48 protein-coding genes and 1 pseudogene (2 of these 49 running past the window's edge) are annotated in these 57,671 nt (G+C 64.2%); 16 read left to right on the forward strand and 33 right to left on the reverse strand.

The window, feature by feature from the left end; genetic code table 11:
- The 4 genes from ACOGJC_RS00505 to ACOGJC_RS00520 form a co-directional block, all read right to left on the reverse strand.
- A protein-coding gene (locus ACOGJC_RS00505) for a hypothetical protein (protein WP_419846552.1) crosses the window boundary here: on the reverse strand, positions 1-67 show its 5' portion. Its footprint begins 4,460 nt before the window's first position; only the first 67 of its 4,527 coding nucleotides appear in the window; the start codon lies at positions 65-67; its stop codon lies beyond the left edge, outside the window.
- A gap of 104 nt (positions 68-171) precedes the next feature.
- Entirely contained in the window at positions 172-4,707 is a 4,536-nt protein-coding gene (locus ACOGJC_RS00510; protein WP_419846553.1) for a hypothetical protein, read from the reverse strand.
- Between the two features lie 127 nt (positions 4,708-4,834).
- On the reverse strand, positions 4,835-5,236 hold the full coding sequence (locus ACOGJC_RS00515; protein ID WP_419846554.1) for a type II toxin-antitoxin system VapC family toxin: 402 nt from the start codon (positions 5,234-5,236) through the stop codon (positions 4,835-4,837).
- Positions 5,237-5,500 (reverse strand): type II toxin-antitoxin system Phd/YefM family antitoxin, encoded by a 264-nt coding sequence (locus tag ACOGJC_RS00520; RefSeq protein ID WP_419846555.1) that lies wholly within the window; start codon positions 5,498-5,500, stop codon positions 5,237-5,239.
- A gap of 201 nt (positions 5,501-5,701) precedes the next feature.
- On the opposite strand from ACOGJC_RS00520, the gene ACOGJC_RS00525 reads away from it, so the two are divergent.
- From ACOGJC_RS00525 to ACOGJC_RS00535, 3 genes are all read left to right on the forward strand, one after another.
- Positions 5,702-6,046 (forward strand): nucleotidyltransferase family protein, encoded by a 345-nt coding sequence (locus tag ACOGJC_RS00525; RefSeq protein ID WP_419846556.1) that lies wholly within the window; start codon positions 5,702-5,704, stop codon positions 6,044-6,046.
- Positions 6,043-6,384 (forward strand): DUF86 domain-containing protein, encoded by a 342-nt coding sequence (locus ACOGJC_RS00530; RefSeq protein ID WP_419846557.1) that lies wholly within the window; start codon positions 6,043-6,045, stop codon positions 6,382-6,384. Before ACOGJC_RS00525 ends, ACOGJC_RS00530 begins: the two co-directional genes overlap by 4 nt.
- 191 nt (positions 6,385-6,575) lie before the next feature.
- On the forward strand, positions 6,576-6,848 hold the full coding sequence (locus ACOGJC_RS00535; protein WP_419846558.1) for a hypothetical protein: 273 nt from the start codon (positions 6,576-6,578) through the stop codon (positions 6,846-6,848).
- 85 nt (positions 6,849-6,933) lie between these two features.
- Here ACOGJC_RS00535 and ACOGJC_RS00540 read toward each other — a convergent pair whose 3' ends face one another.
- Positions 6,934-11,514: a hypothetical protein gene (locus ACOGJC_RS00540; RefSeq protein ID WP_419846559.1), complete on the reverse strand. Its 4,581-nt coding sequence runs from the start codon at positions 11,512-11,514 to the stop codon at positions 6,934-6,936.
- Positions 11,515-11,580: 66 nt separating this feature from the next.
- On the opposite strand from ACOGJC_RS00540, the pseudogene ACOGJC_RS00545 reads away from it, so the two are divergent.
- The 3 genes and pseudogenes from ACOGJC_RS00545 to ACOGJC_RS00555 all read left to right on the forward strand — a co-directional run.
- Positions 11,581-11,727 (forward strand): annotated as a pseudogene (locus ACOGJC_RS00545) (HepT-like ribonuclease domain-containing protein); the annotation flags it as partial.
- 511 nt (positions 11,728-12,238) lie between these two features.
- Positions 12,239-14,608, forward strand: coding sequence for an RCC1 domain-containing protein (locus ACOGJC_RS00550; protein WP_419846560.1), 2,370 nt, complete (start codon positions 12,239-12,241; stop codon positions 14,606-14,608).
- Positions 14,609-14,736: 128 nt separating this feature from the next.
- Positions 14,737-15,870, forward strand: coding sequence for a CAP domain-containing protein (locus ACOGJC_RS00555; RefSeq protein ID WP_419846561.1), 1,134 nt, complete (start codon positions 14,737-14,739; stop codon positions 15,868-15,870).
- Between the two features lie 90 nt (positions 15,871-15,960).
- Here ACOGJC_RS00555 and prfB read toward each other — a convergent pair whose 3' ends face one another.
- From prfB to ACOGJC_RS00575, 4 genes are all read right to left on the reverse strand, one after another.
- The gene (gene prfB, locus ACOGJC_RS00560) at positions 15,961-17,061 is read right to left on the reverse strand and encodes a peptide chain release factor 2 (protein ID WP_419846562.1); all 1,101 of its coding nucleotides are present in this window, start codon (positions 17,059-17,061) and stop codon (positions 15,961-15,963) included.
- A 21-nt stretch (positions 17,062-17,082) separates the two neighbouring features.
- Positions 17,083-19,782: a preprotein translocase subunit SecA gene (secA, locus tag ACOGJC_RS00565; protein ID WP_419846563.1), complete on the reverse strand. Its 2,700-nt coding sequence runs from the start codon at positions 19,780-19,782 to the stop codon at positions 17,083-17,085.
- Positions 19,783-19,900: 118 nt separating this feature from the next.
- The gene (gene hpf, locus ACOGJC_RS00570; protein WP_419846564.1) at positions 19,901-20,233 is read right to left on the reverse strand and encodes a ribosome hibernation-promoting factor, HPF/YfiA family; all 333 of its coding nucleotides are present in this window, start codon (positions 20,231-20,233) and stop codon (positions 19,901-19,903) included.
- A gap of 23 nt (positions 20,234-20,256) precedes the next feature.
- The gene (locus ACOGJC_RS00575; RefSeq protein ID WP_419846565.1) at positions 20,257-20,886 is read right to left on the reverse strand and encodes a ComF family protein; all 630 of its coding nucleotides are present in this window, start codon (positions 20,884-20,886) and stop codon (positions 20,257-20,259) included.
- Positions 20,887-20,994: 108 nt separating this feature from the next.
- Between ACOGJC_RS00575 and ACOGJC_RS00580 the strand changes: the two genes are divergently transcribed.
- Both ACOGJC_RS00580 and ACOGJC_RS00585 read left to right on the forward strand, forming a co-directional pair.
- A complete protein-coding gene (locus tag ACOGJC_RS00580) occupies positions 20,995-21,312 on the forward strand; it encodes a hypothetical protein (protein WP_419846566.1) in 318 nt (105 codons plus the stop codon).
- Entirely contained in the window at positions 21,309-21,689 is a 381-nt protein-coding gene (locus ACOGJC_RS00585) for a PIN domain nuclease (protein ID WP_419846567.1), read from the forward strand. The genes ACOGJC_RS00580 and ACOGJC_RS00585 overlap by 4 nt, the downstream gene beginning before the upstream one ends.
- 53 nt (positions 21,690-21,742) lie before the next feature.
- Here the strand turns inward: ACOGJC_RS00585 and mtnA are convergent, their stop codons facing one another.
- The 6 genes from mtnA to ACOGJC_RS00615 form a co-directional block, all read right to left on the reverse strand.
- Positions 21,743-22,714: an S-methyl-5-thioribose-1-phosphate isomerase gene (mtnA, locus tag ACOGJC_RS00590; RefSeq protein WP_419846568.1), complete on the reverse strand. Its 972-nt coding sequence runs from the start codon at positions 22,712-22,714 to the stop codon at positions 21,743-21,745.
- 17 nt (positions 22,715-22,731) lie between these two features.
- A complete protein-coding gene (ahcY, locus tag ACOGJC_RS00595) occupies positions 22,732-24,174 on the reverse strand; it encodes an adenosylhomocysteinase (protein WP_419846569.1) in 1,443 nt (480 codons plus the stop codon).
- Positions 24,175-24,250: 76 nt separating this feature from the next.
- Positions 24,251-25,282 (reverse strand): SIS domain-containing protein, encoded by a 1,032-nt coding sequence (locus tag ACOGJC_RS00600; RefSeq protein ID WP_419846570.1) that lies wholly within the window; start codon positions 25,280-25,282, stop codon positions 24,251-24,253.
- Between the two features lie 34 nt (positions 25,283-25,316).
- Positions 25,317-25,553, reverse strand: a complete 237-nt coding sequence (locus ACOGJC_RS00605; RefSeq protein WP_419846571.1) for a Trm112 family protein — start codon at positions 25,551-25,553, stop codon at positions 25,317-25,319.
- Positions 25,554-25,588: 35 nt separating this feature from the next.
- Positions 25,589-26,749: a mannose-6-phosphate isomerase, class I gene (gene manA / locus ACOGJC_RS00610; protein WP_419846572.1), complete on the reverse strand. Its 1,161-nt coding sequence runs from the start codon at positions 26,747-26,749 to the stop codon at positions 25,589-25,591.
- 37 nt (positions 26,750-26,786) lie between these two features.
- Positions 26,787-27,569, reverse strand: coding sequence for a CPBP family intramembrane glutamic endopeptidase (locus ACOGJC_RS00615; protein WP_419846573.1), 783 nt, complete (start codon positions 27,567-27,569; stop codon positions 26,787-26,789).
- Between the two features lie 52 nt (positions 27,570-27,621).
- On the opposite strand from ACOGJC_RS00615, the gene ftsH reads away from it, so the two are divergent.
- Genes ftsH through ACOGJC_RS00635 form a run of 4 tightly spaced genes read left to right on the forward strand, consistent with a single transcriptional unit; the run spans position 27,622 to position 31,468 of the window.
- Positions 27,622-29,679: an ATP-dependent zinc metalloprotease FtsH gene (ftsH, locus tag ACOGJC_RS00620; RefSeq protein WP_419846574.1), complete on the forward strand. Its 2,058-nt coding sequence runs from the start codon at positions 27,622-27,624 to the stop codon at positions 29,677-29,679.
- Entirely contained in the window at positions 29,664-30,089 is a 426-nt protein-coding gene (locus tag ACOGJC_RS00625) for a hypothetical protein (RefSeq protein ID WP_419846575.1), read from the forward strand. Before ftsH ends, ACOGJC_RS00625 begins: the two co-directional genes overlap by 16 nt.
- A gap of 4 nt (positions 30,090-30,093) precedes the next feature.
- On the forward strand, positions 30,094-30,705 hold the full coding sequence (locus tag ACOGJC_RS00630; protein ID WP_419846576.1) for a class I SAM-dependent methyltransferase: 612 nt from the start codon (positions 30,094-30,096) through the stop codon (positions 30,703-30,705).
- Complete coding sequence (locus ACOGJC_RS00635) at positions 30,698-31,468, forward strand: enoyl-CoA hydratase-related protein (RefSeq protein WP_419846577.1); 771 nt, start codon at positions 30,698-30,700, stop codon at positions 31,466-31,468. Before ACOGJC_RS00630 ends, ACOGJC_RS00635 begins: the two co-directional genes overlap by 8 nt.
- On the opposite strand, the gene ACOGJC_RS00640 is transcribed toward ACOGJC_RS00635, so the two are convergent.
- Positions 31,465-32,499, reverse strand: coding sequence for a ketopantoate reductase family protein (locus ACOGJC_RS00640; RefSeq protein WP_419846578.1), 1,035 nt, complete (start codon positions 32,497-32,499; stop codon positions 31,465-31,467). The two genes, ACOGJC_RS00635 and ACOGJC_RS00640, sit on opposite strands and share 4 nt — an antisense overlap.
- 53 nt (positions 32,500-32,552) lie before the next feature.
- Between ACOGJC_RS00640 and ACOGJC_RS00645 the strand changes: the two genes are divergently transcribed.
- From ACOGJC_RS00645 to ACOGJC_RS00655, 3 genes are read left to right on the forward strand one after another with little or no spacing between them, the layout of a single operon-like run.
- Positions 32,553-32,894 (forward strand): cupin domain-containing protein, encoded by a 342-nt coding sequence (locus ACOGJC_RS00645; RefSeq protein WP_419846579.1) that lies wholly within the window; start codon positions 32,553-32,555, stop codon positions 32,892-32,894.
- Entirely contained in the window at positions 32,891-34,879 is a 1,989-nt protein-coding gene (locus ACOGJC_RS00650) for an acetate--CoA ligase family protein (RefSeq protein WP_419846580.1), read from the forward strand. Before ACOGJC_RS00645 ends, ACOGJC_RS00650 begins: the two co-directional genes overlap by 4 nt.
- 25 nt (positions 34,880-34,904) lie before the next feature.
- On the forward strand, positions 34,905-36,056 hold the full coding sequence (locus ACOGJC_RS00655) for an acyl-CoA dehydrogenase family protein (RefSeq protein WP_419846581.1): 1,152 nt from the start codon (positions 34,905-34,907) through the stop codon (positions 36,054-36,056).
- Position 36,057: 1 nt separating this feature from the next.
- On the opposite strand, the gene ACOGJC_RS00660 is transcribed toward ACOGJC_RS00655, so the two are convergent.
- Entirely contained in the window at positions 36,058-37,338 is a 1,281-nt protein-coding gene (locus ACOGJC_RS00660) for an amidohydrolase family protein (RefSeq protein ID WP_419846582.1), read from the reverse strand.
- Complete coding sequence (locus tag ACOGJC_RS00665) at positions 37,335-37,766, reverse strand: GlcG/HbpS family heme-binding protein (RefSeq protein WP_419846583.1); 432 nt, start codon at positions 37,764-37,766, stop codon at positions 37,335-37,337. Before ACOGJC_RS00665 ends, ACOGJC_RS00660 begins: the two co-directional genes overlap by 4 nt.
- 111 nt (positions 37,767-37,877) lie before the next feature.
- Here ACOGJC_RS00665 and ACOGJC_RS00670 point away from each other — a divergent pair, with 111 nt between their 5' ends.
- Positions 37,878-39,398 (forward strand): AMP-binding protein, encoded by a 1,521-nt coding sequence (locus ACOGJC_RS00670; protein WP_419846584.1) that lies wholly within the window; start codon positions 37,878-37,880, stop codon positions 39,396-39,398.
- 4 nt (positions 39,399-39,402) lie between these two features.
- On the opposite strand, the gene ACOGJC_RS00675 is transcribed toward ACOGJC_RS00670, so the two are convergent.
- The 15 genes from ACOGJC_RS00675 to ACOGJC_RS00745 form a co-directional block, all read right to left on the reverse strand.
- A complete protein-coding gene (locus tag ACOGJC_RS00675) occupies positions 39,403-40,932 on the reverse strand; it encodes a DUF3179 domain-containing (seleno)protein (RefSeq protein ID WP_419846585.1) in 1,530 nt (509 codons plus the stop codon).
- 146 nt (positions 40,933-41,078) lie between these two features.
- Positions 41,079-42,536: an ABC transporter substrate-binding protein gene (locus ACOGJC_RS00680; protein WP_419846586.1), complete on the reverse strand. Its 1,458-nt coding sequence runs from the start codon at positions 42,534-42,536 to the stop codon at positions 41,079-41,081.
- Between the two features lie 65 nt (positions 42,537-42,601).
- Complete coding sequence (locus tag ACOGJC_RS00685) at positions 42,602-43,342, reverse strand: ABC transporter ATP-binding protein (protein WP_419846587.1); 741 nt, start codon at positions 43,340-43,342, stop codon at positions 42,602-42,604.
- Positions 43,335-44,114, reverse strand: a complete 780-nt coding sequence (locus ACOGJC_RS00690; protein WP_419846588.1) for an ATP-binding cassette domain-containing protein — start codon at positions 44,112-44,114, stop codon at positions 43,335-43,337. The genes ACOGJC_RS00685 and ACOGJC_RS00690 overlap by 8 nt, the downstream gene beginning before the upstream one ends.
- A complete protein-coding gene (locus ACOGJC_RS00695; protein WP_419846589.1) occupies positions 44,101-45,054 on the reverse strand; it encodes a branched-chain amino acid ABC transporter permease in 954 nt (317 codons plus the stop codon). Before ACOGJC_RS00695 ends, ACOGJC_RS00690 begins: the two co-directional genes overlap by 14 nt.
- Positions 45,055-45,056: 2 nt before the next feature.
- Positions 45,057-46,055: a branched-chain amino acid ABC transporter permease gene (locus tag ACOGJC_RS00700; protein WP_419846590.1), complete on the reverse strand. Its 999-nt coding sequence runs from the start codon at positions 46,053-46,055 to the stop codon at positions 45,057-45,059.
- Positions 46,055-46,786: a phosphoglycerate mutase family protein gene (locus ACOGJC_RS00705; RefSeq protein WP_419846591.1), complete on the reverse strand. Its 732-nt coding sequence runs from the start codon at positions 46,784-46,786 to the stop codon at positions 46,055-46,057. The genes ACOGJC_RS00700 and ACOGJC_RS00705 overlap by 1 nt, the downstream gene beginning before the upstream one ends.
- A 46-nt stretch (positions 46,787-46,832) precedes the next feature.
- Positions 46,833-48,080 (reverse strand): Tm-1-like ATP-binding domain-containing protein, encoded by a 1,248-nt coding sequence (locus tag ACOGJC_RS00710; protein WP_419846592.1) that lies wholly within the window; start codon positions 48,078-48,080, stop codon positions 46,833-46,835.
- Positions 48,081-48,134: 54 nt separating this feature from the next.
- Positions 48,135-50,450: a xanthine dehydrogenase family protein molybdopterin-binding subunit gene (locus ACOGJC_RS00715; RefSeq protein ID WP_419846593.1), complete on the reverse strand. Its 2,316-nt coding sequence runs from the start codon at positions 50,448-50,450 to the stop codon at positions 48,135-48,137.
- Positions 50,443-50,943 (reverse strand): (2Fe-2S)-binding protein, encoded by a 501-nt coding sequence (locus tag ACOGJC_RS00720; RefSeq protein ID WP_419846594.1) that lies wholly within the window; start codon positions 50,941-50,943, stop codon positions 50,443-50,445. The genes ACOGJC_RS00715 and ACOGJC_RS00720 overlap by 8 nt, the downstream gene beginning before the upstream one ends.
- The gene (locus ACOGJC_RS00725) at positions 50,940-51,788 is read right to left on the reverse strand and encodes an FAD binding domain-containing protein (protein WP_419846595.1); all 849 of its coding nucleotides are present in this window, start codon (positions 51,786-51,788) and stop codon (positions 50,940-50,942) included. The genes ACOGJC_RS00720 and ACOGJC_RS00725 overlap by 4 nt, the downstream gene beginning before the upstream one ends.
- Before the next feature lie 101 nt (positions 51,789-51,889).
- Positions 51,890-54,103 carry a xanthine dehydrogenase family protein molybdopterin-binding subunit gene (locus ACOGJC_RS00730; RefSeq protein WP_419846596.1) on the reverse strand — a complete coding sequence of 738 codons (2,214 nt, stop codon included), beginning with the start codon at positions 54,101-54,103 and terminating at the stop codon, positions 51,890-51,892.
- Positions 54,100-54,576 carry a (2Fe-2S)-binding protein gene (locus ACOGJC_RS00735; RefSeq protein ID WP_419846597.1) on the reverse strand — a complete coding sequence of 159 codons (477 nt, stop codon included), beginning with the start codon at positions 54,574-54,576 and terminating at the stop codon, positions 54,100-54,102. The genes ACOGJC_RS00730 and ACOGJC_RS00735 overlap by 4 nt, the downstream gene beginning before the upstream one ends.
- Positions 54,573-56,861: a xanthine dehydrogenase family protein molybdopterin-binding subunit gene (locus ACOGJC_RS00740; RefSeq protein WP_419846598.1), complete on the reverse strand. Its 2,289-nt coding sequence runs from the start codon at positions 56,859-56,861 to the stop codon at positions 54,573-54,575. The genes ACOGJC_RS00735 and ACOGJC_RS00740 overlap by 4 nt, the downstream gene beginning before the upstream one ends.
- Positions 56,858-57,671, reverse strand: partial view of an FAD binding domain-containing protein gene (locus tag ACOGJC_RS00745; RefSeq protein WP_419846599.1) — the 3' portion only. Its footprint extends 29 nt past the window's final position; only the last 814 of its 843 coding nucleotides appear in the window; its start codon lies beyond the right edge, outside the window; it ends in the stop codon at positions 56,858-56,860. Before ACOGJC_RS00745 ends, ACOGJC_RS00740 begins: the two co-directional genes overlap by 4 nt.

Below are 57,671 nucleotides of genomic sequence, written 5' to 3' on the forward strand. Positions count from 1 at the left end.
GGCCCTGACCCTGAGCCCAAACAGGATTGCCCGGTAACGCCGCCAGCCCGACCACCAGGGCAGACACTGCAAGAACCAACGCAACCCTGCCTTTCACATGCGGAAACATAAACCGGCCGCATCAGCGGGCACAACGTCGGTGCGTGTTGGCGGGCACTTCAGGGCAGACGATTAGAAGGGTGGAGAGTTGTTGGGCCCCTTCCACCATTCGGGGATGTTGCGATCAGCGGTGAATTGGGCCACGCCGATCGGGACCCTGAAGAACGGAGAGAACCTAGCGTATACGGTTATGTCATAGGTAGTTCCCTCCACGACCTGCCCAGCCCACTCGGACTCAGAAAACGAAATCCTCGGTTCACTGGTCACACAAAAGTCGTTTCTGGTCGAACCAGGACACCATTCTGGACGGGAGGTCTCGTAGCCTGTCGCGTTGGGAACAGGGTCCCAGGTCAGCTCGTATTCGATGGGGAAGTCTGACCTTGAATTGAGGGAATGCCAATCGAGGGACTGAGGGACGGCGTGTACTTCGACATCGCCGATGAATGAGAACTCAGCAGAGGAGAGCAAACTATCGCCAATATCGGAAGTCGCTTGTACGGTCGCCACGTATCGTCCCATCGGCAACTGCTGAGGCAATCGAAACTCCCTTGTGGCTACGGACACCTCATGCTGTTCGACCACCTCCATGGACGAGCCATAGTCCCTGCTAATTTCGATTTTGTAGCCGGTGATCAACACAGGGCTTCCAAAGTGCAGTGGCTTTTGCCAAACCAGAACGGCACTGCCATCGTCTGCCTTCTCGATGTTCACTCCCCTTGCTGGAGGCAGTTCGGCTACAAGTGCGCAGGCGGGGTGACCTGCACCTATCGGCCATCCGAGTTGTGTCATTGCACTACAGGAATACACTCTCGAAAAGGCTGGATTATCTGAAATCTTTCCCTCGTTGAACTTCCCCCATACGCCATCAGCAGAGCGCGTGTTTCCGATACTGCGCCCATAAAAATGACCAATTCCTATGTTGTGATCTAATTCATGGCCCGCAACAAAGAGCACCCGGTCAATGCTGAGTCCAGATGGTGCTCGCGGGGCTGCGCCGCGCGGATGGCGGTGAATAATCCAGCTAAGCGGACCTTGCAACTGGGCCCAGCCTCCAAATTTGGAATTGTTGGCGAAACTTGTTCCATAGTCGTAGAACTGGTGGGCAATTCCAGCGCTGCTAGAGCGGTCGTAATCGTAGACCTGTCCTTCGCAATATTCCTCCCTTTCAACCTCTGTATCGTATGGCATTTCGAGCACTTGGCCTGCTTCGAAATGCACATTCAGCAAGCCAGAGGATTGCCAGCTATAGAAGGGGGCGACGTGTTCGTTCAGGGCGACTACATGGTCGCGGATGAAGTCAGCAGGGATGAACGGACGCAGTTCGGGTGTCGTACACACATGGAATTTGACCCTCAGAAGACCTCGGGGCTGGTCCCACCAAGAATCGGCACTCACGTTGGCATTGAGGTAGTGGCTGTCACCAGCGTACGGAGTTGAAAACGGGTCCGCCTGGCCGAAGGTGTTGTCGCCCCAGCAGGCGACGGTCCCGTCGGTTGCGATGGCACACGCATGACTGCCGCCCGCGGCGATGGCGGTGTAAAGACCCGCCGGTACGTCTGCTTGGTCGAAGGTGTTGTCACCCCAACAAGCGATGGTCTGGTCAATGTAGATGGCACATGATTGGTTGCCGCCCGCGGCGATGGTGGTGAAGCCACCTTCCGGTGCGTCTAACTGGCCATCCCAGCTGTGACCCCAGCAGGCGATGGTCTGGTCGACCCTGACAGCGCACGAATGGCTGCTACCCGCGGCAACGGCGGTGAATCGGCCTGCGGGCGCATCTGCCTGGCCATAGCGGTTGTCACCCCAGCAGGCAATGGTCTGGTCTTCTCTGATAGCGCACGAATGTTCACCGCCCGCAGCTATTGCGGTGAATCGGTCTGGGGGCGCGGCTGTTTCGCCCAAGACATCGACTCCCCAACAGGCGATAGTCCTGTCGATCCGGATGGCGCACGAATGGCTGCTACCCGCGGCAACGGCGGTGTAGTGGCCCGCAGGCACTTCTCCCTGGTCGAAACCATTGCCCCGCCAGCAGACGATGTTGGAGTCCGACAGAATGGCACCGATCACTCGGTTGGCTCTGATGGCGCACGAACGGGTACCGCCGATTGCGATAGCGGTGAATCGGCCCGCAGGTGCGTCTGCCTGACCGGAGCTGTTGTTTCCCCAACAGGCGATGGTCCCATCTCCTTTGATAGCGCAGGTGTGGTCTCCCCCAGCGGCCACGGTTGTGGTGGTGCTTGCTGTGGATGTGGGGCGGGTTGCCTCCTCCTTTACAACCCAGCTGTTATCGCCCCAGCAGGTGATGGTCTCATCAGCTCTTATGGCGCACGAGTGCCATCGGTTGGATGACACGTCGGTGAATTGGCCGCCGGGAGCGTTTGTCTGGCCTTCAAAGTTGTCGCCCCAGCAGATGATCTCTCCGCTGGCTTTGATGGCGCACGAATGTCTCGGACCTGCGGCAATGGCGGTGTAGTGGCCCGCGGGCGCTTCAATCTGGCCGAAGGCGTCGTTGCCCCAACAGCCGATGGTCTGGTCGGACCTGATGGCGCACAAATGCCACCAGCCAGCCGACATAGCGGTGTAGCTACCCGTGTAGGCGCCTTCCTGGCCATCGCTGGCGTCGCCCCAGCAGACGACCCTTCCATTGTCCCTGATGGCGCACGAAAAGTAACGGCCCGCGGCGATAGCGGAATACTGGCCGGTGGGCGCATATGTCTGGCCGTCGTCCTCGTCGCCCCAACAGGAGATGCTCTGGTCGACCTTGATAGCGCACGAGTGCCCTTCACCGGCTGCGATGGCGGTGAATCGGCCCGTGGGAGCTTCCGCCCGACCATTGGTGTTGTCGCCCCAACAGGCAATGGACTGGTCGACTCTGATGGCACACGAGTAGTACCCGCCGCTTGCGATGCTGGTGTACCGGCCAACAGGAGCATCGGACTGGCCGTAGTCGTTGCGGCCCCAGCAGTCGACGGCCTCGTCGGTGTTGATGGCACACGAGTGGTAGCGGCCCGCGGCGACAGCGGTGTAACGGCCCGCCGGTGGCAGCTCCGTTGGGGTCGGCCTTGCCTTAGTCTGGCCGTAACGGTTGTCTCCCCAGCACTCGACGGTTTTGTCGCCCTTGATGGCACACGAGTGGTAGCGGCCCGCGGCGACGGTGGTGTACTGGCCGGAGGGTGGATCCGAGCGGCCAGAGGAATGCTGGCCCCGACAGTCGGTGGCAATGTCGGTTCTAATGGCGCACTGGTGGCCTTCGAGATTCCGACCCCAACAGGCGACATCCTGGTCGACCCTCACGGCGCAGGTATGGGCGTCGCCCGCGGAGATGGCGGTGTACTGGCCGGCAGGTGCTTGCAATTGGCCGAAGGAGTCGTTGCCCCAACAGGCAATGGTCTGGTCGACTTTGATTGCACACGCATGCCCATAGGTCGAACCGGCACCCCAGAAGCTGTCGTAGCTGCTGGAACCGCCGACGGCAATAGCCGTGTAGCGCCCCTCTGGCGCGTCAGTGTTGTCGCCCCAACATTCCCAGCGAGGACTTGGGTGAGGCCTTCCGCTGTCGGAGTTGGTGGCGCACGGGTCGCCCCAGCAGGTGATGGTCTGGTCGGCCCTGATGGCACACGAGTGGGATCGGCCAGCTGATACGGCGGTGTAGTGACCGCTTGGTGCATCCACCTCCTGGGTACCGGTTGCAATGTTGTAGCCCCAGCAGGTGATGGTCTGGTCGGTGCTGATGGCGCACGAATGCAGCTTGCCCGTCGAAATAGACGTGTAGCGGCCCGCCGGTGCGTCGAGTTGGCCGTAGTCACCGTCGCCCCAGCAGGCGATGGTCTGGTCGCTTGCCAGGGCGCATGTGTGCCACCATCCAGCCGATATGGCGGTGAACACACCTCCTGGTGCATCCAATTTGCCGCCCACGCTGTCGCCCCAGCACTCGATGACCTGGTCGGTCGTGATCGCACACGAATGCTTGCTGGCTGCGGCAACCGCAACATACTCAGTGGGCGGCTCCGGCTCGGGGGTGGGGTCCGGCGTCGGGTCGGGTGTGGGGTCGGGAGTCGGGTCTGGCGTGGGGTCGGGAGTCGGGTCTGGCGTGGGGTCGGGAGTCGGGTCTGGCGTGGGGTCGGGAGTCGGGTCAGGCGTGGGGTCGGGAGTCGGGTCAGGTTGGGCGGCGGCGCGCAAGGTGGCGAGGGCAGTGTCGTCGAGGACGAGGTAGCAGCCAATTGTGTCGTCGTACCCCCAGCTCAGGCGGGCGAGCACGGTTTGGCGATCGGCGGTCTTGGCGACATCAACTGGGCTCTCACCGAATTTGTGGTGCCCAAAACACTGTCTTGAGGAATCGGTCGGGGTGTCAGGCAGTCCTTGAGGCGGTGAAGCGGCCCGCAACACAGCCAAGGCCCGTTCGTCGAGGCTGAGGTAGCAGCCAATATCGTCGTGCCAGTTCCAACTCGTCTGCGCGAGCACGGTTTCTCCATCGGCGGTCTTGGCCACGTCTACCGGCTGAGCTCCGAACTTGTGAAACTCGAAGCACCGCTCCGCCACGCTCTGCTGACCCTGACCCAAGACTGGATTGCCCGGTATCGCCGCCAGCCCGAACACAAAGGCAGACACCGCAACAACCAAAGCGACCCTGCATTTCACAGGCCCGCACTCTAGTGAACTTCCCCGGGTTTCCCGCGGTCTGTTGGGTGTCCCTGGGCTTTGCGTAGACGTGATACCCGGGGAGGTTCAGGGCTGGTTAGAGGTCGGCTCCGGGCGACACGACCCTCAGGGCATTCAGTGTGGCCGCATCAGCCAGCCGTTTGTCATAGGTGACGATTCCCTCGAGGTCGGGACCGAGGTCTAGGGCCGAGGCGAGGTGTATTGCATCAAGTGAACGCAGGGAGGGAGGGTCTAGCGTTGCGGCCTTCTCAAAGACACGTTCCCCAATCCTGAGAAGCCGCACAGAGGCGAGTACTTCTTTGGCCACATGTACATGGGCGGGCGTCAACTTTCGGGCGGCACGGAGCAGCTCTGTTCGCGCCAGGTCACCTGATACCAGATCTAGGTGGTTCTGCTGTCGCCAGGCTTGGAACGCCTGCGTTTCCTGCTCAGCGGCCACCAGCTTCACGAGGGCCGAGGTATCGGCGTAGAACGCCATCTAGTAGCGCTCTTCCTCTCTCATCTCGGCGAGCACATCGGTCAAACTCGGACCCTCGATGGGGGCGGGCAGATCGGCGAGTTCCCTCGTCGCTGCTGTCAACAATCCTGCATCGGCCAGCTCTTGTAGGCGCGACTTGGGGATGGGCGTCATCAGGGCGACCGGACGGCCCCGGCTCGTGATCGTCACAATCTCACCAGCGGCGGCTTGGGCCACCACTGCCGACGCATTCTGTTTCAGCGCCCGAATGCCTACTTCAGTCATGTGCTTCAATGTAGCACATAGTCTTGGGCTTCCCAACCGGTATTGGGAGATGTTCAAAGAAGGCAGACTAGGCGGCCACTCGAAGAAGCCGGTCGCTAGGGATCTGTGCCAGCCCCAACACCAAAGCAGAAAATGCGAAGACCAAGGCAACCCTGTATTTCACAGTTCCGCACCCTAACCCGCCGACGAAGCTATGAGCCGGTGGCCAGAAACGCAAGGATCGACACGGCGTCGCCGCGGGTTACGATGATGGACGTGAGTCGTCGCGATGACGTATTGGTGAAGTACGGGGCTGCGATCCGTGCCGCAGCGGAGCGCAACCATGGCCGTGCCATCGCGCTGGTGGGGTCGGTGGCTCGCGGGGAAGACTCTCACGACAGCGATTATGACTTTTTGGTCGACTTCGAAAAGGGCGTCACTCTGTTTGACATCGGCGGGTTGGAAGCAGACCTCGAAGACCTGCTGGGGGCCCGAGTCGACGTTGTTCCCCGGTCATGTGTGCGGGAGAGCTGCCGCGCGATGCTCGACGACGCCATCCCGCTGTGACCCGAAGGGACGACGAGCGGATACAAGACATCCTCGAGGCTTGTGGCCGCCTCGCCGAGATAGCGGTCCGTGGACGCCCCGCATACGACGGCGACTGGGTGCTCAGAGACGCCGCGAACTACAACCTCACGGTCATCGGGGAGGCGCTCGACAGCCTCTCAGACGAGTTCGTCGCCCGTCATCCTGACCTTCCGGTGAGGCAGGCGAAGTCGCTTCGCAACAAACTTACCCACGAGTACTTTGTTGCAGACTCCGACATCTTGTGGGACACCATCACCCAAGATGTTCCCGACCTAGCAACACAGTTTGCTGCAATCCGCAACGCCGCAGGTCAATAGTCCCACATAAGGGGGTCTAAGCGGACGCTCGTCGAGGTCGCTGGCTAGGACGGCTTCTACTTTGTCGATGGAGACTCCGGTTCGGTCACCTTTGACCTGTTGGTAAGGGTGCCGCACGTGGGCGTGGCAGAAGGTTGGGCTGTGAATCCCGGTGGTGTTTCCGGGGTCGCCACGGTGTTCGGTCTTGGGTGATGTCGGCGGCTGCGTTGGCGGTTGTGGGTCCGGCCGCGGCTCAAGATGGCGGGCAGCAGAGCGTGGCAGGGCGATGCCTTGAGCACCACAAGTTTGGCCGCCAGCCTGTCGATGTCGCCAAGACCGCCGATGGTCAGTCCGTTCTTGCTCAGGTGAGCTGGAATTGGGACAACATCAACGGCTGCTACCTCACTCTCGACGAAGAGGCGGTGGTCGCCTTGCAGGCGGCCCCGCCCCTCCCGAGCTTGCCCTTCGAAAAAACCGGTCGATGATCGTGGCGGCTGGGCCGACCGTTGCAGTGGAACTCGTAGCGGCTGTAACGTCAGCGTGAGATGGTGGACGCCTTAGGGTCGGCCGTCAGAAGGGTGGTGTGTTTTGTCGCCCGGTCCACCACTCGGGGACGTTGCGATGGGCGGTGAAGTGTGCCGTGCCGACCAGGATCCTTAACGATGGAACCAGCGTTGATTCAGAGAGCCTTGCGTATATTGGCAGGAAGTAAGTTGTACCTTCCACCAGTTCTGCTCGGGATTCTGAGAACGTAATGCGTGGTTCAGTTCTCACACAGAATGCATTGGCGCTGTAAGAGCGGGACTCTCCCGAGCAACCTGATGGACCATATATCTCATAGCTTGTGGCACCAGGGACAGGATCCCAGCTCAACTCGTATTCAATGGGAATATCCATAGTCGTAGTCCAGGAATCCCATCCAGAGGATGGAGGGACTGCACGTATCTTGACATTGTATTCATCCCCAGCGATGTAGAATCCAATTGAAGTAGGCTTAGAGTCGCCAAAGTCGCCGAGTGCCTGTATCTCCGCCTCGTATCGCCCCGGAAGCAACTGCTGCGGTAACCGGAATGATCTGGGAGTCGCAGGCACCTCATGTTGCTCGATCAAGTCAAGTGTCGAACCTATATCACCTTGAAGTTCAAATCTGTGGATCTTGATTTTGTAGACATTTACGGGTAAGGAGTCGCCAAAGAAAGATGGCTCTCGCCACCATAGAAGGGCGACACCATCTCCAGCGTCTATAAAGTTGACATCCCTCACCGGTGGCAGTCCGGGGTCGAGAGCGCATACCGGATGGCCCTTGCCCACCGGCCAGCCGATGCGGCTCACCTCATAGCAGGCATATACTCTCCTAAACGCCGTATTGTCTGACATCACCCCCTCATTGAAACGCCATTGTACACCGCGGATTTCGTTGATGTGACGAAGGCCTATGTTGCGGCCCAGTTCGTTGCCCGCAACAAAGAGCACCCGTTCAAAACTGAGTCCCGATGGTGCTCTCGGATCTTCTGCGCGCCGATGGGGGTGGAAGATGGAACTCAACGGACCGCCTAACGAACCCCTCCCGGCAGATATGGATCCAGATGCGTTGGCGACGCCAGTTCCATATTCGTAGAACTGATGGGCAAGCCCACCCCCGCCAATGCCGTCGTGGACCTGCTCGACGCATGCTTTCGACGAAGGCCCCTTTACCACTTTCTCATACGGGGTTTCGAGTACTCGGCCCGCCTCGAATTGCACACTCAACAGACCAGAGGATTGCCAGCCATAAAATGGGGCGACTCGCTCGTTCAATGCAGCAACATGGGTGTCTATGAAGTTCGCAGGAATGAATGGACGCAGTTCCGCCGTTGTACACACATGGAACTTGACCCGCAGCAAGCCCCGAGGCCGAGACCACCAATCAGAAGTATCTGAGTCGGTTTCGATGTAATGGGGTACGGGGTCAGGGGGAACTGAGAACGGGTCTGCTTGGCCGTTTTGGTTGGCCCCCCAGCATGCGACGGATTGGTCGACATTGATGGCGCATGTGTGCGACTGACCAACGGCGATAGCGATGAATCGCCCCGCGGGCGCATCGGTGTGGACCGGGCTGAAGCCCCCCCAGCAGGATATGGATTGGTTGATTCTGATGGCGCACGAATGCCACTCGCCAACGGCGATGGCGGTGAATTGGCCCGCGGGAGGATCGGCGCGGCCAAGGGAGTTGTCCCCCCAGCAGGCGAGGGAATGGTCGACTCTGATGGCGCACGCATGATTGCTGCCCGCGGCAACGGCCATGTACTGACCCGCAGGCGCATCCGCCTGGCCGTGGTCAGTCAAGCCCCAGCAAGCGATGGTCCCGTCGAATTTGATGGCGCAGGTTTGCCATTTGCCGGCGGAAACAGCCGTATATTGGCCCGCGGGCTGAAGTAATTGGCCGTGGGAGTTGGCCCCCCAGCATGCGACGTGTGCCTGGTATGCCGTGATGGCACAGGAATGCCACTCGCCACTGGTGATGGCGGTGAATTGGCCCGTGGGCATTTTCATTTGGCCAGCGAAATCCTCTCCCCAGCAGAAGATGTTGGAGTCTGGTAGGAGGGTACCGATCGATCGATTACCTTTGAGGGCGCAAGAATGCCTCCCGCCGGTTGCGATGGCGGTGTAGCGGCCCGCAGGCGCATCAGCTTGTCCGGAATCGTTGTTTCCCCAGCATGCGATGGTCTGGTCGGGCTTGATGGCGCAGGTATGGTCGCCATAAGCGGCGATGGGAGCGGCGGTTGGGAGGGCCGCCCTTTCCGTTATGACCCAGCTGTTGCTCCCCCAGCATGCGATGGTTTCATCGGCTTTGATACCGCACGAATACCGCCGGTCGGAGGACACGTCGGTGTAGTGGCCCGCAGGGGCATCCGCCTGGCCGTAGTGGTTGTATCCCCAACAATCAATGGACCTGTCCGCTTTGATGGCGCAGGAGTGGTCGCCACCCGCGGCGACAGCGGTGTATTGGCTCGCAGGTGCTCTCAGTTGGCCGTGGAATTTGTTCCCCCAGCATGCGATGTTCTGGTCGGTTCTGATGGCACAAGAATGGAAACCGCCACTGGCGATGGCGGTGTATCGGCCCGCGGGCGGATCGGCCTGACCCAGGCTGTTGTCCCCCCAGCAGGCGATCGTCTCGTCGGTCCTGATACCGCAAGAATGCAAGTCGCCAGCCGCAACTGCGGTGTATTGGCCCGCGGGCGCATCGGCCGCCTGGCCGAAGCCTCCCCAGCAGGCGAGGGTTTCGTCGACTCTGATGGCGCACGAATGCGATTCCCCAGCGACTATGGCGGTGTATCGGCCTGGGGGCGGGTCCGACGGGAGAAGTGTTTGTCCGTTGAGGATGGAGCCCCAGCAGGCGATTGTCTCGTCGGTCCTGATGGCACACGAGTGGAAACCGCCACTGGCGATGTCGGTGTATTGGCCCGCCGGCGCATCGGTTTGGCCGTAGTCGTTGCGGCCCCAGCAAGAGGCGGCTTGTTCCGCCGTGATGGCGCAGGCGTGGTAGCGGCCAGCAGCAACGGCGCTGTAGCGGCCCGGGGGCGGCAATTGCGCTGGGCTTGGCGTTGCCTTTGCCTGCCCGTAGCGGTTATCTCCCCAGCAGACGACGGTCTTGTCCACTTGGATGGCGCACGAATGGGTTACTCCCGCGGTGACAGCGGTGTATTTGCCCGCAGGTGGATCGGAACGCCCAGCGGTGTTCTGTGCCCAGCAAGTGGGGGCATTGTCGGTGGCAATGGCGCACATGTGGCCGTCTTGGTTGCGGCCCCAACAGGCAACGGAGCTATCGGTGTTTATCGCGCAGGTGTGGGCGTCGCCCGCGGCGATGGCGGTGTATTGGCCGGCGGGAAACCGCAACTGGCCGTAGAAGTTGCTTCCCCAACAGGCGATGGTCTGGTCGACCCTGATGGCGCACGAATGCCCGGAGGCTGAGTGTCCGCTACTGGTTCCACCTACGGCGATGGCGGTGAAGCGGCCCGCGGGCGCGTTGGTGCTGTCGCCCAGGCAGCCGATAGTCCGATCGAGATTGGTGGCACACGGGTCGCCCCAACAAGTGATGGTTTGGTCGGCTCTGATGGCGCAAGCGTGAGATCTTCCAACCGATATAGCGGTGTAGCGGCCCGACGGGGCTACTACCTGCTGGGTGCCGTCGCCGATGTTGTAGCCCCAGCAGTCGATGGTCTGGTCGGTTCCGATGGCGCACGAATGCAGATTGCCGGCCGAAATGGCGGTGTAGCGGCCCGCCGGCGCGTTGAGTTGGCCGTAGTCGTCGTCGCCCCAGCATTGAATGGTCTGGTCCGCAGCGAGGGCGCATGTATGCCACCAGCCAGCCGAAATGGAAGTGAAGACGCCTGACGGCGCATCCAACTTCCCGCTCGCGCTGTCACCCCAGCACTCGATGGTCTGGTCGGCCTTGATGGCGCAGGAATGCTTGCTGGCCGCAGCAACCGCAACGTACTCGCCAGACGGCAATGGGTCGGGTGTCGGGTCCGGCGAGGGGTCGGGTGTCGGATCGGGCGTGGGGTCCGGCGTCGGATCGGGTGTCGGATCGGGCGTGGGGTCCGGCGTCGGATCGGGCGTCGGATCGGGCGTGGGGTCCGGCGAGGGGTCGGGTGTCGGATCGGGCGTGGGGTCCGGCGTCGGATCGGGTTGGGCGGCGGTGCGGAGAGTGGCGAGGGCAATGTCGTCGATAACGAGAAAGCAGCCAATGGTGTTGTCATAGCCCCAGCTCAGGCGGGCGAGCACGGTTTGGCGATCGGCGGTCTTGGCGACATCAACTGGGCTCTCACCGAATTTGTGGTGCTCAAAACACTGTCTTGAGGAATCGGTCGGGACCTCAGGGAGTTTTTGAGGCGGCGGAGCGGCCCGCAACACAGCCAGGGCCCGTTCGTCGAGGGTGAGGTAGCAGCCAATGTCGTCGTGCCAGTTCCAGTTCGTCTGCGCAAGCACAGTTTCGCCGTCGGCGGTCTTGGCCACATCCACCGGCTGAGCCCCGAACCCGTGAAACTCAAAGCACTGCTCCGCCACACTCTGCTGGTCCTGGCTCTGAGCCGTAACCGGGTTGCTTGGTATCGCCGCCACCCCGAATAACAGGGCAAACACCGCGACAACCGAAGCAACCCTGTATTTCACAGCCCCGCACCCTAGCCCGCCGACTAGGGCCTGGCCGGGTTACGATGATGGGGCCATCCTGACCTTCCCGTAAGGCAGGCGAAGTCTCTTCGCAACAAGCTGACCCACGAATACTTTGTCGCAAACCCTGACGTCTTGTGGAACCCCATCACCCAAGATGTGCCCGCCCTGGCGGCAAAGCTCGCAGCAATCAACAGCGCCGCCGGTCAATAACTCCAAATGAGGGAGACCTATACCTCCGCCTGCAGTGGTAGTCGGAAAGGACGTTTTCCGTGTTGCCGATCAACAGTCCGGTGGGGTGGCATTTGGCCTGTTGATAGGGGTGTAGAAGGTGGGTGTGCTAGAAGTTTAGGCTGTGAAACCCAGTGTTGTGTCGAGGGCTGTCGTGGTGTTCGGTACTTGGGTGTTGTTTGCAGCGGGTTTGGTGATTGCGGGGCCGGCTGCGGCTCAAAGCGGTGGGCAGCAGGGCGTGGCGGAGCGGTGCTTTGTGCACCACCAGTTCGGCCGGACGCCAGTCGACGTTGCCAAGACCTCCGATGGCCAGAGTGTTCTTGCTCAGGTGAGTTGGGGCCATCACGATGCCATTGGTTGCTATTTGAGCCTCGACGATGGGGCTTTGACTGCTTTGCGGGCCGCCCCGCCACCCCAGAGCCTGCCCTCCGCAGCGACCGACGCGTCAAGGCGATGTTTCGCGCACCACAAATTCGGCGAGCGGCCAGTCGATGTGGCCAAGTCCTCCGACCGCCAAACCGTGCTCGCCCGGCTCAGCTGGGGCTACAACGACGCCATCGGTTGCTACCTCACCCTCGACGACGCCGCCCTCACCACCCTCCGCACCGCCGCCCAACCGGAGCCCACTCCCAGTCCGACGCCCGATCCCACTCCGGATCCGACTCCTGACCCGACACCCGATCCCACTCCTGGCCCGACGCCCGATCCCACTCCGGATCCCACTCCTGACCCGACGCCGGATCCGACTCCTGGCCCGACGCCCGATCCCACTCCGGATCCCACTCCTGACCCGACTCCTGACCCGACGCCGGATCCGACTCCTGGCCCGACGCCCGATCCCACTCCGGATCCGACTCCTGACCCAACACCCGAAACCCAAGTAGCCGCAGGCGAGGGTCCGTACACCTTTTTCAGAATTGGCGGTGAGGGCAGACTCAACTTCGGGTGTGGTTTGCGCACCGACGGCACCATCGATTGCTGGGGCGACAATAGCCGGGGGCAAGCGACCCCACCTGAAGGGCAATTCACCACCTTTGTCCTTCACTACTACTCCGGGTGTGGTTTGCGCACCGACGGCACCATCGCCTGCTGGGGCGACAACGGACGGCGAGGGGGCCCGCCTAGCGGGAAGTTCTCAAGCATCGTCATAGAGGAGCTTTTTGGGTGTGGTTTGCGCACCGACGGCACCATCGCCTGCTGGGGCGTCAAATCTCGCGGCATTACTGACCCGCCTAGCGGGAAATTCTTGAGCGTCGCGATGAAGGAGCAGTTTGGGTGTGGTTTGCGCACCGACAGCACCATCGCGTGCTGGGGGTATGGTTCCAACGGCGAGACTGATCCGCCCTCTGGCACATTTTCGTCGATCGCGCTGGCCACCGACGATAAGCAGTTTACCCGTATCGCCTACGGGTGTGGTTTGCGCACCGACGGCACCATCGCCTGCTGGGGCGGCAGCAATTTGGGCGGTCGGACCGATCCGCCCTCTGGCACATTTTCGTCGATCGCTCTGCACGACGCCTTTGGTTGCGGGCTGCGCACCGATGACACCATCGCCTGCTGGGGTTTTCCCACCGTCCCCCGCTCGGATACCCTTCCCGAAGGGCGTTTCAAAGCCATCACCGTTGAAAAAACCGGTGCCAATGTGCGGGGTGGTTGCGGGTTGCGCACTGATGACACCATCGTCTGCTGGGGTTTACTGGCCGGCACTGCCCCAGACGGAACATTCACCTCCATCGCCTGGCATAAGGATATCGGGTGTGGTCTACGCACCGACGGCTCCGTCTCGTGCTGGGGACTGGCTACGTTTGCGGCTGGCGGCACGTTTACTTCTACCGTTTTCAGCCATAGGGTCGGGTGTGGTCTGCGGCCTGATCGCACCATCGACTGTTGGGGCGATAACCGATACGGTCAAGCCGACCCACCCTCCGGCCAATTCTCGTCGATCACGCTGTTCGGCGAATACGGCTGCGGGCACCGCCCTAATGGCGCCATTGCCTGTTGGGGCAACAATGATCACGGTCAGGCCGACCCCCCCTCTGGCCAATTCACCACCTTCGCGCTTAGCTGGAATTTCGGCTGCGGGCACCGCCCTAATGGCGCCATTGCCTGTTGGGGCAACAATGATCACGGTCAGGCCGACCCGCCCCCTGGCACATTCACCACCTTCGCCCTCGGCGCAAATAACTACGTTTGCAGTCTGCGGACGGATAGCACCATTGCCTGTTGGGGCAACAACCAATATGGTTTTGCTGACCCGCCCTCCGGCACGTTCACCACCATCGCCCTCGGCACATCTTCGGGCGGCTTGGGTGGAGCGAGTTGCGGGATTCGGACCAACGGCACTATTGCCTGCTGGGGCGGAAATGAATGGTACCCATGGTCTGACCCCCCCGCCGGACAATTCACCGATTTGTTTCTCGGGGAACATCGCCCGGACATTCGCGACGGGGGATTTGGTTGTGCGCAGCGTAAAGACGGCACAGTCGCTTGCTGGGGGAGAAGCGGATTCGGCCCGGTCAACTCGCCGCCAGGACAGTTCGTTAGCATACAAATTGCAACACAAAGGGGCTGCGGAATGCGAGCCGACAGGTCTGTGACCTGCTGGGACGCCTTCAATCCTGGGTTTACCACGTTGGGCGGGTTGGGCGGCGACCCGTTCGAGTCCGTCAGCCTTGGCACATACTCGGGTTGTGCGCTGCGCATCGACGGAACCGCTTCATGCTGGGGCGCATGCGGGCAAGCCCCTACAGGCACGTTCATCTCCGTCAGCAACCAAAATCGGAACGGATGCGGCGTGCGCGCCGACGGAACCGTCGACTGCTGGAGCATTTGGGGCCAAAGCTGGAGCGACTGGCCTAGGTAGGTCCACCTGTCCGGTCAGCTTCCCAAGATGGCCCTGCGAATCGTCTAGACAAGCACTTGGCAGAGGTGCAGCACGTGGGCGTGGTAGAAGGTTGGGCTGTGGGGCGCGGTGTTGTTTCCAGGGCTGTCGTGGTGTTCGGTGCTTGGGCTTTATTCGCGGCCTCGGTGGTGACTGTTGGTTCGGCTACGGCTCAAAGCAGCGGGCAGCAGAGCGTGGCGCAGCGGTGCTTTGAGCACCACAAGTTCGGCCGCCAGCCCGTCGACGTCGCCAAATCCGCCGATGGTCAGACGGTGCTTGCTCAGGTGAGTTGGAATTGGCACGACATCATCGGCTGCTATCTCACCCTCGACGACGAGGCGGTGGCCGCTTTGCAGGCGGACCCACCGCGCCCGGGCCTGCCCTCCGCGGCGACCGACACCTCGAGGCGGTGCTTTGCCCATCACAAGTTCGGAGAGCGGCCCGTGGAGGTGTCCAAGTCCGCCGACCGCAAAACCGTGCTCGCCCGCCTCAACTGGGGTTACCACGACACCATCGGCTGCTATCTCACCCTCGACAACGCCGCCCTCACCACCCTCCGCAACGCCGCCAACCCGGACCCCACACCCAGTCCGACACCGGACCCCACGCCGGACCCCACTCCTAGCCCGACACCGGACCCCACGCCGGACCCCACTCCTAGCCCGACACCGGACCCCACGCCGGACCCCACGGCCGAGCCGACGCCGGACCCCACTCCTAGCCCGACGCCGGACCCCACGCCGGACCCCACGCCGGACCCCACGCCGGACCCCACGGCCGAGCCGACGCCGGACCCCACGCCGGACCCCACGCCGGACCCCACGCCGGACCCGACGCCGGACCCCATCGACGATGACAGAGACATCCTCGCTGCCGAAGCCGAGATGGCCAGGCTGGTGAACGAACTACGCCAAAGCCTGGGTCTGGCACCGCTGTCATACAACGCCGATGTGGCCCGTGTGGCCCGTAATTGGTCACAAGCGATGAGGGACACAGGCGAGTTCGTCCACAACCCGATTTACTCCTCCCAATACCCGCCTGGCTGGTATCTAGCCGGGGAGAACATTGCCTGGGTCTCGGGCTTAGCGCTTCTAGGTGCGTTGCAACTGGCCTTTGACGGGCTCGTGGACAGTCCGGGCCACTACGCCAACATGACAAACCCCGGTTTTAACACCCTCGGTGTCGGCATTGCACTCGAAGGATCAAGGGTCTGGTTCACCCAGAACTTCGCCTACTACCCCTAACCAACCCTTTGCCAAAACTCAATGGACCTGACAAAGCAATGGGGCAAGAAATGGGTGCCACCCGGTATCAGCAGCGGATGGCCATCTGATTCAGCTCATGCGGCGCCAGCGGAGGTAGGCCTCTATTAGTTCGTCTAGGTCGCCGGCTAGGACGGCTTCTACGTTGCCTATGGAGACGGCGGTGCGGTCGTCTTTTACTTGTTGGTAGGGGTGGAGGACGTAGGAACGGATTTGGCTGCCCCATTCGGTTTTTTGGTGTTCGCCGGCTAGGCCGGCGATTTCGGCTTCTCGTTCGGCTCGTTTGAGGTCGGCGAGGCGGGCGGCCAGGATCTGCATGGCGCGGTCTTTGTTCTGGTGCTGGCTGCGCTCGTTTTGGCAGGAGACCACCACGCCGGTGGGCAGATGGGTGATCCGCACTGCGGAGTCGGTCACGTTCACGTGCTGGCCGCCTGCTCCTGACGAGCGGAAGGTGTCGATGCGGAGGTCTTTGTCGTCGATGTCCACCTCGTCGGACACCTTGTCGAAGAAGGGCACCACTTTGAATTGGGCGAACGCGGTGTGGCGGCGGGCGTCGGAGTCGAACGGGGAGATGCGCACCAGCCGGTGTACTCCCCGCTCCGACTGCAACAGGCCGTAGGCGTTGCGCCCCGAGATGGTGAAGTCGGCTGATGAGATGCCTGCCCCCTGGCCCTCCGACACCGAGTCCACCTTGAAGTCGAAGCCGCGGCGCTCGGCCCAGCCCTGGTACATCGCCAACAGCATCTCGGCCCAGTCCTGGGCGTCGGTGCCGCCTGCTCCGCTGTGCAGCTCGCACACCGCATCGGAGCCGTCGTGTTCGCCGCCCAGCAGCGAGCGCAGCTCCAGGGCGTCCACCTTGGCGGTCAGAGATTCCAGCATCTGGGCGATCTCCGGGGCTTGTGACTCGTCGCCCTCCTCCACGGCCAACTCGTGCAGCGTGTCGGCATCCTCCAGCGCGGCCTCCAAGCCGGCGAACAGCTCAATGTCCTCGGCCAGCTCGGCCAGCTCCCGGGTCACCTTGCGAGCCCGGTCGGGGTCGTCCCAAAGGCCGGGGGCGGCCGCGGCTTTCTCCAGGTCGGGGCGGCGGGCGATCAGGTCGTCGATGTGCAGGTAGCGGCGGGCTTCGTCCAGTTTGGATCGGAGCAGGGCGAGGTCGCCGGTGAAATCAGACACGGGGATTATGGGATTAGACAGTCAGCGCCCGCAGCACTGCTTGAACTTGCGGCCTGATCCGCACGGACAGGGGGCGTTGCGAGGGGTCTTGTCGAATTCCGACTTCACCACCGGCGTCTTCGACCTGGGGGCCGACTCCTCCACCACCTCCGGGGCGGCCGAAGCGCTGGCCAGAGTCGACTGGGTGGACGGGTCGGCCGGACCCGTCTCTGTGATGTTGCTGGTACCGGTGTCGTCGGCGCGGGTGGGGGCCTCCACGTTGATCTCGACGTGCATGATGTAGGTGACGAAGTCTCGGGCCACTCCGGCCATCATCTGGCCGAACATCTCGAACCCCTCCCGCTGCCACTCGGTGAGGGGATCCTTTTGGCCGAGGGCCCGCAAGTTGATGCCCTCTTTGAGGTAGTCCATCTCGTAGAGGTGCTCGCGCCAGCGCTGGTCGATGATGCGCAGCATGATCTGGCGCTCCACTTCTCGCATGGCTTCAGCGCCGACCTCTTCTTCCCGCTGCTCGTAGTGGGCCACTGCCTCGCCCACCAGCTGGTCGTAGAGGTCGTCGGTGGAGACCGCGGCGCCCAGCTCTTCGCCCCCCAGCGTGGTGGGCCACAGAACTCGGATCTCGGTCTCCAGCTGCTCTAGGTCCCAGTCGGCGGGATCCTCCGACGTGCATTGCCCGCCGATCACCGCGTCGACCGCTTCGCCCAAGTGCTCGAGGGCGTCGCCTCGCAGGTCTTCACCGGCCAGGATCTGGGCCCGCCGCTGGTAGATCACCTTGCGCTGCTCGTTGAGCACCTCGTCGTACTTGAGCACGTTCTTGCGTGCCTCGGCGTTCTTCTGCTCCACGGTGCCCTGGGCCCGCTCGATGGCCTTGGTGACCATCTTGGCCTCGATGGGCACGTCCTCGGGCAGGGCCTTGTCCATTACCCAGTTCATGGCCCCGGTGGCGAAGATCCGCATGAGGTCGTCTTCCAGCGAAAGGTAGAACCGGCTCTCGCCGGGGTCGCCTTGGCGCCCGGAGCGGCCTCGGAGCTGGTTGTCGATGCGGCGGCTGTCGTGGCGCTCGGTGCCTAGCACATACAGGCCGCCCAACTCCCGCACCTTCTCGCCCTCGGCCCCGCACTCGGCCTCGTATTTTTCCAGCAGCTCTGCTGCCCGGGCCTGGCCCTCGTCACTGGCGGGGTCGAGGCCCTCGGCCACCGCGTCCCGGCGGGCCATGGCCTCGGGGTTGCCCCCCAGCACGATGTCCACCCCTCGTCCGGCCATGTTGGTGGCCACGGTTATGGCGTGCAGCCGACCGGCCTGGGCCACGATCTCGGCCTCCCGGAAGTGCTGCTTGGCGTTGAGCACCTCGTGGGGAATGCCCCGCTTGTTGAGCACGTCGGCCAGCTTCTCGGAGTTCTCCACCGAGACGGTGCCCACCAGCACCGGCTGGCCCCGCTCATAGCGCTCGACCAGGTCATCGACCATGGCGTCGAACTTGCCCTTCTCGCTCTTGTAGATGAGGTCGCCCTCATCGGCCCGGACCACCGGCAGATTCGTGGGAATCGGCACCACGTGCAGGCCGTAGGTGCTGAACAGCTCGTTGGCTTCGCTCACCGCGGTGCCGGTCATGCCGGCCAGCTTGTCGTAGAGCCGGAAGTAGTTCTGGAGGGTGATGGTGGCCAGGGTCTGGTTCTCTTCTTTGATCTTCACCCCCTCTTTGGCCTCCACCGCCTGGTGCAGTCCCTCCGACCAGCGGCGGCCATCCAGGATCCGACCGGTGAACTCGTCGACGATCTTCACCTCGCCCCGCTGCACGATGTAGTCCTTGTCGCGGTGGTACAGCTCCTTGGCCCGCAGCGCGGCCTGGAGCTGGTGAACCAGGTTGGCGCTGACCGAGTCGTAGAGGTTCTCCACCCCCAGCGCCCGTTCCACCGCATGCACCCCATCCTCGGTAGGAGCCACGATGCGCTTCTCCTCGTCGACGTCGTAGTGGACGTCTCGCCGCAGGCCGCGCACCACGCTGGCGAACTTGTAGTACATCTTTGCTGCATCGGCCAGGCGCCCGCTGATGATGAGCGGGGTGCGGGCCTCGTCGATGAGGATGGAGTCGATCTCGTCCACGATGCAGTAGCTGTGGCCCCGCTGGACCCGCCGGTCAGCCGACATGGCCATGTTGTCGCGCAGATAGTCGAAGCCCAGCTCGTTGTTGGTTCCGTAGGTGATGTCGCAGCCGTACTGCTCGCGCTTGAACTCCGAACCCCGCTCTCCGGGGACCACCAGCCCGACGGTGAGGCCCAGCCAGCGGTGGATAGCCCCCATCCAGTCGGCGTCGCGGGCGGCCAGGTAGTCGTTCACCGTAACCACGTGCACACCCTCGCCGCCCAGGCCGTTCAGATACACGGGAAGAGTGGACACCAGGGTCTTGCCCTCGCCGGTGCGCATCTCGGCCACCCAGCCGAAGTGAAGGGCCGCGCCCCCCATCAACTGCACGTCGTAATGGCGCTGGCCGATCACCCGCCAGGCCGCCTCCCGCACCACCGCGAAGGCCTCGATCAGCAGGTCGTGGAGGTCTTCCCCGTTCTCCAAGCGCTGGCGGAACTCCCCGGTGCGGGCCCGCAGCGCATCATCCGATAGCGCCTTGGTCTCCGGTTCGAGCGCGTTGATGTCGGGCACCAGGTCTTCCAGTGCCTTGAGCTTCTTGCCCTCTCCAGTGTTCAGGATCTTCTGAAACACACTCATGTCAGCCCTACTCTACCGCTACGCCCTGTCCATCTAGTCAGCAGAGATGGCTTGAAATACGCCTGGCGTGCCCCTGACTGCAGACGCGAAGAAAGGCCGGTTGTCGCTTTAACGGGGCTTAGCTGGCCCGGCGCTCCCGGGAGTGGTGCTGGCGGTCGACCCGGCGGGTCTTGGTGCGACGGAGCTGGCGCTCCAGCTTGGCGATGGCCCGGTCGAGAGCGGCGAACGGCGTCGGTCCGTTCACCCGACTGCGGATGTGATAGCCGTGACCCTCCAGCGTGACCTCGCAGATGTCGGGCTCGGCGATTCGGGGGTTCTTCTCCTCGCTGAACCGGACCGTGGCGTGATCGATGCCCGACAAGTAACGGCTCAGCTTGCCCACCTTTGTTCGGGTGGTCTCCCCCAGTCTCTGCGACACCTGCATCCCGCTGCTGCTAATGGTCACTTCCATGGCGGCTCCCTTTCGGCTGGGGTTTAGTTGTGACTTCTCATGGTAGCCACACCGGGCGGCCGTTGTGAGGAGGGCAGCGGGGTTGCCCCGGCCACCACCGCGTCCACCCGTTGGGCACCGGCCCGGATCAAGGCCGAGGCTGCCGCTTGGAGGGTGGCTCCGGTGGTGACCACATCGTCAACCACCAACACCGCAGCCTGCGGAGAGCGGCGGGGAGCAAAGACCGGGGCACAGTAACGCTGGCTGCGGCTCCGGCCGGTTTGGCCCGCGTCGTCAACCCGGTTCAACAGTCCGACAACGGGCAGACCGATCTCTCGTCCCAAGGCCCGGGCCAACAGCTCAGCCTGGTCGAAACCCCGACGGCGGCGGCGGCGAGGCGAAGTCGGCGCCCATGTGACCGCGTCAGCAACCAGGTCCGAATGAAGGGCTCCGGCCATGGCCGACGCCACCCAGCGCACGCACGACCGCTGGTTGCGGTATTTGAGCCGGGCCAGCAACTCCCGGCCTGCCCCGACGTAGGCGAAGGCAGCCCACAACCCGGACAGGGGTTCAGGCGGGGGCATCTCCCCCACCGCCCGCATACCAGCCCGACACTGCTCGCACGGCGACGGCCCCGACCCTCCGCATCCCGCGCAAATTTGCAGCAACAACATGGCCCCACCCTAAGGACGACCAGTGACAGTTCGAGCCGGGGAGCACAGCGCTTGAGCTGGCAATACCAAATCGTGTGTATTTTCTCAGCACTAAAGTATGATGAAGGTATGTCAAAAGAACGGGTCACCATCACGGTGGAAGTAGACCTCCTCAACCACGCCAAATCAGCCGTGGAGACGGGCGTCTGCCGGTCGGTAAGCGAGTGGATCTGCGAAGCCATGGCCGAGCAAATGGCCAAGGACGCCCGGCTAGTCGCAATGGATGAGCTGATCGCCGATTTCGAAGCCGAGTATGGCCCCATCACCGACGAGGAGATCGCCGAGCAGGTACAGCTAGACCGAGACGCGTCGGCAGCCTGGAGGTTAGAGGGCGAGAGGAAGCTGGCCGCGTGGCAGCGGCAGCAGGCAGCCCAGCAAGCCGAATGAGCGAGATACTCGATGCGGGCGCATTCATCGCACTGGAGAACGGCGATCAGCTCATACGGCGGCGGTTCCAGCGCGCCCGACTATCGGGGATCCCGCTGAAGACCCACGGCGGAGTCATTGCCCAGGTGTGGCGAGGGGGAACCCGAGGCCAAGCCCGGATGGCAAGAGCTTTGCGATCGGTGGAGATCGTCGCGCTGGATGACGATCTGGGGCGACGAGCCGGGATACTGCTCTCCCGCTGCGGGATGTCGGACGCTATCGACGCCGCGCTCGTCGCCATGGCTGATCACGGCGACGAGATCATCACCTCTGATCCCGACGACCTGGACATCCTTGTGGCCGCCAGCCAGCGCCGGATCAACATCATCCCGGTTTGAGCTGCGTCTTCAGCCGCAGCAACACGGTCCATTGATCAGGCACCGACCGGTTGTCAGCCGATGCTTGTGCTGATGCCCTGTTCGGTGATGAAGCCGGTGACCAGTTCGGCGGGGGTGACGTCGAACGCCCAGTTCTGGGCGGCCATGCCCTCGGGGGCAAGCCGCACTCCGCCCACCTCGACCACTTCGGCACCGGGGCGCTGCTCCACCACGATGTCCGATCCCGACGGGGTGGCCGGGTCGATGGTGGATGTGGGCGCGGCCACATAGAAGGGAACTTCGTGGTACCGGGCCAGCACCGCCAGAGAGTAGGTGCCGATCTTGTTGGCCACATCCCCATTGGCCGCGATGCGATCGGCCCCCACTATGGCCAGGTCAACCTCTCCGGCGGCCATGAGCGAGCCGGCCATGGAATCCACCACCAGGGTTGCGGGGATGCCGAGCTGTTGAAGCTCCCAGGCGGTGAGCCGGGCGCCCTGGAGCACTGGTCGGGTTTCGTCCACCCACACCGAGGGTCGTCGCCCGGCCTCATGGGATGAGCGGATGACGCCTAGTGCAGTCCCCCAGCCGACGCAGGCCAGCGATCCGGTGTTGCAATGGGTGAGCACCCGGGCGCCGTCGGGCACCACCTCAGTGCCGTGGGCCCCGATGGCCTGGTTGACGGCCACATCATCGGCCGCGATCCGCACCGCCTCGGCCACCGGGTCGGGCGCGGCCAAAGCTCGGTCCACCCCCCAGGCCAGATTCACTGCCGTTGGCCGGGTGGCCTTCAGCATCGAGGCCACCTCGGACATGTCTCGGCCCTGCATGGAGGCCAGAGCCACTCCCATGGCCCCGGCGGCACCCAGCGCAGGCGCGCCCCGAATGGCCAGTGTGGAGATGCGCTCGCACAGCTTCTCAATACTGTGCACCTCCACCAACACCAACTCGTCGGGGAGCCGCCGCTGGTCGATCAGCCGGATGTGGTCGCCCATCCACTCGATGGTGGGGGGAATGGGAGAGCCCTCAAGCCCCGGCGACGACATCGCTCAAACCGTCCGAGTCAGTACCGGTAGTGGTCGGCCTTGAACGGTCCGTCGGTCGACACCCCCATGTAGTCGGCCTGGGCCGGGGTGAGCGTGGTGAGGCGTACGCCGAGGGCGTCGAGATGCAGCCGGGCCACCATCTCATCCAACTCCTTGGGCAGTGTGGTCACATCGGTGCCGTAGGCCTCCGCGTTGGCGTGCAGTTCCATCTGGGCCAGAACCTGATTGGTGAAGCTGCACGACATCACAAAGCTGGGATGACCGGTGGCGTTGCCCAGATTGAGCAAGCGCCCCTCCGACAAGATGATCACCGAGTGGCCGTCGGGGAAGACGTATTCGTCCACCTGGGGCTTGATGTTGATGCGCTGCACGTCAGACAGGGCGTTGAGCCCGGCCATGTCGATCTCATTGTCGAAGTGGCCGATGTTGCCCACCACGGCCTGGTGCTTCATCCGGCCCAGATGCTCGGCGCTGATCACGTCCTTGCAGCCGGTGGCGGTGACGAACAAGTCTGCGGTCTCCAGCACATCCTCGAGCCGTTGGACCTCGAAGCCCTCCATGGCCGCTTGCAGCGCGCAGATGGGATCCACCTCGGTAACCACCACCCGGGCGCCCTGGCCCCGCAGCGATTGGGCGCAGCCCTTGCCCACATCTCCGTAGCCGCACACCACGGCCGTCTTGCCGCCGATCATCATGTCGGTTCCCCGGTTGATGCCGTCGATCAGCGAGTGCCGACAGCCGTAGAGGTTGTCGAACTTCTGCTTGGTCACCGAGTTGTTGACGTCGATGGCCGGGAAGCGCAGCGTGCCGTCGGCCTTCATCCGATAGAGCCGGTGGACCCCGGTGGTGGTCTCCTCCGACACCCCTCGAACGCCCTCAGCCATGGCGGTCCACAGTCCGGGCTCGCTGTCCAGGGTGCGCCCCAGCAGACGGCGGATCTCGGCCAAGTCCTCGGAATCGGCCTCATCGGGATCGCCGGCGTCGCCGACAGCCTCGGCGTCGGCCCCCATGTGGACCAAAAGGGTGGCATCGCCGCCGTCGTCCAAGATGAGATTGGGCCCCCCGCCGTCGGGCCAGCGCAGCACCTTCTCGGTACACCACCAGTACTCCTCCAGGGTCTCGCCCTTCCAGGCGTAGACCGGAACCCCCTGGGGGTCATCGGGCGTGCCGCTGACACCCACGGCCACCGCGGCGGCAGCGGGATCCTGGGTGGAGAAGATGTTGCACGACGCCCAACGCACTTCGGCGCCTAGTGCGGTGAGGGTCTCGATGAGCACCGCGGTCTGCACGGTCATGTGGAGCGAGCCGGTGATGCGGGCCCCGGCCAAGGGCTGGCTGTCGAAGTGCTGGGCCCTCAGGGCCATCAGGCCGGGCATCTCGTGCTCGGCCAGGCGGATCTCCTTGCGTCCGGCCTCGGCCAAGGCCAAGTCGGCCACTTTGAAATCGTGTTCAAGGGTCAACGCGACCCTCCCTTGCTGTTGAGGTTTCCTGGCGGTCTTTCCCGCTTGAATCTAGGGAGTATGCCTGGCGGAGCCGTCATTGGGTGCGACCGGACAGCGCCTGTCGAGCAGCCACGACCGCCGGCACCGGACCGGGATCGAGGCCCACTGCGGCAGCCATCTCCAAGGCGGTGATCGATCCCTGGTACATGAGGTCAAAGATCTGGGCCACCGGGCCCTCTCCGGCCGCCTCCACGGTATAGACGGCGGCCACCACCTCGTCCATGAGGTCGATCATGATGTCGAAGCCCCGCATCACCTCGGGGTGCTCGTGATCGTGGCGCAAAACCACCATGCTGAACACCTGCCGGGTCAGATCGCCGTGCTGGCCCCACCCGGCGATCTCGTTGTGCAGCAGGTCGGGCACGCCGGCGCTGAACGCCGGGGCCTTGGCACTGGTGTTGATCATGTTCTTCCAGTGCCGAGCGGCCACCGAACCCAGCCCTCCCCCGCCGTAGATCAGCGGCACGGTGCCAGCGAGGCGCCGGGCCCGAGCGGCTGACGATGCGCGAGACGCCTCCCGGCGACTGCGAATCTGATCGACAGCAAAGCGCACCCATTGGGATGCCCCGGGGAACAGCCCCATCTGCTCGAGGATGATCATGGGGGCCACGGTCAGAACGCTCAACCCGGCTCTGGGCGGGTACAGCATGGGGTCCACTTCGACCAGCGGGGCGCCCCAGGCGTTGGCCATCTTGGCCAGCTGGCCGCCGCCGGTCACTGCCACGACCCGCCCCCCCGCTTCGGCAGCCTGGGCCGCGGCCTGGACGATCTCCGGCGTGTCGCCGCTGGCGGAGAGGGCGAACACCAGAGTTTGCTCGTCCACATACGAAGGCGGCTGGTAGCTCTTGACCACCACGATGGGCAGGGGCATGAACGGCCCCGCGGTAACCGCCAGCAGATCGCCGGCGAACCCGCCCGGTCCCATTCCCAGCACCAGCACATTGGTGATCTCGGAGCGGTTGGGCAACCCGGGTAAGTCTGTGGTCCGGTCGAGCGCGTCCAGCATCTGCTCGGGCAGCCGATTGACCGCTGGCCACATCCCCAGTGTGTCCACCCGCTCGCTCATCGGCGGCTCCGATCTTTGGTGGGCGTGCGGTTGCTCACGGGTTAAACGTGAAGGGAATGGACTCAGACTCAGCCCTGGCCATCAGGCGCTCGTGCTCGGGCTCGTCCACGGCATCGGCCTCGTCGATGAGCATGTTGGGGATGTCGTCTTCCACCAGATAGCGGCGGTGCAGGCGGGGGTTGTAGAGGGTGTCCTCGTCGGGGAAGTACAACAGCGGCCCTTTGTCGTCGGGACAGGCCAAAATCTCAAGAAGTCGGGGGTCCAGCGCCATGGCCACAGTCTTACCGATGGGCTGCCCCCGCTGCCCTATTCCCGGTGGTTGGTTTGGGCGCGGAACACCAGCCCGGTTCCCGAGATGGCGTACTCACCGGTCCCCGCTGGCAGCCACACTGCCTCGCCGCCGGTGATCTCGCAGCCGGCCGCGCTGACCTGGCCTGACGTGCAGAGCACGATCTCTGGACCATCAGGCTGACAGCGAACTTCCCCTTCCACCTCGATGCGGCTCAGGCAGAAATCGGGCACTGGGGGCCGAAACGTAAAGTGCGAGCTGTCGGGGGTCATGACCGGAACTTGGTCAGCACGGCAGTCCACCACTTCCAAGAGGGCAGCAACATCCACATGCTTGGGGGTGAGCCCGCCCCGCAGCACGTTGTCGCTGTTGGCCATGATCTCCACCGCCACCCCGTGCAGGTACACATGCAGATTGCCAGCCTCTAGAAAAAGGGCTTGTCCTGGGCTCAGTTCCACCAGGTTCAGCATCAGGGCAGTGGCCACGCCGATATCGCCGGGATGTTGCTGGCCGATTCGCACCGCCCACTGCCGCTCAGCGGGATAAGGGCCGGGCATGGCGCAGGCTTCCACCACGCGGTGGGCGATCTCCGCACCGGCTGACGGGGGTCGCTCCAGCAGCCATCGAAGTGCTTGGTCGGACTGGTCCGCCACCAAAAAGCCGACTGCTGGGGTCAGATCGGAGACCTTGAGCGAGTCGAGTAGCTCTGCCGCGGTGCTCGGCGGTCGGAACCCGCAAAATGCGGTGAATGGCTCCAGCGCGCAGATCAGTTCCGGCTTGTGGCTGCGGTCGCGATACGACCGATTGTCAGCATCAACGGGGATGCCCCGCTCATCTTCGGCTTCGAACCCCGCCTGGGCCTGCTGGCGGGTGGGGTGGGCCTGGAGCGAGAGCGGCTGGTCCACCGCCAAGATCTTGAGCAAAAAAGGCAGTTCATTGCCGAACGACCGGGTGGTTTCCGCTCCCAGTTCGGCGACCGGGTTGTCGGCGATCACCTCGTCGAGTGAATGGTCCTCGCCGCCGCGTCGCAGCATCGACGGTCCCCGGGGGTGGGCGCCCAGCCACAGCTCAGCCTGGGGCTCGCCGGTGGGCGGCACGCCCATAATCCGGGGCAAGGCCTCCCGCGACCCCCATGCGTAGCGCTGCACCGTCCCACGCAGCACGCCCGGCTTGCTCACAACCTCAACGTAAACACAAAGAACCCCGCGGTGCCCCTCAAGCCAGCCAGATCAGATTGATCACCGCGATCAGATTGAAGCCGACGTGGGCCCAGATGGCCGGTCCCAGCCGCTTGTATCGCTTCACCAGCAAAGCCGCGATGATTCCGAAGACCACGAGTGCAGGAAACTGAAGGAGTTGGAAGTGCACAGCTCCAAAGACAACCGAAGACACCAGCACACCTGCCACCGGTCCCCATTTCCGCTCGAAAGCCCTCAAGGTGAGCCCCCGGAAGAAAAGCTCCTCGAAAATAGGTGCCCCCACCACCACCCCCAGCATCACCAGGGCGATGTCGCCGGGGGAAGCGGCTCGGTCGGTGATCTGCCGGGCAGCCTCGCTCACGTCGAAATCGAAGAACTGTTGAAACGGGGCATAGATGAGCCACACCACGACGATTTGGGCGAATACGCCCACTGCCAGCCCCACGGGGATATCCGACATCCTCATCGACCAGCCGAAGTCTCGGCGCAAGCCATTTCCCCGAAAAGTTGCCGCCACCACCGCAGTAAGCCCCAGCCCAGCCCATAGCCCAAGCTGTCCTACCGGCAGAGTCCACAACGGCAGCGCCGGATCGCTTCGCTCCAGATCGAGGTGGTCGCCCAATCCGTAACGACCGACGTATGACCCTGTACCCGTCTCCCCGCCGGTATCCAGATCGAACGCGGCCAGCACGGCAATCAAGACCACGACTGCCGCTACCCATGAGATCATCAAGCCGATGAACACATCGGGCAGACCCCAGCGGATCTCCCGCACTTTGCTCTGATCGTTGGCTGCCACCGGCCCGCAGCGTAATGGTGACTTTGTCACCAAGCCCTCGTAGAATTGTCCAATGGCCTCTCCCCCGCCGCCACCTCCTCCGCCGCCAGAGCGGCGAGACCCCGAGCGCGGGCCGGGTCAGCAGCAGCCCCCACAGAGCCGGATGCCCCGCTGGGTGTGGTTCATCGTGCTCGGGCTGTTGGCCGCTTTGCTGTTCTCCAACGTTTTCCGAGGTGATGACAACGGCAGGCAGGTCTCCTTCGACGTGCTCTTGACCGCGGTCGAGGACGGCAAGGTTGCGGAAGCGGAGTACAACAACAACACCGGTGCCATCAAGGGCACGATGATCGAGGGCGCGACGGTGGAGATCGAAGGAGAGACGGTGGCCGTCTCCAGGTTCCACACCACCGGGAGCGTCCCGCTGGGAGACGCCAACGAAAAGCTCCTGCTGGAGAACATCCCCACATTCGAGTTCCACACCCCCCGGAGCAGTATCTGGGCCAGCATCCTGCCGCTTTTGATTCCCGTTGCGCTGATCTTCTTGATCTTCTGGTGGTTCCAGCGCCGAGCCCAGGGGCAGATGAGCGGGATCATGTCCATCGGCCGCTCCAAGGCCAAGACCTACACCACCGAGCGGCCCGGAACCACCTTCGAGGACGTGGCCGGCTATGAAGGGGTCAAGAAAGAGATCGTCGAGGTCGTCGACTTTCTCAAGCATCCCGACAAGTTCGCCCAGATCGGCGCTCGCATACCTAAGGGCGTGCTGCTCGTGGGGCCGCCGGGCACCGGCAAGACGCTCATCGCCCGCGCCGTGGCCGGCGAGGCGGGGGTGCCGTTCTTATCGGTCACCGGGTCGGACTTCATGGAGATGTTCGTCGGCGTGGGGGCCAGCCGGGTGCGGGACCTGTTCCAGTCGGCCCGCAAGATGGGCCGGGCCATCATCTTCATCGATGAGATCGACTCCATCGGCCGCAAGCGGGGTGCCGGGCTCGGCGGCGGCCACGACGAGCGGGAGCAGACCCTCAACCAGATGCTGTCGGAGATGGACGGTTTCGAGGCCACCGAGGGCATCGTCATGATGGCGGCCACCAACCGGCCCGACATCTTGGATCCGGCGTTGCTGCGGCCGGGACGGTTCGACCGCCAGGTGGTGGTTCCGCTGCCCGAGGCCGACGACCGGCTGCAAATCCTCAATGTCCACGTCCGGTCTAAGAAGATCGCCGCCGATGTGGATCTTCCCCTGATCGCCCGGGGATCACCGGGCATGAGCGGGGCTGACCTCGCCAATCTGGTGAACGAGGCGGCGCTGTTCGCGGTGCGCAGCGATTCGGATCAGATCCGCATGATCCACTTCGAGAACGCCCGTGACCGGGTGCTGATGGGCCAACGGCGGGAGTCGATGGTCATGTCGGAAGAGGAGCGGCAGATCACCGCCTACCACGAGGCTGGTCATGCGGTGTGCGCCGCGGTACTGCCCCACGCCGACCCGCTGCACAAGGTGACCATCATTCCCCGGGGCATGGCCTTGGGGGTGACCATGACCCTTCCCGAGGAAGACCGTCACACCCTGCGGCGCAACTATCTCGAAGACATGCTGGTCATGCGCATGGGCGGGCGCATCGCCGAGGAGCTGGTGTTCGGCGTTTCGTCCAGCGGCGCGGCCGACGATTTGGCCGGATCCACGGAATTCGCCCGGCGCATGGTGCGCGAATGGGGCATGAGCGACCGGATCGGGCCGATGGCTTGGCGGAGCTCGGGTCAGGTGTTCTTGGGCGACGAGATGATGACTAGCCGGGAATACAGCGACGAGACCGCCCGGGTCATCGACGAGGAAGTGGCTGAGATCTTGCGGGCCCAGGAGAACCGGTGCCGGGAGGTGCTTTCCAAGCACCGCAACGGCTTGGACCTGGTGGCCCGGGCTTTGCTGGAGCACGAGACGATCTCTGGTGAAGAAGTCTCCCGGCTGGTGGAATTGGGCACCGAAGGCCCTATCGAAGATCCCCGAGACGTGATCGGCGCTGCTCTGAGTTCTCGGAGCACGGCGGCAACGCGGGGCTCGGCTGCGACCACCGCAGCTTCGGCGGCCGACATGGAGGAGCCTGACGCCCCGGAGTCGTGGCCCGCACCCTGATCGCTCTGGGGGTCATCGCCGGTGCTCTGGCGGCGGCCTGGCTCTATCGCCGCTTCCGCCCCTTGAACCCGACTGCGCCCACATACTCGGTGCCCACCCGACTGGAGCGCTGGGACTTCGCCCAGCCCAATGCCGACTGGCTGCTGGCCGTGTTCACCTCGAAGACTTGCTCGACCTGTGCGGCGGTACTCAAGGCGGCTGAGGGGTTGGCCGACGAGGCGCTGGCGGTACAGGAGGTAGAGCATCGACGCCACGGCGAACTGCACCGCCGCTACGCGATCGACGCGGTTCCCCTGACGGTTTTGGCCGATCAGGACGGCGCAGTGTGCGCCTCTCTGGCCGGACCGGCTACCGAGGCGGAGCTGTCAGCTCTCGTCGCATCGGCCCGCCAGCTCCCGGATACAGTCTGATCCAGTGGGTTTGTCGAGGGATTTGGCGCAGACCCGAGAGTTCTTCACCTCTCGGGCGGCCGGCTGGGAGGACCGCCACCCCGATGACGACATCTTGTTCAAATGGGCGGTGGACCAGCTCAAGCTTTCCTCCGGAGACGTAGCCGTCGACGCCGGCTGCGGATCGGGCCGGGCGCTGCCTCCAATGCGGGCCGCGGTGGGTCCCCGCGGCGCAGTACTGGGCATCGATGCCACTCCGGCCATGCTCCACGAGGCCGCCCGCCTCGGACGGCAGGCTATTTCGGTGTGCGCCATTGGAGATGTCGGAAAGTTGCCCGTGCGGGATGGCTGTGCCGCCGGAATCCTGGCTGCTGGACTGCTTCCCCATCTGCCCGACCCCGCGGGGACGCTGCGGGAGCTGGCCCGAGTGGCTCAGCCCGGCGCCCGACTGGCTGTGTTCCATCCCATAGGCCGTCTCGCCTTGGCCGCCCGCCACAAGGACCGGGGCGCCCAGGCCCACGACATGAACATCGACCCTCACCGCATCGGGCCGCTGCTGGCCGAAGGGGGCTGGGAGTTGGAGCTTTTGGACGATGCCCCCGACCACTACCTGGCCCTGGCGGTGCTCAATGGCTGATCAGGACGCGGTCTTGTTCGAGGTCGCCGACGGGGTGGCGTGGGTGACCATCAACCGCCCGGAGGCTCGCAACGCCGTCAACCAGGCGGTATCGGCGGGTTTGGCCGAGGCATGGGATCGGGTGGAGTCCGACGATGACATCGCGGTGGCCGTCTTGACCGGGGCAGGAGAAGTCGCTTTCTCTGCCGGGGCCGACCTCAAGGAGATGGCTGCCCGAGCTGAGCGTGGACTGCCGTCTCACTTCGTCGGGGGGCGCTTGGCCGACGGCGGGGTTACCAAGCCGGTAATCGCCGCGGTGAACGGTCTGGCCTACGCCTTCGGCTTCAATCTGGTGATGCAGTGCGACCTGTGTGTCGCCGCCGACCACGCCCGCTTGGGCATTCTTGAGGCCAAAGTGGGTCGGGGCTCCCCATGGGCCAATCAGCTGGGCTGGCTGATTCCGCCCCGAACAGCCATCGAGTTGCTGTGTACCGCCGAGCCGATTTCTGCCCAACGGGCCTACGAGCTCGGCTTGGTCAACCAGGTTGTGCCCGGGCCCGAGCTGAAACCGGCGGCTGCCGACCTCGCCGCGGCGATCGCCGCCAATGCGCCGCTCACCGTCCGGGCCGGCAAGGCCATGATCTGGGCCACCGCCGGGCTGTCCCCCGCCGAGGCGGCCGCCATCGCCGACGAGATCTACGAGCCGGTATACGCCAGCGACGACGCCCAAGAGGGACCTCGGGCCTTCGCGGAGAAGCGCCCTCCCCGCTGGCAGGGTCGCTAGGCCACCACGCTCAACAGCTCATCCAGATTCTGAGGGCCGGAGGTTCTCCGGCCTTGTTCGATCTCTCGCACCATCTTGAACACTGCGTCATTGGCCGGGGTGGGGATGCCCAGACGCAATCCTTCTTGGCTGACGAACCCGCTGAATGAATCGATCTCCGTTCTGCGGCCTTGCTCGATGTCGGTTGGCATCGAACCTTTGACCTCGCCCAACTCGGTGGCGGTAGCGGCCCATTTGGTGACTAATTCGGCGGCCCCCGGTCCGCCCTGTCCTCCTGTGAGGATTAGTTGGGCTTCTATCCCGCTCACCGGCTCGATGGAATGACCCAGTGCCTGGCCAATCGCCACGGCCTCCGAACCACAGGCCAGGCTCACCCGACGGGGGCCGGGCTGCTCCCGGCAATCCCGGGCCCGCCCGCCGAGTGCCGCGTTGACCGGGTTGCTCATGCAGTTCATCACCAGCTTCGACCAGATGGCCCCCCAGATGTTGTCGCTCACCGGAGTGCCGATCCCCTCCCCTAGAGCCGATGACACCCGCTCCAGCCGGTCGGTGCGGGTTCCATCGAGTTCGCCGATCTGAAGCGTGGGCGGCCAATCGAGCCTCACCCGGCTCGGTTCGACAAGCGCGGCGGGAAACAGCACGACAGCACCTATCACCGGCTCTGGGCCCAGCAGCTCGACCAATAGGGGTTCGTTGACCCCATTCTGGGCCGAGATCACCGTGACACCTTCGGCCAGCCGAGGGGACAACCGCGCGACAAGCGACCGGTTGTCGAACGCCTTGGCCGCGATGACCAGCACATCAATGGGGGCTAACCGAGGCCACTCCCCGATATGCCACGCGGGAAGCCGAACGCTTCGCTCTCCAGTCGAATCTGGACCCACCAAGCGCAAACCGTCGGCCCTAATGGCCTCTATGTGTTCGGCCCAAGCATCGATCACGCTGACGTCGCCGCCGCTGAGGGCCACCTCGCCGGCAATGGCACCGCCAATTCCCCCGGCGCCAGCCACAACCACATGCATCATCGCCATGATATTGGCTCGCCTAAGAGCCGGAACCCGGCTGGCCGTGCTACGAATTTCCCATGGCCCTCACCCGATATCGCGACGTGGAGTGGTTCCAACCCGGCGAGAACCCCGACCCGGAAGACACCGATTTGCAGAAAGCGTGGCTGCACCGGGGGTCATTCTTCGCCCATGCCATCCGGCTGGCGCCCGGCTATGTGATTCCACCCCACAGCCACGACCGCGACGAGCTGATGGTGGTCCTGGCCGGCAGCGCCACTCTAGACAGCGGAGTGGTAGTAGAGCCCCCCGACACACTGCTATTGGCCGCTAACGTCGAGTACGGCTTCACCGCAGGACCTGAAGGCATGGAGTTCATGGTGGTTCGCACCGGCCAAGCGGGCCTGACCATCACCGGATGAGCGCACCGGCCAAAGACCTCACCCCGCTGGTGCGGCCCCGGTCCATCGCGCTGGTGGGGGCCACCCCGCTGGAGAGCAACAAGCTGGGATCCTGGGCGCTGGGCAACCTGCTCAAACACGACGTTTCCGCGGAGCTCTACCTGGTCAATCCCCGTTACGACTCGCTGGAAGGGAGGCCCTGTTATCCCGACCTGGTGTCACTGCCGGAACCCCCCGAATTGGTGCTGATACTGGTACCGGCGGCTGCCGCTATCGACGTGCTCCGCCAGGCCGAGGCGCTCGGCAGCCGGGCCGCCATCTTGTTCAGCAGCGGGTTTGGCGAAGGAGACCGGGCCGGATCCCCGCTTGATCTGGAGCTGAAGGGCTTCCTGAGCGAAACACCGATGGCGGTGTGCGGGCCCAACACCAACGGCATCATCAATTGCATCGACCGGGTCGCGGCTGGGTTCCCCCCGTATGCCATGGCCGACGAGCTGCCCGCGGGGAATCTCGGGGTGGTGTCTCAGAGCGGGGCCCTGGTGTCGTCACTGGTCCAGCATTTGCTGGGCAATGGCCTCGGCCTCACCGTGGGGTTCGCGGTGGGTAATGGCATCGATCTCACGGTGGGTGACTACGTCCGGTACCTGGCCACCGACGATCGCACCGAGCAGATCGTGGTGTATGCCGAGGGACTGCACGATGCCGACCGATTCTTCGCGGCGGCTGATGAGGCCCGAGACGCAGGAAAGCCCGTGCATGTGATGAAGGCCGGCCGCTCCCCCGAGGGCGCCGACGCGGCCCGTAGTCATATCGGGGCCTTAGTGGGCGACTACGACGCGTTCGCGGCCCGCTGCCACCGACACGGCATCCTCATGGCCCACGACTTGGCCGAATTGGCCGCGCTCCCCTTGGCCCGGGGCCGCTGGGGGCGCCGGATCGGCGTGCTGTCGTCGTCGGGGGCCATGGCAGGAATTTTGGCCGATTCTGCCCGCGAGAACGGCTTCGAAGTCCCCCCATTGGGACCGACGAGCCACTCGGCTTTGGCTGAGTGCATGACGCTGGGCGAACCCCGCAATCCCCTGGATCTCACCGGCCAATCGGTGGTCGACCACGATTTGCTGCCCGCCGCACTCGAAGCCATGGGCGACGACCCCGGTTTGGACGCCCTGGTACACGGGATGCTGATCGGCCCCGAAATCATTATTGACAAGCAAATGGACGCCCTCGTGGCTCAGGCCAACCGGGGAACGCCGGTGGCAGTGTTCAGCGCACCGGGGTGGCATCCGGTGGACTACCCCAAACTGGCCGATGCCGGCATCCCGGTGTTCAACTCCCCTGATCGCCTGTTCCGCTGCCTGGCGGCTTGGGAAAACCGGCGGGACTCGAAACAGCCGAGCGAAGAGCCGCACACTTGGCCGGATGAGACCTTGGACAACCTGCTGGCCGACATAGCAGCCCCGGCCTGCGCCCCCGCTGAATACCCCGAAGACCAGTCGGCCGCGGTCAAGCTCGTAGGCGATGGCCTGAACCACAAGACCGATCTGGGTTTAGTCGAGCTCAACGTGAAGCCCGGCGACATCGCGGCAGTCGCCGACCGCCTGGAAGCCCGCCGCCGTGAATTGGGCCTGTCGGATGCTGTGGTGGTGGCCCAGCCCATGGCCGGTCCCGGCATCGAGCTGGTCGTCGGAACCAGGCTGGACCCGGAGGCCGGTCCCTGCGTGGTGGTCGGCCTCGGAGGGGTGTTGGCCGAACTGGTCGACGACGTGGCCATTGCCCCCGCTCCGTTGAACATCGTGGAGGCCCACGCCCTTTTGGACGCCACCCGGGCCGGAGCGCTGCTAGACGGCTACCGAGGACATCCACCATACGACCGGGACGCTGCCGCCGAGGTGCTGGTTCGACTCGGGTACATCGCCGCCCGCCACCACACCGAGGCCGAGATCAATCCGCTCATCGTGCATACTTCAGGGGTCACCGCCGTCGACGTGCTCATCGGCGGCCACTGAGCAACTTCGGCACGAAGAGGCGCCCATGGAGTTCACCCCCGAACAGGAGATGCTGCGGGAATCGGTACGGGCGTTCGCGGCCAAGGAGTTGCCCGACGGATTCGCCCGGGAGTGGGACATCAAGGGCGAGCCCCCGCTGGAAACCTACCAGCGGTTCGCCGACGCAGGGTTCATGGGGGTGGGCATCCCCGAGCAATACGGCGGCCAGGGTGGCGGCATCGTGGAGGTGGCCATCGTGCTGCACGAGCTGAGCCGGGCCATGATGTCGTTCGCCATCATGGTCTACCGCTCGGCCATCCACGCCTCGGGTGGGCTCCAGATCTACGGAACCGAGGAGCAGCGGGAGCGATTCCTACCCGGCATCGCCTCCGGGCAATACAAGTTCTGCTTCTCGCTCAGTGAGCCCGACGCGGGATCGGACGCCTTCAACCTGAAGTGCCGGGCTGAGCGCGACGGTGACGATTTCGTGGTGAACGGCACCAAGATGTGGAATTCCTTCGCCCGCCACGCCGACTATGTGCTGCTGGCTACCCGCACCTCCGATGAGCCGAAGAAGCAAGACGGCATCACGTTCTTCGTGGTCGACCTGTCCAGCCCCGGCATAGAAATCACCCCTATAGAAACCATCGGCGAGCGAGCCAGCGGCACCAACATGGTTGCCTATACCGACGTCCGAGTCCCGGCGGCCAACATCCTGGGGGCCGCAGGCCAGGGACACCGCAATCTCCAGGCCAATCTTGAGCGGGAGAGATTCTCCTCGCTGCCCATCAACCTGGGTCCGATGGAGGCCATCTTGGAGGAGGCCATCGAATACGCCAACACCCGGGAGCAGTTCGGCCAGGCCATCGGCCGCTTCCAGGCCGTCCAGCACATGCTGGCCGACGTAGCCGTCGACCTGAACATCGCCCGCACCCTTACCTGGGATTTGGCCCGGCGCATCGCCGCGGGCGAGCAGTGTGCCTTGGAGGTGTCAATGGCCAAGCTGTGGATCAGCGAGGCCATGATGCGGGCCAGCTACACCGGCATGCAGGTGATGGGCGGCTACGGCTACACCCTTGACTCCAACATGCAGCTCCACTGGCGCAACGCCCGTCTCGGCACCATCGGGGCCGGCTCCAGCGAGATCCAGCGCAACATCATCGCCCGCCAGATCGGCGTCGGCCGCAAGCCCTCTTGAGCTATTGGCCGTTGTCTTGGCTGCTTACTGCGAGCGACTGCCAGGGGGGCGCCCGGTGGAATGACCCGTCTTGCATCACGGCGACGATTCGAGCCTTGTCCTGAAGAATCGAGACATCGATAGTCGGATCCCCGTCAATGAGCAGCAGGTCGGCCAGTCGGCCCTCCTCGATGGTGCCGACATCGAATCCGACCATCTCGCCGGCGGTCTTCGTTACCGCCACCAGCACTTCGACCGGCGTGTAGCCGAAGAGATCCACGAAGAGCTGGAGATCGCGCGCGTTGCGCCCGACGGGGTTGTACGGAAAGCCGTAGTCGCCCCCAGGGACCACGCGGATGCCGCGGCGCTTCATCTCGGGGTAGATCCGCTCCATGGCCTCAAGGCCAGAGACCGCACCCATCTGCTCTGCGACCGCTCGGTCGATTCCGAATTCCTCGGCCTCGTGGATGCGGGAATAGAGCAGCCCCGGTGCCGGCGCCACGAACAGCTCATCCCGATTCTCCTCAAGCATGTCGAGCGCCTCTTCGTCGGCGAGGGTGCAGTGGTAGATGCAGCGAAAGCCGGCCCGCACGGCCCGCTTTACCGCTTCGGCAGCCTGGGCGTGGCACGCCAACCACATGCCCGCCTCGCGAGCAGCCACGCCCACCGCCTGGGCTTCTTCCTCGGAGTACATCAGCAGGTTGGCGCCGCCAGGGCTGAATCCATTGTCGCTGGACATGAGCATTTTGATGGTGTCGACGCCGAGGTCGGCCATGTCGCGTACGTACTGCTGAAGACCCGGAATGCTGCGGTCGTGGGTTGGATCGTGCCCCGCGGGCACGCCCATGATCCCTTCCATGCCCTTTTCCATTGCCGAGGCGCGCAGTCGCGGACCCGGCAGTCGGCCGTCGTCGATGTGGTCACGCAGAGCCACTTCCATGCGCTCGCCGAGCGACCCGGCTGAGTAGGCGCTGGTAAAGCCTGCGTCGAGAGTGATTCGTGCGTTCACCGCCGTGGTGAGCATGTGCTCCTCGATCGGGAGATCCATGGCGTTGATGACCTTCTCGATCGACGACGGCCAGGTGAGATGAGCGTGCCCCTCGACCATACCCGGCATGAGGGTGCCGCCCCGGCCGTCTACGACCATGGCCTCGGGGGCGTCGATCTCGTCGCTCCCCGCGATTACCTGCGCGACGCGATTGCCCCGGACCAACAGGGAACCAGGGAAACGCTCGACCCCGGTGCCGTCGAAGATGTGCACGTTCTTGAAGAGGACGGCACCACCGCCGTGTCTTCCGATCATTGCGCATCTCCCGTGTCAGCTACCAGACCCTCCGAGGTGATCCCGGCGATGGCACAGATCTCGTCGTCGTCTGACGTTCCCCCGCTGATGCCTATGGATCCGAGGAGCGTTCCCTTGTCGTCGCGGATGAGCGCTCCGCCGGCGACGGGCACGATCCCGTGCGGCAGCACCTGACCAATTGAGGTGAAGAACTTCGGAACCGCGTCGGCTCGTCGGGCCAACTCGCGGCCGCCGAAACCCATAGCAAGGCACCCGTGGGCTTTGCCCATGGCGATCTCAACCCGACCGATGCCCGACCGCTCGTCGCGCTTTACCACCAGTGGATGCCCGCCCAGGTCAAGCACCACGACCGTCATCGGCGGGAAACCGTGATCGGCCGCTGCCGCCAGCGCGGCGTCGACAATACGGTCGGCTACCGCCAAGGACATGGTGCTACTCACACCGCCCCCGGAATCTCGCTGAATGCCTCGGAAATCCAGTCCGCGATAAAGAGAATTGTAGCCGCCAAATTGACCGCCGGGACCACTAGTGTCCCAGCGGTGGGAGAACCCTCGGTGCTGGCGAAGTTGGCCAGGCGGGACCCAGATGACCTGGCGTTGGAGGATGACTCTCACCAGGTGAGCTGGGCTGAGCTGGACCGGCGTACCCATGCCATCGGGCGGGGGCTGCTGGCCGCAGGGGCCTCGCCGGGCGACCATGTGGGACTGGTGTGCTCCAATCGCACCGAGTTCGTAGAAGTCATGCTGGCTTGCTTCCGATCAGGGCTGAAAATGACCCCGATCAAGACCAATTGGACATCCACCGAGATCGCCTACGTGCTGGACGACGCGGCCTCAGCACTGGTGGTTGCCGACGCCCCCGCGGCCCGAGACGCGGCGGGCGAACGTCCCGTGGTGTGGGTTGGCGACGATTTCGACTCCTGGGTGGATTCCCAGGATCCAACTCCCTTCCCGGCGGGGGGCACCGGCTATCGGATTCCCTACACCTCGGGCACCACCGGTCGGCCCAAGGGTGTGGAGCGCACTCTGGATTCGGAGTCCACCTTTGAGGAGTGGTGGGAGTTCTCTTCGCTGGGCGCTCAAGGGTTGGGGCTTCCCCGCGACGGCAAGCACCTTATGGTGGCCCAGCTCTTCCACGGCGCTCCCCTGGCCTTCGCCCTGGGTGCGTTGGCCAATGGCGCCCCTATGCGGATCATGGGCCGCTGGGACGCCGAGCGGGCCGTGAGGGTGATCAATGACGGCGTGACCGCCACGATCATGGTTCCCACCATGTTCCGCCAGCTCCTTGCCCTGCCCGAGGAGCGCAAGGCCGAACTGGACCATTCCCGCGTGGCCACCGTCCTGCACGGCGGCGAACCCTGCCCCGTGCCCCTTAAGCAGCGCATGATCGACTGGTGGGGGCCGATCTTCACCGAGTACTACGGCTTCACCGAGGGCGGCATGACCATGTGCAGCTCGCCCGAATGGCTGGCCCGGCCGGGCACGGTGGGCACCCCCATTGGAGAGCTGGTCATCCAAATCGTGGACGACGATGGCGAAATCCTGAGCCCCGGTGAGCCCGGCACGGTGTACTTCCGCCGACCCGAGGGACGCTACTTCCGCTACATCAACGCCGACGACAAGACCGACGACGCCTACGACGACTCCGGGTTCTTCTCGGTGGGCGACATCGGCTACCTCGACGAGGACGGCTATCTGTATCTGTCGGGCCGCAGCTCCGAGGTGATCGTGGCCGCGGGGGTCAACATCTATCCAGCCGAGATCGAGGACGTGGTGTTTGCAGTTGACGGGGTGGCCGATGCCTGTGCGGTGGGCGGACCCGACCACGACCGGGGCGAGCAGGTGGTGGTGTATCTGGCCGTGGCCAACGGCTTTGCCCCCGACGAAGTGACCGCAGCCATCGACGCCGCCTGCAATGAGCACCTCGCGGGCTACAAACGGCCCCGCCGCTACATCATCCGCCCCACAGTCGACCGGGACCCCACCGGCAAGGTCCTCCGCACCAAGCTCCGCGATGAGCTGTGGGATGGCCAATTGCCCCCGACCGCCAAGAAAACCTGACCCGTTACGGCGCCCACAGGAGGGTGTCGGCCATGAATTGGCTCCAGGCAAACCAGAACGCCTGATGACCCGTGATCTCGTCGCCGTCGGCGTCGATGGCCCGCACCCCGCCCCCGTCCAGGCGAAGTTCCACGCCGCTCAACTCCACCGCCTCGCCCGCTCTCAGCGCGGCAGCCGCAGCTTCCACCGGGAACGCCACCGGGGTGCCGTCGTCCAGCACCACACCGAACACTTGATCTTGGACGCCGAGGCGTTCGTCCACGTCGCCCACCGGGAAGATAGGGCCATGATCGTCGCGCCCGCCCAGTGGGTTGAAGGGGTACACCCGGCCGATACCGCCGCCCTGGGCAACAATCGTGGTCGCGGGATGCGCAGCCTTCCAGTCGCCCCAGGTGGTGGTGACCACCGTGACTTGGGGAAGCACAAGCCCCTGTCGGTGCAGCGGCCCTGACAGCGCACGCCCGGTGAACGTGTCGAACACCGACTTGGTGACCAAGTCGTACATCACCTTGTTCGACCGTGATAGCAAGCCCGATGTGCGCAAGACGGGCATCTCGACCCCGTTGGGCACGTCGTCGGTGAAATATGCCTGCGCCGAGCCGCATAGCGTGCAGTACGGCATGCCGATGCGGCGCCCCCCGAGCGAGTCGTTGACCATCTCGTGGATTTCCATGATGTGGCGGGGGTAGGCCCTGGCCTCGTCGCCGATCACCACCGCGAACACGATGCTGTCGTCGGGGTACCAGGAGCCTCCCTCGGCGTCGGTCACGCCCGGGTCGTCGAGGGCCGGGATGCAGCCCCGCGGGCACGGCCGGGGATCGCCGAATTCCCGGTTGTCGATCAGCACCCCGCCCCAGCTCACCAAGCGCCAGTCGATGTCGGAGCCGGCGTCTTCGAAGAACGGCTGCCAGCCGGGCTCGATCAAGGTGAACAGCCGGCCCTTGTAGTCGGCGTAACCTTCGAAGACGGGCAGATCCCAGGCAATGAGGTGATCGGTCATCGATTGCCAGGGGCTCCTGATGGCCACCGGATCGTCGGCCAGCGCCGCGCCGGTCAGCTCTTCAAAGGCCGAGACCGCCCCGTTGAAGATGTCGCCGGGGCGAACGAACCTCAAGAGGTCAGACAAGATCCAGGCCAGCCGGGCATCGCCCGACTCGGCGAGCCGGGACACCTCGGCACCGTCGAGCCCGCCGGTGCTCAATTTGGACCAGATGAAGTCGAGTTGGTCGGTGGCTGCCGGTGACAGCGGACCCGTGGGCACCTGGGGCGCAGGCGGGAACTCGTAGCCCAGGAAGTTCCTCAGTCCCCCGGTCTCACGTGGGTCCAGCACCACCGCGGCAGTAGGCGAAGGTGCTGGCGTGGCAGCAACGACCGGCGCTGCGCTGGCAGTCGCGCTGGGGTGGGCACTGTCCTCGTCAGGGGCGTCCGCCGTCGTGGTGGTCGAAGCTGGGTCCCGGTCGGCATTGTCGGCGCCCGCGCACGCCGCGGAAAAAACCGCGGCTCCCACCAGCAGCGCGCCCAAGCGGACATGCACACTGCCACACTAGGTGGCTCTAGTCCCCAGGAGGGACCGCTCGCCTCTTGTTGTTGAGGGAGACCCGTCGGAACGGGCGGCAAGGGCGCGGAGGGGTCCGCCATGCCGCCCGTTCCGACGTTCGGTGGTCTGCTACCGCAGAGCCATTACCACTCGCAGTTGTTGTCGTCGTCGCACACCGCTTGCGTCGCGATGGCGTCGATGATCTCCAGCGAGCGAACTGGGTCAAGGATCACGGCGGTTCCCGTGGTTCCGTCGGAGTTGAACGGCGTGTACGCCGATGTCACGTTGTTCACGCCGCCCGCGGTGTAGTCGCCGGAACCGGTCACACCTTCGTAGTCAACGTCTTCGCCAGCTCGGATCAATTCCAGGCACTCGAGGTACGTGTAGCACACGGTGCCCGGAGCAGAGCCGACCGCCCGCATCGCCGGGGCCCATTCCGACGCCTTCAAGGAGCCCGCAGCTTCAACCGCCAAGGCCGTGTGGACCAAGACGTCGTAGGTCGAGAAGTGGTACAGGTCCGTTGCCGGGCCGAACTCGTCGCCATAGCCGGGAGCACCGTCCCAAGCGGCCGAGAAGTAATCCCAGGCCGGCGTCGTATCGTCAAACGTAAACGCAGCAAAGCCGATGCCCTGCTGGGTGTCTATGACATCGACTCCCATGGTCTCGACGAACTCTTGCAACACCATGCCGGTCTCGCCGATCCACTCGAGCGACAAGCCCGCTTCAGCAGCCTGCTTGATGATGGTGCCGGCCTCGACTGGGCCTACCTGGAGGATGACCACGTCGGGATTGAGGTCGGCGATGCGTTCTACCTGTGCCCGATACGAAGGCTCTTCGGCCGGCGCATCTATCCGGTCGAGCACATCGATTCCGACGCTTTCGGCCGCGGCCTGAGCCGCATTGGCAGCAAGCTGGAAGCCCTCAACCTGGGTCGCGAAGATGACAACCGAACTGGCACCGATCGATTCCGCATACAGGATGCCGGTGGTGCCAAGGGCCTCGTCCAAGCCCTGGGCTCGGAAAATCGGTTCCGCCGCGGTTCCACCGAGGTTGCCCGGAATGGCCCCGCCGTGGACGGAGGGCACGATCGGGCTGTCGTTCTCGGCCCAATGCTCAATCATGAAAGGCCGGTACGTCCGGTACCCGTGGGCGATGCTGACGATGACGTCCGCGTCGTGGAGATCCAAGCACGCCCGAGCCGCCTGCGGCTCACCGACCGTACCGAGATCCTCCGACACAAGTCGCCATTCTCTGCCGAGGGGCGGGTCCTCGTTGATCACCTCCTCGATCGGGAACCGCACATCGGCGGTCAAGGCCGGGCCATACTCGCCGAACTCACCGGTGTAATAGGCAAGCTCGCACACGATCACTGGTTCATCGGACGGCGCCGCAGCCTCGTCGGCGGTGTCGCCAGCGTCGGCGGTGTCGCCAGCGTCGGCGGTGTCGCCAGCGTCGGCGGTGTCGCCAGCGTCAGCGGAGGAATCGGGCGCCGACGGCTCGACGGAGCTCGGAGCGTCGTCATCGTTTCCACAAGCGCTGGCAATCAGTACAAACCCGAAGATCAGGGCAATGACTTGCATCCACCTCTTGTTGTTCTTCATGGTTGGTCTCCTTTTCTTGTCTGCTCGGGCCTTGGTAGTGGCCCAAGCTCTGGCCCCCCTGGGAGCTAGATCTGGTATCCCTCTCTTAGTAGGTCGGTGGTGACAGCGTCGGCAGACATCGGTTCCGAGCCGACGCCGAGGCTGAGGACCATCACCCGGTCGGCGATGCCGAGGGCTTGGGTTGCGTTCTGCTCTGTCAGCACGATGGACACCCCGCGGGTGCGGTGTATCTCGGCCACCTTCTCGAAGAAGAGCTCGAGGTAGAGCGGAGACAGGCCAGCGGTGGGCTCGTCGAGCAGCAGCACGGTTGGGTCCTGCATCAGGGCGCGACCGCAAGCCACCATCCTCGACTCTCCACCGCTGAGGTTCCCGGCCCGGAGATGAAGCTTGTTGCGCAAGTCGGGAAACGTCTCGAATACTTCTTCGATGCGTTCTTCGTGAGGTCTGGTCCCAATCATCCCGCCGACGGTGAGGTTCTCGAGTACGGACAGATCCGGGAACACCGAGGCTTCCTGGGGCACGTACCCAACTCCGAGGCGCGCTGACTCCGATGCCGCAAGGTTTGTCACATCGGTTCCGTGATAGGCGATGGAGCCGGAAAATGCTGGTAGGAGTCCGGCCAGCGTTGTGAGCAGGGTCGTCTTTCCAGCGCCGTTCGCACCCAAGACCGCGAAAATCTCGTGGCCGACGGTGAACTCGACTTCGTGGAGTACCGCCACACTGCCGTATCCGCTGGAGAGCCCGTTTACGGACACAGCCGGGGTCACGGATGCGCCGCCGCCATTGACCACCGCTTGTTCACGCACTTCCGGCCCCCAAGTAGCTTTCGACCACCGTTGGGTTGGCCCGAATGGTAGCTGGGTTGTCCTTGAGAAGAACTTTCCCCTCCGCCATGAAGATCACCTCATCGCACAAGTCCCAAATCACATCGAGGTCGTGCTCGACGATCACCACCGACGTACCTCTGCTGGCCAGCTCTCGAACCGCGGCCTTTACCCGCTCAGTGTGGTCTTCCGAAAGACCGGCAGTCGGCTCGTCCAACAGAAGAACGGCGGGCTCGAGCAGAAGGCAGCGCACGATGTCGAGCAGCTTCTTGTCTCCGCCCGAGAGGGCGACGGCTAGCGGATCATCGAAGCCGAAGTAGTCGAGCCAGTGTCGGATCTCGTCTTCGTGTCGCTTGCGCACCGTTCGATCCGCCGCCGCGGCAAAGGGACGCTCATAGCGCGCCTCGGTCACCGCTAGCAGCGCGGAGTCGAGGATGGTGAGGTGTTCGAAGTCGGTGATCACCTGGGTCGACTTCACAACGCCAAGCCCGGCCATCTGGCTGGTGCGAGTGGCGGACAGCACCACATCGCGCTGACCAGGTCGGCTGAGGGTGACCGTCCCCCCGTCCAGGGGGATGGAGTGCATGATGAGGCGCATCAGCGTTGTCTTGCCGGCACCGTTGGGACCAAGCAGTCCTTCCACCGGGACGTCGCCGAGTACGAGCTCGTCAACGTCGACGACAACGCGACCCGAAAACGACTTGGTGACGTCGCGAACAAGAATCTGCGGCCGAAGGTCCTCACCAGTCACCATGGAGCCTCCGCATGAGAGCAGGACGCCGCATCTGGCCGAGCAGTCCTTGTGGCCGGAATATCAACATGAGAACGATGGCGGCTCCGAACACGGCCTCGCGGGCCACGGGGAGAGCCTGGGTGTTCCACCCGTCTGGAATCGGGATATAGAACTGGATCACGATGTCGAAGAGGGCGACAGTCAACAAGACGCCGACGACAGCCCCGAACACGCGGGCCGTGCCGCCCAATATCAACGCCGCCAGCGCAGCCAGAGTCACGCTGACATCAAGGCTGTTGATTTCCAGCGACCGCACCATGACCCCGTGCATTGCTCCGAGTAGTCCCATGGCACCCGACGTGACCGTCATCATGCGGAGCCTGGCCGCGGTGGCGGATTTTCCAAGACTGCGCGCCAGCGCTTCGTTGGAGCCAACGGCAATCAACAGACGGCCGTGGGGCGTGCGGTAAACCCTCCAGGCGTAGGCAAAGATCAGGGCCACCACTGCTGTTGTAATGAGCAGCCACGTGAACTCATGGGTCTTCACCCGACCGAAATCGTACGGAAAGCCAAGGCCCCCAAGGCCCAGTGCCCCTCCCGTCAACCCCTGTTGCGTGGTCGCCAGGATCACCACGATCGTGGCAAATCCGAGGGTTCCGACGAGTGTCCCGTCGTCGTCGAGATCTGAGATCAACCACCCGACGACCAAGCCAGCTGCCGCGGCCACAATCGTCGCGATCGCCGCACAAACGAGGAACTGGTATAGGTCCCCAAATGGCCAATCAACCTTCAGATGGGCAACGCCGAACGCATACAGCCCCACGCCCCAAAAGCCCACGACCCCAAAGTTCGCCACCCGGGTCAAGCCGAGCTGGAGATGCACCAAGAGGCCAAGGCCCATGATCTCAACGACCTTGAAAGCACCGAAGATGAGGAACGCGTCGAGCCAGTCGAGGTTCATCGTCAAACCTTCGATGCGTCGGTGAGCCGACGACCACGGAACTTGAGCACGCCGAGAAAGGCGACAACGAGGACGAGCTCCGCGTACAGGCTGTTGCCGTATTCCAGCGTGATCCCGGTCAGCGCGACTCCAGTGGCCATGCCGACCACCACGACGCCGAGCAGGCCCCAGATTCCACCCACCAGCACCACCAGCAGGATCAAGAGGAATTCCTCGATGCCGAGGGAGGACTCCACCGAGGCGCCCGCCCCGTAGAACACGCCGGCCAGACCACCGCACACCCCGGCGACGAACCAGATCAAGATGGTCACGCGGAGAGGCCGAACTCCGCTTGCCTGCGCCAAGCCCTCGTTGCTGGCCAGCGCACGGATCTGGAGCCCATAGCTCGTGCGCTGGATGAACTGGTACACGATGGTCGTCAGGGCGGCGACGCTGGCCAGCGCCAGCAACCGGAACGAGGACACCCCTACCCCGAACACTTCAATCGTGTTGGGAGGCGGGATGTCAAAGGCGCGTCTGCGGTAGCCGAATACGAACTGCAACGCGTGTTGCAGGAAGATTGACAACCCGAAAGAGATGACGATCATCTCGAGGGTGCCCACCCGCCGTTCCTTGGCATAGCGGAATATTGCGAGGTACGTGACCACGCTGAGCACGCCGGCAAGCAGGCCGGCGGGTAGAAGAACCACGTAGAAGCCCAGCCCCCACGAGTTGTTCATCCAGACTGCGAAGTACGCGCCAAGGGTAATGGTCTCGGCGTAGGCGACATTCAGGAGGCCGGTGAGGCGGTACAGCAGGGCGAAGCCGAAAGCGGCGAGCACCAGCGGAGCGTTCTCGGTCGCGCCGACCACGAAGGTTGTCGCCCAGAAATCGAATAGAGCCGCGAGCACCACGACGACGGCGATGACGACGCTGATAGCCCATACCGGTGCCCGCCCGAAGTTGGACCAGCCTTCGCGCTGGCCGGTTGGCGCGGCTAAGCGGACCTGAAAGGACCGCATCAGGATTCCTCCAGTCCGGGCCCCGGCCTTGACGTCGCCGGGATGTCACCAGTGTCTGTTTCGAACAATGAGAACGTGATGTCGCCGGTTCGGCCGGCGATGAGCGAGAAGCCGTGGAGGAAGGGAGGTTCCCGGGTGTACACGTTCTCGAATCCAAGCCGGACGGCCCTGAGCACTGGAGAGTGGGTGATGGCCACAATGGTTGCTCCCGCTCGACCCGCGCTATCGCCGAGGCTCCGGACGAACGACTCGATCCGCCGAGCGACCGCGTGGGCATCTTCTCCAGGCGGGTTCGGATGCTCCAGCCAATAACCGACCCGCTCCTCGGCGCTGATTAGTTTGCCGAAGAACGGAGAGTTCATCACGTCCTCGGCGCTGATGCCGGGAACCTGCCCCGCGATCGCTTCGGCACCCTCCGCGATGTTAACCCGGTGCCCACCGAGGTAAAGGTCGGGGTTTCTGAGGGCGAAGCTCACCACGGGTTCAGGCAGTTCGGGAGAGCCGGCCACACCGCGATAACCGGCGGCGAACGCGGTTGCCGTATCGAGGGTCCGTGCCGTCTCGCCGCTGAGCAGGCCCTCGATAGCGATTCCCTGTTCTGCGAACCAGCGACCGGCGGCCTCGGACTGGGCAACCCCGAGATCGGTGAGACCCACATCGCTGCGATGGTGGGCGACTTGGCCGTGGCGAAGGAGAATCGCTTGTACCGCGCGCCCGCCCTCAGAGGTCATCTCGGTCGCCCCATCCCGCTATGGCCGGTGCTCACTGGGACTGGGCTCATTGCAATCGCGCCTGCTTCCAGCGCTCCATGAACAAATCGAAAACTGCGTCGGCAAAGGGTTCGTCGTTGATGAGGTTGTCCATCTCGACGAGCTCAGTGGACGGATCGAGGTTTGAGCGGATGGCGTCGAACAGCGGCGTGATGTCCACCCCGTGCCATTGACTGCCCTCCTTGAAGTAGTTGTCAAGCCCTTGGAGGGGCAGGGCAACTGCTTTGGGCCCAATGCTCCGGTTCACGTGGTCGGCCAGATATTCGCCTAGCCGAGTCATCTCGTCGGGGGTCGCGAGCAGCGATGTGATGTTGGGGTTGTGAAGAATGATGTTGCGCTCCGGGGTGTTGTACTTCTCGGGAATGGTCTCGGGCGCGTTGAAGTTGAAACACTCGATTGCGCCGGGTACCACCACGAGCGGAATGCTGTTGCGGGTGGCGGCCGACATCCGCTCGATGTCGAGACGGAAAATGCCGTCATTCCAAGTGTTGAGCAATTCGGCCAGCGTGAAGTCGATGAGTCCGTCGATGACGCCTTCGTCAATGAGGTGCTCCATGCCGGCGCCCTCTCCGACGGCATGGAAGGTAACGACCTGGAATCCCTCGGACTCGAGTTGTTCGCGTATCCGCATCACGCCCGGGGTGGTGACCCCGAACATCGAGATGGCGATCAGCGGCTCACCTTCGGTGGCCAATGCCCTGGTGGTCTCGTATCCCTGAGCCATCCCCGCGATCGATCCTGCGGCATTGGACAGGACCAGCTTGGAGACGTTGTTGATACCGGCAATGTCGGTCACCGCGTTGGCCATGTGCATATCGGAATGCCCGACATAGGGACGGACGTCACCCGATGCCATGGTCGAGACCATGAGCTTTGGAAAGCCGAGTGGCAGCGTTCGGAACGCATCGGTGAGGATGTAGGTGCCACCGGACCCGCCTAAGCCCATCACCCCGTGAATGCGTCCGCTCGACACGAGATCGCCGAGTACGACGGCGAGGCCCTCGCCCATGCTCTCAACTGCGGCAACGCGTCCTCCGGCGCCCTCGACGCCAGCACGGAAATCAGCGAGGTCAATCCCAGCCGCGCTGGCGACCTCGTCAGCGGAGATGTCGGGGGCGAAGTGCGGAGTTCCGAGAACCCCGCAGTCGATCACCAATACGTCGACGCCAGCTTCGATGAGACGGTCGCGCACAAACTCGTACTCGGCACCTTTCGTGTCGAGGGTACCTGCGAGGCACACGGTGGTGTTCGGCATTGGCTTGTCTCCTTTGTTGTTGTCAGTTCGTTCTTGTCGTGGGGTGTGGCACGGCTAATCCGGCGAGTCGCAGTTGGCGTCGCGGATGGTGCGCCAGACCCGTTCCGCGGTGATCGGCAGGTCGCGAACCGGTGTTCCGATGGCGTCGGCAACCGCCCCGCCCACGGCGCCCGCCGTGCAAAGCAGCGCCCCCTCGCTGAGTCCCTTGCACCCGTAGGGACCAGGGCCGTCGTGGTTCTCGACAGATGCAGTTTCCATGTGGAGCGCGACGTCGTTGAAAGTCGGGATCCGGTAATCTATGGCGCCCAAGTTGAGGATCTGGCCGTGATCGTCGAACAGCATCTGCTCCATGAGGCTGTGCCCCAGTCCCATGATCGCGGCGCCTTCATCCTGGGAGACGACCTGTAGTGGATTGATCTCTGTCCCCACATCGCCGACCGTCACGTGCTTGGTCAACAGGATCTCGCCGGTGGCGCGATCCACCTCGACTTCTATGGCCGTGGCGTTGAATTCGTAGAACGCCGCGTCGCCACCGAGCGGGTGGCCCTTCGTACCCCATAGCCGGCTGGTTCCCTGGCCGACGAACTCGCCTCGCAGCCCTCCCAGCGCGGTCTGAGCCGCCTCGACCAGCAAAATCGCCCCTGACGGCGTCACAAGTTGGCCGGGCAAGTGGGCCAGCTCCGACTGTGCGGTCCCGGTGGCTTCGGCGTAGAGCTCGAGAACTCGGTCGCGGATGTCTTCACACGCCGCCAGTACTGCGTTGCCCATGAACACGGTCGAACGACTCGCCGATGTCTGAAGGTCGAAGGGCACGGCGTTCGTGTCGCCGCTGATGATGGTGATCAGATCGAGATCGACGCCCAACTCGTCAGCCAGAATCTGCTTCCAGAGGGTCCTAGCTCCCTGCCCCATATCCGACGTGCCCGCATACGCCATCGCGCTGCCGTCGTAGAGCAGGCGGACCAGGCTTTGGGACAGACCCGTGGTAGCTCCCGGCTTGATTCCGACGGAAATGCCTCGTCCACGACCCGAGGGGATCGGCTCGTGCCAACCGATCAGCTCGGCCGCCTTCTCGAGACTCTCGTGCCAGCGGCCGTCCGCCCGGGCCTCGTAGTCGCCGCGGATAAAGGCTTCGTCGTGCTTGACAAGGTTGCGCCGGCGAATCTCAAGCGAGTCAAGCCCCAACGCTCGGGCTCCGGCATCGAGCTGGGACTCGGTCGCCCACCCGACCTGGGGGGCGCCGAACCCTCGGAAAGCGCAGCTGGGGACGGTGTTGGTCAAAACGGCGCGTGCGTTGATCGAAACGCGAGGAATCCGATAGGGCCCGGCACCCACATAGCTGCCCTTGGTCATGACCCGAGGAGCGACGTCGGCGTAGGCCCCGACCACGAAGTCAACCCGCATCTCGTGGAAGGTCAGATCGCCCGCCTCTGTGAATCCTGTGCGCGCGTGGATCCGACAACCCGACCGCCGCATCATCTGAAACGCCTCTTCCAGCGAGAGAACAAGGCGGCAGGTACGTCCCGTTTTGAGGGCAAGGAAAGCAACCAGGGGCTCGTATCGAGGGGTTTGCTTTCCGCCGAACCCTCCGCCGGGGTCGGGGGCGATGACCCGGACTCGCGACAGCGGAAGCGACCACACCTCGGCGATCGTCCGCTGGAGGAGGTAGGGGTGCTGGACCGGCGAGTAAACCTCAATACCGCCGTCATCGGTCGGTGCGGCGACGATTCCGCCGGGTTCGATCGGAAAGTGGGTGACTATCGGGAAGTTGTAGGTGTCCTCGATGATTGTGTGCGAACGAGCGCCCTCCGAGTCGACGCCACCCCATGCGTACTCAACCTGCTCGAGAACATTGGTCGAGTTCAGGTCATCGCCGGGCCGTACCGAAGGGTCCTGGACCAAACGAGCGTCGTCGGCGAGGGCCGCGTCGAGCCCGTACACACCGGTCAGCTCGGTGTAGTGGATGACGACGGCGTTGGCCGCAGCCCGGGCCTCATCCTCGGTCTCGGCGACCACCGCCACGACAGGCTCGCCGTGGTAGTTGACCGTCTCGGTTGCGATCACTGGTCGGTCCCTATGAGAGATCCCGAACCGCGCCACGGGCTGGGGCAGGTCATCGGCGTGTACGACCGCGATGACGCCGGGCATCGCCGCGGCCGGCGAGGTATCGATCGCGTCGATCGCGGCGCATCCGACGGGAACGGTGGCGAACGCCACGTGTGCGGCATCGGTGAACGTGATGTCGCTCAGGTAACGCTGAGCGCCGGTTACCCGGTCTACCCCCCCGTATCGGTGAACCCGCTGGCCGACTACCCGGTCGGTGCCAGCAATGGGGCCATTGGAGGAAAGGCGTTGCTTCTCGTCAGGCATCGCTTTGCCTTCCGGCCGCCGCTGATTGGATCGCCTCAACGATCCGCTGGTAGCTGGCACATCGGCACAGGTTGCCCGACATGACGTCTCGGATCTCATCTCGGGAGGCGTCGGGATTTGTTCGCAGGAGTTGCTCGGCCGCCATGATCTGACCGGGAATGCACACCCCGCATTGAACAGCCCCGGCGGCCAGAAACGCCGCCTGAAGGTCGGTGACGCCGTTGCTGGACAGCCCCTCGATCGTGAGGAGGACTCCGCCGTCGGCCTCGGCGCCGAGCACGAGACAGGAGTTGACGAGTTCGCCGTCCAGGAGCACGGAGCAGGCACCGCACTCACCCTCGGCGCAACAGCGTTTCGTGCCGCAAAGGCCGAGGTCATCTCGAAGCATGTCGAGCAGCGTCCGATGCGCCGGGACCGTGGCATGAACACGTTCGCCGTTCAGCTCCAGCGCAACGGCCACCTCACTTGTCGGGTGCACAGAGGCATCCGTCATGAAGACACCCCCTCGGGAGAGGCCACGGCAGACTGAACGGCCCGTACGGCGAGGACACGGACCATTGCCTCGCGATAGTCGCGGGCGGCCCGAACGTCGGAGATCGGTGTTGCGATGGACACCAGCTCTTCAACGGCCCCCTCAATTGCGCCTGGATCAGCGAGATCGATGGGCGGGCTCGCATCGGTCAAGAGCGGCGTAGGCCCAACGCATCCCAGACCGAGAACAATCCTGCCGTCCGCGTCGACACCGGCCGCCACGCTGACCGTCGCCAGGTCGACCCCTCTACGCCGGGTTAGGCGTTGGAACGCCGATCGATGTCCACGATCAGGAATTGGCACGTCGATGCGGATCACAATCTCGTCCGGCCCGCACTGGGTCTGGCCGGGCCCGACGAAGAAGTCGGCCAACGGCATCGTCCGTTCCCCGCCGGGCCCGGTCAAGGTCACGGTCGAGCCGTAGACGAGAAGCGCAGGAGCGGTGTCGGCCGCCGGAGAAGCGTTGCAGATGTTGCCTATGAGCGTCGCTCGGTTCCGGATGGCGATCGATCCCACAACACGAGCCGATGCGCCCAACGCAGGCAGGTGGCCTGCGATGAATGGGTCGTTTGAGATTTCGGACATCCGAGCAGTCGGACCGAATCGCACCGCATCAGCGCCCATCTCGACCGCGGGCGGAAAGTCATTGACGGACTTGATGTCAACGACGACCGTCGGGGCGAATGGGTCCTTACGCAGGTGGACGAGGAGGTCTGTACCCCCGACGAGGATTCGACCGTGACCTTCAGCGCTAGCCAGCACGGCGAGCACCTCACTCACCGTGCGAGGCCGGCAATAGGACGCCATCGCGGTTCCCCCCCTTGGTTCCCTGGGCTCACCCTAGACAATCGATAATCGGTCCTGCCGAAAAGCAGGGCCCGGGGGTCAAAGGGCCGCTGGCGCCGGACCTAGAGAGCGGACTTCATCAGCGCCTTGATCATCGAGGGGGTGACGGGCAGTTCGGTGACGGCGCCCGGCCTGCCGATGGCTTGTTCGATTGCTGTGGCCAGCGCAGCCCCGCAGGCATTGGTCCCGCCCTCCCCTGCCCCCTTGACTCCGAGCGGGTTCAAAGGGCTGGGAGCGTCCTCGGACAGCAGCATCTCCACCGCCGGCGTCTCCGATGCCGTAGGCATCAAGTAGTCCATGAACGACGTCACCAGTGGTTGGCCCGCGCTGTCGTAGAGGAACTCTTCAAGAAGGGCGCCTCCAATACCTTGAGCCGCTCCACCCTGGATCTGTCCCTCGATCAGCATCGGGTTGATGGCTCGCCCCACGTCGTAGGCCACCACGTAACGCTCGATTTCGACCTCCCCGGTATGGGGATCAACGTTGACCACCACCGCATGGGCCCCATACGGATAGGTCATGTGATCGGTGGTGAACGACGCCTCCGCTCGCAGTGGTTCACCGCTGGCAGCAGCGATCTCAGCCAGGGTCAATGCCCTATCGGGCTGTCCTCGAACGCCGATCGCTCCCCCGCGGTATTCCAAGTCTTCCGCATTCGCTTCGAGCATGTCGGCCGCGAGATCGAGGGCGACTTCTTTGATGGCGTCGGCGGCGAGGTGGGTGGCCGATCCAGTCATGACCGTCACCCTGCTGGCAAACGCGCCCATACCGCGCGCGATGCGGTCGGTTTGGCCGTGAACTACCTCGATGTCTCGGTAATCCATGTCAAGGTCGTTGGCGCAGATCTGGGCTATCACGGTCTCGATTCCCTGTCCCACCGACGCCGCGCCCGTAACCACTTCTACGGTGCCATCGCCGTGCACTGAGATCTGCACATCGTCGTAGGGCCCCAGTCCCGACTTCTCGACGAACATGCCCAGGCCGAGGCCGACGAGTTCGCCGGCCAATCTCCGCTGAGTCAGCTCGCGTTCGAGGCGCTCGTAGTCGATGTGTTCCACGAGGCGCTCAAGGATCCGGGGATAGTCGCCCGAGTCCAAAACAACAGAGGTTCCCAGCACCGCAAGTCGCCGGTCGAATGGCATTGCGTCAGGAGCGATCAGGTTTCGACGCCTAACACTGACCGGATCAAGCCCGGTCGAGCGAGCCGCGGCCTCAACCACCCGCTCGCAAATGAAGGTGGCTTCGAATCGTCCTGGAGCTCGGTAGGTTCCCGCCGGGGTCTTGTCGCTAAGACAGATGTGACCCCGGGATCGGTAGGCAGGAAAGACGTACGGCCCGGGCAGCATCGCGGCGGTTAGCGATGGCACGGTCGCCCCGTGGGTTCGAACGTAGGCTCCCTGGTCGTACCAGAACTCGTCGTCGACCGCTGTGATCGTCCCGTCGCCGCTTACGGCAGCTCTGATTCGATGGCGCTGGTCGCGGCTGTGATTGGCCGCGATGAGGTGCTCGCGCCGATCTTCGATCCACTTGACCGGGCGATTTAAGCGCAGGGCAGCCCAGGCCACCAGCACGTCTTCCGGATACAGCTCGCCGCGTATACCGAATCCTCCTCCTACCGCGCACTCGCGGCCAACCACCGAGCGGGGGTCCAGATTGAGCATGATGCTGATGGCGGCACACGTGTAGTGCGGAACTTTTGAGGCACCGTGCAACTCGAGGTTGCCGGAGTCTGGATCTGGCCGAGCGATCAGCCCCCGCGTCTCCATGGGAATGCCCGAATGGCGGCCGACGGTTAGTTCAAGCTCCAGCACATGGTCGGCCTCCGAGAACGCCTGGTCCACCGAACCGTATTCGCTGTGCAGCACCATGGCCTCGACCGGCTCGAATTCGCGGGGTTCAATGTCCACGATGACAAGCTCGGCGATGTCTTCAGCCATATAGGCATCCTCGGCGACAACTACGGCTACTGGTTCGCCCACGTAGCGAACCGATCCTCGGGCCAACACGGGTTGTCGGTAGGGCAAGAGCTCGTCGTATCCGATCTGGCGGAAATCGATGGGCGGGACGGAAGCCAGGTCTTCACCAGTCCACACGCCGACTACGCCGTCGGCCTGTAGCGCCTCGGAGACATCGACCTCGACGATCTCCCCGTACGCGATTTCTGAGCGGACCACCCTCAGATGGACTTCGTCGGGGAACGAGACGTCGGCGACAAACCGGGCACGTCCCCGCAACAGCGGGCCGTCTTCCAGTCGGCGTACCGACTCTCCAATCACGATTGGTCGCGAACGCTGCGCACGGCCTCGATGATCGTCTGGTATCCGGTGCAGCGGCAGAGGTTGGAAGACAGGGCCTCGCGCAGCTGATCGTCGTCGATGTCGGGCTGTCGGTCGAGAATGCCTTGGGCCAACATCAAAAATCCCGGCGTGCAGAATCCGCACTGAAGGGCGTGATGAGCAGAAAAGGCCTCCTGAAGAGGATGAAGCTCTGAATCGTCCCCGGCAAGGCCCTCGACGGTGGAGATCTCACAGTCTTCGGCTTGCACCGCGAACATGAGGCACGAGCGGACAGGCTCGCCGTCCAACAAGACGGTGCAGGCACCACAAACTCCCTGTTCACAGCCCAGGTGGGTGCCCGTCAGGCCGCAGTTCTCTCGAAGCGTGTCGGCGAGGGTCCGCCGTGGTTCCACCTGCACGTGGTGCTCTTCGCCGTTGACAGCCAGCGTGAGCGGCTTTCGCTCCAAACTCATAGGCCATCCTCTTGCGTGCGGATGAGGGCTCGAACCCGCTCGGGTGTGGCTGGCATCTCGTCGATGGCCAGGTCCAAGTGGGCCAGGGCATCGGAGATGGCGTTGAGTACCGCGGCCGGCGCTCCGATGGTCCCTCCCTCCCCGAGTCCCTTGGCCCCCGTAATGGTCGCATCGGTGATGGTCTCAAGATGGCGAATCTCGATATCGGGAATCTCGGCCGCGGTCGGCGGCAAATAGTCCATGAGGGTGGCCGTCAAGATGTTCTCGTCTTCGTCGTACACGATCTCCTCGAACAACGCGTTGGCGATTCCCTGGGTGACGCCTCCGCGGATCTGGCCATCCACGATCATTGGGTTGATCAACCGGCCGGCGTCTTCGACGACCACAAACCGGGTCACAGTGGTCGCACCGGTTTCCGGGTCGACCTCCACCTCGGCGATGTGGCAGGCGTTCGAAAAGGTGCCACCAGGATCGTAGGAGGCCTCCACCGCCAGTCCAGCTGGCGTCCCAGGCTCGAGGCGTTCAGTGTGATGGTGGGCGATCCGCGCCAGGTCCGCGACGGGAACCCCGACATCCGTCCCGGCGACAGTCGCCCGACCGGCGGCGAACACTATGTCGTCGGCATTGGCTTCGAGCACCGCACCAGCCACCTGCGCTAGGCGACCGCGCATGCGTCCCGCGGCGATGTGGACAGCACCGCCAGCAATCACCATCGAGCGGCTGGCGAAGGTCCCCCAGCCATAGGGCGTGCGGTCGGTGTCGCCATGGACAATCCGAATCTGGGACAAGTCGATGGCCAGCTGATCGGCGATCACCTGTGCCAGGGTGGTTTCCAGGCCCTGTCCGTGCGGTGATGCCCCGATGGCTGCTTCGACGTATCCCGATGGGTCCATGGTCATGGTGACCGTCTCATACCCGAGGGTGACCCCCATGGCCCGAGTGGCGAACACCGGCGTGCCGTATCCGGTCCGCTCCGCGAATGTGGAAATCCCAACCCCGAGCAGCGGCCCGCCACTGCTGCGGGCCTCTGTTTGACGGCTGCGAAACTCGTCCAAATCGAAGTGCTCCACCGCCACGTCCAGCGATTCCACATAGGTGCCGGCATCGTGCGCCACACCGGTCGCAGATGTGTGGGGAAACACGGTCACCAGGTTCCGGCGGCGAATCTCCACGGGATCGATCTGCAAGCGACGGGCCGCAGTGTCCATCAACCGTTCGAGCGAAGCAGTGATCACCGGGCGGGAGACGCCGCGGTAGGGCGCCATCGGGCAGCGAAAGCTGCTCTCACCGCTGGTTCGAGCCCGATAATGGGCCACTTTGTAGGGGCCAGACATCTCCCCCATCGCCATCAGAGGCTCCACCCCCCAGGTCACCGGATAGCAGGACCATGCCCCCACGTCGCAGCTGATCTCGGCATCAATCGCCAGCAGCTCGCCGTCGGCGGTGAACCCGCCTTTGACCCGATACACCTGGTCACGGCTGTGCCACGACGAAGTGAGGTTCTCCGACCGGTCTTCGATCCAGGCGACGCTCCCCCGTCGTTGCAACGCCAGCCATGCCACCACGATGTCTTCTCGGGCCAGCGGCAGCTTCTGGCCAAATCCTCCACCGACGTCGGGTGCCACCACCTGGACGTCGGCCTCGGGGATTCGCAGAAGGTCGGCAACGGCGGTTCGCACAATATGCGGTGCCTGCGTTGAGGCTTGGATGGTGAGACGTCCGGTCCGCCGGTTGAATTCGATGGCGGCACCGCGCGTTTCCAGGGGCAGGGCGGCCTGTCGATGGGAGGTGAGCACCACCTCGATGAGATGATCGGCTTGGTCGAGGGCTTGTTCAAAGTCTTCGGTGGCGAGCTGGGCCTCGATGACCTTATTGGTGTCGGAATCGTCGGGGTGGACCAGTGGTTCGTCGTCGGGGTCCAACTCGACGACGACTTGCTCGGCCAGGTCTTCAGCCTCTTCAGGTGATCGTCCGACCACGACGGCGAGGGGCTCTCCCACGAAGCGCACCCGGTCGCGGGCCAGCAGAGGTTGGCGAACATTCACGAAATCAGGCCGGTGAAGCACGGCTTCAATCTCGCCGACGCCGGCCGCGTCGAGGTCTGCGATGGTGTAGCAGGGGCCTTCGATGGATCGAATCACCCCGGATGGGATCGTGCTGCGCACAAAGCGGGCCGTCTCCATCCCCAACGCCGCATCGCCGACGTAGAGGCCCTCACCGCGCACCAACGCCGGGTCCTCCACCCGACGAATGGAACGTCCGACCCAGAGATCGGTCATGGTCATGAGAGCGCTCGCCGAGTCAGGGCCCGCACGAGGTCGCGGCGATAGTCGGCCGATCCGTGGATGTCGCCTCGGGGATCGACTTCCTCGCCGGCGACGTCCGACGCCGCGTTGATGGCATCCGGGCCTAGCGGCTGGCCCACCAGCGCTGCCTCGGCTTGGGCAAGACGAACAGGGACGGCACCGACTCCCACTGCCCCGATCCGCGCTTCGGCGACATGTCCATCGGCGAGCCTGACGGCGCTGGCCACCGCCACCACCGCGAAGTCGCCCGCTCGGCGGCTGAACTCCGAGAACCCAGTCTTCCAATCGCCGCCCAACCACGGCAGGCGCACTTCGGTGAGCAGTTCATCGTCGGCAATTGAGGTGACGAATGCCGACTGGAACATGTGGGCCGCGGTGATGACGCGCTCCCCTCGGACCGACGCCATTGTCATCTCGGCATCCAGCGCTTGAGCAACCAGGCACCACTCCGCCGCGGGATCGGCATGGACAATAGAGCCGCCGAAGGTGCCCCGCAGACGGATGGGGATATGGCCGACGTGTCGGGCTGCATCGGCCAGCAGCGAACTCAGCGGGCCATCGAACGGGGGACGCTCCAACTCGATATGGCGCACCCGGGTGCCGATGGCAACCGTCTCTTCGTCCCTGGACACCTGTCCAAGGCCGGGCACCGCTCCTATATCGATGATCACTGCCGGCCGGGCCAGGCGAAAGTTCATCATCGGGACCAGGCTCTGCCCGCCGGCCAGGATCTTGGCCTCGTCGCCATGCTGGGCCAAGAGGTCGAGGACCTCAGCTACATCACGGGGC

It is taken from the genome of Candidatus Poriferisocius sp., from assembly GCF_965204015.1.
GTDB lineage: Bacteria > Actinomycetota > Acidimicrobiia > Acidimicrobiales > Bin134 > Poriferisocius.

Excerpts from the sequence above, each read along its gene's own strand:
- ACOGJC_RS00515 (WP_419846554.1), bottom strand. The coding sequence starts at position 5,236 with ATGGCGTTCTACGCCGATACCTCGGCCCTCGTGAAGCTGGTGGCCGCT.
- ACOGJC_RS00520 (WP_419846555.1), bottom strand. The coding sequence starts at position 5,500 with ATGACTGAAGTAGGCATTCGGGCGCTGAAACAGAATGCGTCGGCAGTG.
- ACOGJC_RS00535 (WP_419846558.1), top strand. The coding sequence starts at position 6,576 with ATGTCGGCGGCTGCGTTGGCGGTTGTGGGTCCGGCCGCGGCTCAAGAT.
- secA (WP_419846563.1), bottom strand. The coding sequence starts at position 19,782 with ATGAGTGTGTTTCAGAAGATCCTGAACACTGGAGAGGGCAAGAAGCTC.
- hpf (WP_419846564.1), bottom strand. The coding sequence starts at position 20,233 with ATGGAAGTGACCATTAGCAGCAGCGGGATGCAGGTGTCGCAGAGACTG.
- ACOGJC_RS00575 (WP_419846565.1), bottom strand. The coding sequence starts at position 20,886 with ATGTTGTTGCTGCAAATTTGCGCGGGATGCGGAGGGTCGGGGCCGTCG.
- ACOGJC_RS00580 (WP_419846566.1), top strand. The coding sequence starts at position 20,995 with ATGTCAAAAGAACGGGTCACCATCACGGTGGAAGTAGACCTCCTCAAC.
- ACOGJC_RS00585 (WP_419846567.1), top strand. The coding sequence starts at position 21,309 with ATGAGCGAGATACTCGATGCGGGCGCATTCATCGCACTGGAGAACGGC.
- mtnA (WP_419846568.1), bottom strand. The coding sequence starts at position 22,714 with ATGTCGTCGCCGGGGCTTGAGGGCTCTCCCATTCCCCCCACCATCGAG.
- ACOGJC_RS00600 (WP_419846570.1), bottom strand. The coding sequence starts at position 25,282 with ATGAGCGAGCGGGTGGACACACTGGGGATGTGGCCAGCGGTCAATCGG.
- ACOGJC_RS00605 (WP_419846571.1), bottom strand. The coding sequence starts at position 25,553 with ATGGCGCTGGACCCCCGACTTCTTGAGATTTTGGCCTGTCCCGACGAC.
- ftsH (WP_419846574.1), top strand. The coding sequence starts at position 27,622 with ATGGCCTCTCCCCCGCCGCCACCTCCTCCGCCGCCAGAGCGGCGAGAC.
- ACOGJC_RS00635 (WP_419846577.1), top strand. The coding sequence starts at position 30,698 with ATGGCTGATCAGGACGCGGTCTTGTTCGAGGTCGCCGACGGGGTGGCG.
- ACOGJC_RS00640 (WP_419846578.1), bottom strand. The coding sequence starts at position 32,499 with ATGGCGATGATGCATGTGGTTGTGGCTGGCGCCGGGGGAATTGGCGGT.
- ACOGJC_RS00645 (WP_419846579.1), top strand. The coding sequence starts at position 32,553 with ATGGCCCTCACCCGATATCGCGACGTGGAGTGGTTCCAACCCGGCGAG.
- ACOGJC_RS00650 (WP_419846580.1), top strand. The coding sequence starts at position 32,891 with ATGAGCGCACCGGCCAAAGACCTCACCCCGCTGGTGCGGCCCCGGTCC.
- ACOGJC_RS00655 (WP_419846581.1), top strand. The coding sequence starts at position 34,905 with ATGGAGTTCACCCCCGAACAGGAGATGCTGCGGGAATCGGTACGGGCG.
- ACOGJC_RS00660 (WP_419846582.1), bottom strand. The coding sequence starts at position 37,338 with ATGATCGGAAGACACGGCGGTGGTGCCGTCCTCTTCAAGAACGTGCAC.
- ACOGJC_RS00665 (WP_419846583.1), bottom strand. The coding sequence starts at position 37,766 with ATGTCCTTGGCGGTAGCCGACCGTATTGTCGACGCCGCGCTGGCGGCA.
- ACOGJC_RS00680 (WP_419846586.1), bottom strand. The coding sequence starts at position 42,536 with ATGAAGAACAACAAGAGGTGGATGCAAGTCATTGCCCTGATCTTCGGG.
- ACOGJC_RS00690 (WP_419846588.1), bottom strand. The coding sequence starts at position 44,114 with ATGGTGACTGGTGAGGACCTTCGGCCGCAGATTCTTGTTCGCGACGTC.
- ACOGJC_RS00695 (WP_419846589.1), bottom strand. The coding sequence starts at position 45,054 with ATGAACCTCGACTGGCTCGACGCGTTCCTCATCTTCGGTGCTTTCAAG.
- ACOGJC_RS00700 (WP_419846590.1), bottom strand. The coding sequence starts at position 46,055 with ATGCGGTCCTTTCAGGTCCGCTTAGCCGCGCCAACCGGCCAGCGCGAA.
- ACOGJC_RS00705 (WP_419846591.1), bottom strand. The coding sequence starts at position 46,786 with ATGACCTCTGAGGGCGGGCGCGCGGTACAAGCGATTCTCCTTCGCCAC.
- ACOGJC_RS00710 (WP_419846592.1), bottom strand. The coding sequence starts at position 48,080 with ATGCCGAACACCACCGTGTGCCTCGCAGGTACCCTCGACACGAAAGGT.
- ACOGJC_RS00715 (WP_419846593.1), bottom strand. The coding sequence starts at position 50,450 with ATGCCTGACGAGAAGCAACGCCTTTCCTCCAATGGCCCCATTGCTGGC.
- ACOGJC_RS00720 (WP_419846594.1), bottom strand. The coding sequence starts at position 50,943 with ATGACGGATGCCTCTGTGCACCCGACAAGTGAGGTGGCCGTTGCGCTG.
- ACOGJC_RS00725 (WP_419846595.1), bottom strand. The coding sequence starts at position 51,788 with ATGGCGTCCTATTGCCGGCCTCGCACGGTGAGTGAGGTGCTCGCCGTG.
- ACOGJC_RS00735 (WP_419846597.1), bottom strand. The coding sequence starts at position 54,576 with ATGAGTTTGGAGCGAAAGCCGCTCACGCTGGCTGTCAACGGCGAAGAG.
- ACOGJC_RS00740 (WP_419846598.1), bottom strand. The coding sequence starts at position 56,861 with ATGACCATGACCGATCTCTGGGTCGGACGTTCCATTCGTCGGGTGGAG.